The following is a 56,182-nucleotide window of genomic DNA, read 5'->3' on the forward strand; positions in this document are numbered from 1 at the left end:
CGGCTTGAGGCGCTCGGCGTAGCCGAGATACTCGTCCAGGACCTTGTTCGCGTCGATCACCCGACGGTTGTAGATCTTGGTGAGGATCTGGTTCTTCTCGCCCAGCGCGACCTCGATCTTCTTCTGCAGGATGCCCGGGTCCAGCAGGTCCTGGACCCGCACGCCCATCCGGTAGATCTTGTCGCCGTACGCGGGGCCGATGCCGCGCCCGGTCGTGCCGATCTTGGCCTTGCCGAGGTAGCGCTCGGTGACCTTGTCGAGGGCCTTGTGGTGAGGCATGATCAGGTGCGCGTTGGCGGAGATCAGCAGCCGCTCGGAGGAGACCCCCCGGGCCTCAAGCCCGTCGATCTCGCTCAGCAGCACGCCCGGGTCGATGACGACACCGTTGCCGATCACGGGGATGACGTTCGGTGAGAGCACTCCCGTCGGCAGCAGGTGCAGTGCGTACTTCTGGTCGCCGATGACGACCGTGTGGCCCGCGTTGTTGCCTCCCTGGTATCTGACGACGTAGTCGACCTGATCGCCAAGCAGGTCGGTCGCCTTACCCTTGCCCTCATCGCCCCACTGGGCACCAACGAGAACGACAGCCGGCATTGTGATTCTCCCACCGCAAAAACGAAAACCCCTGGCGCAATCGCTACAGGGGCTCTTGCGTGGTGAGAATACCCGACGGCGTCCGAAATGGGGATCTCCCACCTCGGGGCGAGAGATCCCACGGGCAGATCAAGGGGCTGATCAGGGCCGGATCAGCGGCCGGTCAGCTCCTTGGACGCCTCGGCGCTGGAGTCCTTGAGGAACTGGAAGCACCGCTCGGCCTCCTCCTTCTCCCCGATGCTCTGGGCGGCGCGGGCCAGTGCGTGCAGGCACCTCAGGAACCCCTGGTTGGGCAGATGCTCCCAGGGAATCGGGCCGTGTCCCTTCCAGCCCGCCCTGCGGAGCTGGTCCAGGCCCCGGTGGTAGCCGGTGCGGGCGAAGGCGTACGACGTCACGGCGTGTCCCGCCGCGAAGTACTCGTCCGCGAGTGCCGCCCAGGCGGTCGGATAGGCGGGGAAACGCGCGGCGACGTCGGACGGTTGGGCGCCGGATTCCAGCGCCTGTCGAGCTTCGGGCAGGTCCGGGAGCAGGGTGGGCGGCGGGCCGGCGAGAAGGTTCTCGTGCGATTCCATAGCGACAGTCCTATCTGGTGAACCCCCGCCAGGCCAAGATCGGCTCCCGGGGATTTTCAGGAGGCCGATCTCGTGACCTGACGGGGACCCTCCGAACATTGACCGGTTCTACCCGGACCAAGACGCTTTCCCTACCGAGAATTCCCGGTCCGTGTCGGCCGCCGGGTCATCAGGAGATCTTGGTGCCCGCCGACTTGAGGTTCTGGGCGGCCTCGACGATCCGCGCCGCCATCGAGGTCTCGGCGGCCTTGCCGTACGAACGGGGGTCGTACACCTTCTTGTTGCCGACGTCGCCGTCGACCTTGAGCACGCCGTCGTAGTTCCTGAACATGTGGTCGACGATCGGGCGGGTGAAGGCGTACTGCGTGTCGGTGTCGATGTTCATCTTCACCACGCCGTAGGCGATGGACTCGTGGATCTCCTCGAGCAGCGAGCCCGAGCCGCCGTGGAAGACCAGGTCGAACGGCTTCTCCTTGCCGTACTTGGCACCCACCGCGTCCTGGATCTCCTTGAGCACGCTCGGCCGCAGCTTGACGTGGCCGGGCTTGTAGACGCCGTGCACGTTGCCGAAGGTCGCGGCGAGCATGTAGCGGCCGCGCTCGCCCAGGCCCAGGGCCTCGGCGGTCGCGAGGGCGTCCTCGGGGGTGGTGTAGAGCTTCTCGTTGATCTCGCCGACGACGCCGTCCTCCTCGCCGCCGACGACGCCGATCTCCACCTCAAGAACGATCTTCGCGCGGGCCGTCTTCTCGATGAGCTCCCTGGCGATGTCCAGGTTCTCCTCCAGCGGCACGGCGGAGCCGTCCCACATGTGCGACTGGAAGAGGGGGTCCTCACCCCTGGCCACCCGCTCAAGGGAGATGTCGAGCAGCGGGCGCACGAAACCGTCCAGCTTGTCCTTGGGACAGTGGTCGGTGTGCAGGGCGATCGTCACGGGGTAGTTGGCCGCGACGACGCGGGCGTACTCCGCCAGCGCCACCGAGCCGGACACCATGTTCTTGACCGTGGTACCGGAGAGGAAGTCGGCGCCGCCGGTCGACACCTGGACGATGCCGTCGCTTTCCGCCTCGGCGAACCCTCTGAGCGCGGCGTTGAGGGTCTGTGACGAGGTCACGTTGATGGCCGGGTAGGCGAAACCTCCCGCCTTGGCCCGGTCGAGCATCTCGGCGTAGACCTCTGGGGTCGCGATGGGCATCGTGTCATCTCCTGGAGACGGCTGTGGGCAGCTGGCACGGGGCTATGAGGACATCGCCCATGGGCCAGTATTCCGGGTTCCTTCCCAACCGGATAGCTCCGCCACCACTTCGGGGCGTACGGATGTGCCCTCGGCATGGTTTCGGCGCCCACCGGTGGGAAATCTCCGGAGGACTTCTGGTGCTCGCCGGTACGGGATCTCCAGTATGACCTGGTTGGTTGTAGGGGATCTTCTAGGATTCCGGGGCTTCGAGGCTGATCCACCAGGCCTGTCGTGAAATATCCTCACGAACCGCTAATCTCCACAGTGTGGGACGCCACAGGTCTGACCCTATGGGTATCGCCCGCCTGGTCCTCGCCGGACTGGCGGCGCTGGCGCTCGTCGTCCTGATCGTGGTCGGCATTCTCTCGCTGATCGGCAGTCTCGGCTCCGGCGCCGAGCCGGACCCGTCGGCCGCGCCGGCCACCGGAGCGCCACCGGCGGACGTCTCTCCGACCGCCTCCGCCTCCGCCGAGCGGGTGCCGACGGTTCTCGTCGAGTGCCTGCGGGAGCACTGCCCCACGGTCTTCCTGAAGGTCACCGGGGGTGATGTGCTGCTCGACCGGGAGATGGCCGAGGGTGAGCAGTTCCAGTCCTTCGACCCCAAGGTCGACGTCGTGCTGGCCGACTCCGCCGCGGTCCGGGTCCAGGTGAACGGGGTCGTCCGTGCTCCTGGCGAGGCGGGGGAACGCCAGGAGTTCACGGTCTCCCGAAACCGGTAGTGCCCCGTGGATCCTCGCCGTGGCGAGGATCGGCAGGACGGCACCTCGCCAGGCGTGCCGCGGTGACCGAAACCGGGCCTTCCCGCGGCAGGCCCGCCGGGCACCGGTCGATCCTCTACTCCAGGCCGAGGTCGGCCAGGGTGTAGGCGGTCCGGTACGGCAGCCCGGCGTCGGCGATCGCCCGGGAGGCTCCCCGGTCCACGATCGTGGCGACCGCCACGACCTCGGCACCCGCCGCCCGCAACGCCTCCACCGCGGTCAGCGGGGATCCGCCGGTCGTGGAGGTGTCCTCCACCGCCAGCACCCTCCGCCCCGCCACATCCGGCCCCTCGATCCGGCGCTGCATGCCATGGGCCTTCTGCGCCTTGCGTACCACGAACGCGTCGAGCGTCCTGCCCCGCGCGGCCGCCGCGTGCAGCATTGCGGTCGCCACCGGGTCGGCGCCCAGCGTCAGCCCGCCGACCGCCTCGTAGTCGAGATCCTCGGTGAGGTCCAGCATGACCCGCCCCACCAGCGGCGCCGCCTGCCCGTCGAGGGTCACCCGGCGCATGTCCACGTAGAAGTCGGCCTCTCTGCCCGAGGACAACACGACCTTGCCGTGCACCACACCCTTGCCCTTGATCTCTGCCAGCAGGTTCTCGCGATCGCTCATGGCACCAAGGTTAGGGCGGTCCGGAAGGCGGCCCGATCCGGGGCCACCGGGGAGCGGCGCCGATCCGGCCGCCGGATGGCAAAAGTGGGATCCGGGTTTACGCGCGGCGCGGACTACGGGATTATCCGGCAGGCAACTCTGGGTAATGGTGAGGTCACAATGAGTGTGAAAACATCTCAAGGCGACGCTGAACTGCTGGCCGCCGTCAGGAACGGCGACGTGGCCGCCTACCGGGTGCTCCAGCAGCGGCACGCTCCCGCGGCGTACGCGCTGGCCCGTCTGCTCCTCGGTGCCGAGAGCAGGGGCGAGAGCGGTGCCGAGAGCAGGGTCGAGGGCGTCGTCGAGGAGTCGTTCGCGGCGGTCCACCAGGTGATCGACCAGGGAGACGGTCCGGAGCAGGCGTTCCGCGTCCACCTGCTCACCGCCCTCCGCCGTACCGTCGGCGACACCGCGGGCGCGGCGGATCTGGAGGGCTCGCCGGTGGCCAGGGCCTTTTCGTCCATGCCGGAGAGGTGGCAGCTCGTCCTGTGGCACGCCGAGGTCGAGAGGGCCAGGCCCGACGACACCGGACTCCTGCTCGGCCTGACGGTGAACGGTGCGGCCGCGCTCGCCTACCGGGCGCGGGAGGGGATGCGCCAGGCGTGCCTGCGCATCCATCTGGCCGAGACGACCGCGCCCGAGTGCCGGCCCGCACTGGCCAGGCTGGGTCACCACATCCGTGGCGGCCTGACCAGGGAACAGAGCAGGATCGTGGACGAGCATCTGGAGGGCTGCTCGGGCTGCCGCGCGGTGCTCACGGAGCTGACCGGCATCGGCCGGAGCATCCGCTCCGTCATCGGCCCGCTCATCGTCGGTCCCGTGTTCCCCGCCTACCTGGTGGCGCTCGGCAGGATGGGCGTCACGACGGAGGGCGGACTGCCCGGCCGCTGGCGGCGGGCTCCCCGATCCGTGCGACGCGCCGTCGTGGCCGGTGCGGTCACCACCGCGGTCGCGATGGCGGCCGCGCTCGTACTGGTATCGGGCTCGGAGCCCGCGCCCCCGCCGAGCGCGGCTTCCGAGCCGATCGTCATGGCCCCGGCGCTCCCAGGCGTCGTACCGACGCCCTCCGGGCGGCCGAAGGCGTCCGGAGGTGAGAGCGGCGGGGCCGGCGCCGGCGAGCCGGCCGGGACCGGGCCGGGGCCGACGGGAACGGGGCAGGACGGCCGGGCGGGTTCCTGGCTCGCGCCCCGCCTGGTGGCCAGGATCGACGCGCTCGGTGCCCTGATCAGGTCCGAGGCCGGCATCGTGGCGGTGCGGCTGCGCAACGCGGGTCGTGGGCAGAGCGAGGAGGTCGTCGCCTACGTCGGGCTGCCGCGAGGCGTGACGCTGCCCTCCGGATCCCGCGGGGGACACTCCGTCGGTGCCGTCACGCCGGTCGGCACGGTCGACGGCTGGTCCTGCCGGGCGTGGCGGAGAGGTGCCCGGTGCGTCCGCGGCCCGCTGCCGGCGGGGCGGGCCACGGCGGTCTTCCTGAGAGTCCTGGTGTCGGACGACGCGGCCTACGGGGCGGTGCCCTCGGTCACGGTCTCCACGGCGGGGATGCGGGTGACCGCCAGGTCGCGCGGCGGCGTACGGGCGGAGGGCGCTCCGGCGCGGTTCGCCACCGACGGCCGGGTGGCCGTCTCCGCGATCGGCAACACCCTGCTGAGCTGCGCGCCCTCGGAGCCCGGGTGCGAGGCGGCCCGCTCGGGGCAGGGCAGCCGGCGCGACAACAACAGCTGGGAGATGCGTCCCCTCGATCGTGACGGGGATCCGTCGACGAGCTCCTCGAGCGCCGCCCGGCTCGTGCTGCCGGCGGCCGGCAAGGTGGTCTGGGCGGGGCTCTACTGGTCGGCGAGCGCGCCCCCCAGCGGGCGGATCAAGCTCAAGGTGCCGGGAGAGACGAAGTACCGGCAGGTCAGGGCCGCGCGGGTGGTGGAGCGAGAGCTGCCCGTGGGGCGGGGCTACCAGGCGTTCGCCGATGTGACACGGCTGCTGGGCAGGGCACGCGGGACGTACTGGGTGGCCGACGCCTCGACAAGGCCGGGCGTCTCGCGCCATGCCGGGTGGAGCCTGGTGATCATCGTGGCCGACCCGCGCAGGCCGTACAGCCAGACCGTCGTGGTCGACACCGCGACGGTGCTGGAGCGGGGGCATCGTTCGATGCGGATACCGCTCGGGGGTCTGACGCCCGCCGACGCGCCCGCGAAGGTGGCTCTGGTGACCTGGGAGGGTGACGCGGGCGTCGTGGGTGATCGGGTGAGGCTCGGTGGCCGGACCCTCAGGCCCGCCGGAGGGGGGCGGGACCCGCGCAATCCCTTCGACGGATCCGCCACCGGGGCGAGGGGCGCCCGCGCGACCTTCGGCACGGACGTGGACCGCTTCCGGGCACGCCTCGGCCGCGCCCCGGTGCTGGAACTCGGCACGCACCAGGACGTCCTGCTTTTCGGTGCGGCGGCGGTGAGCGTGCGGGCCGCCTCGTAGGCGCCTTCGAGAAGGCCGGGCCTCCGTACGGCGGACGCGATGCGGGACTTCGGAGACGGATGGCGTATAGCACCCTGCGGAGGGGGTTGACGAACGGGACAAACTGGTACGGTCTGCGTAAACGGTCCGGCGTATGGTCGAGCGCGGGTGGAATCGTCGGGATTCACCCTCGGACGGTCAGCCGCTTGATTACCCTGAGGAAGGGCCGTCTGTCTGGGCTCTTTCGGGCTTGTCTGAGCCAGAGGATCGGGCCACGTAGGAAGGGCGGTGTCAGGTGGATCGTTGCGCGCTGTTCGTGGACGCCGGTTACCTGCTGTCCGACGGCGCGATGGCGGTGCACGGAACCCGCCACCGCGAGGCGGTCTCCTGGGATTACCCGGGGCTGCTCCAACTGCTCAACAAGCTGTCGAGAGAGCGTACCGGCCTGCCGCTGCTCCGCTGTTACTGGTACGAGGCGACGGTGGAGGGACGGCGCACTCCCGAGCACGACACGCTGGCCGACATCCCCGGTCTCAAGCTCCGCCTGTCGCGCATCCGCCCCGGGCGCCGCGAGGGTGTCGACGCCCAGGTTCACCGTGACCTGATGACGCTGGCCCGCAACGGCGCGGTCTGCGACGCGGTCGTGGTCAGTGGCGACGAGGACCTGGCGCAGGTCGTCTGCGACGCCCAGGATCTGGGTATCCGGGTCACCGTGGTGCACATCAGCGCCGACGGCAGCTGGGCCGTCTCCCGCACGCTCCGCCAGGAGTGCGACGACCTGATCGAGGTCGGTGCCGGCCAGTTGCGGCCGCACGTCAGCCTGATCGGCGACGAGGCGCCTCCCCTGGCGGTCAACGGCCACCAGCACGGTACCAACGGCCACCCCGTCGCGACTCGCGGCGGCAACGGTCCCCCGGTGGCCGGCCCGGCCACCAGCCCGGTCCCCGCGGTCCAGGCATCCCGCGCGGCGCATGCCCAGCACGCGCTGCCCTCCGCCTATCCGAGCTACCCCCAGGAGTCCCCGGCGACCCCGGTCACACCGGCCGCGGCCGTCCCGGCCGCCTCGCCCCCCCAGGCACCGCCGCTCTCACCCGCTCCCACGCCGTCGCACGCGGCCGCCAACGGCTCGACCGGCCCGCTGCCGTCCGCCCCGCAGTACTCGCTGGGCAACACCGGCGGCATGCCGAGTTACCAGGCGTCGCAGATGGGCGCCTACACCGGCCCTCAGCCGGCCCCCGTGCCGACGCAGAGCACCGGGAACGGTGCCGCGACGACCCTCTCCGACGCGGTGAAGGCCGCGCACAAGGAAGGCCACGACTTCGGCGAGTCCGTCGCCAAGGACGCCCCCGCCCTGTGGCTGGAGGCGGTTCTCGCCCGTAAGCCCCGGATGCCCTCGGACCTGGAGGCACGGCTGCTCCAGGGCTCCTCGCTGCCGATCGACTTCCTCCTGCACGACGAGGTCCGCCACGCCCTGCGCCGCGGCTTCTGGGACGCCCTGGAGCGCGCCCGCCGCTGAGGTTCGCGCTCCGCCACCCCGGTCAGGTGAGGGCGTCGAAGCCGGCGCGCAGGTGGCTGAGGCGGCTGGTCAGGTCGGATATCGGGCCTACGAGGCCGGGGGAGCCGTTCTTGCGCGCCAGCTCGGTGACCCGGGCGAGCTCGTTCTCGACCGCGGTCAGGCGCTTGGACAGCTCGGGCAGCACGGTCGCCTGCTCGTCCGCCTCGCCGGGCGGTAGCTCGGCGGAGAGGCGGTCGCGGAGCATGGCGGCCTGCTCGGCCATCCTGCGGTTCATGTTGTAGAGCTCCACGAACACCGCGACCTTGGCCCGGAGCACCCACGGGTCGAAAGGCTTGGTGAGGTAGTCGACGGCGCCCGCCGCGTAGCTGCGGAAGGCGTAGTCAGGCGCGCTGTCGACCACGGTGAGGAAGATGATCGGGATGTTACGGGTGCGCTCGCGACGCTTGATGTGGGCCGCCGTCTCGAACCCGTCCATGCCCGGCATCCGGACATCGAGCAGGATCAGCGCGAACTCCGTGCCGAGCAGGGCCTTCAGCGCCTCCTCCCCGGACTTCGCCCGGACCGGCACCAGATCGAGTGAGCTGAGGATGGCTTCCAGCGCGATCAGATTCTCCTCTCGGTCGTCCACCAGGAGGATCTTGGCTCTGTCAGGCATCGATCACACGCCTTCGTCGGAGTCACCGGTCGGCTTGCCCCTGGTCAGCCAGCCGCGTAGCCGTTCCAGCAGGCGGTCGACGTCTACGGGCTTGGGCACGTAGTCGGAGGCGCCGGATGCGATGCTCTTCTCCCGGTCGCCTCGCATGACCTTAGCGGTCAGCGCGATGATCGGCAGGTCCGCGAACTGGGGCATCCGGCGGATCGCCGAGGTGGTGGCCCAGCCGTCCATCTCCGGCATCATGATGTCCATCAGGACGAGGGCGACGTCCTCGTTACGTTCCAACTGCTCGATGCCCTCGCGGCCGTTCTCCGCGTAGATCACCGTGGAGCCGTAGCGTTCGAGCACGCTGGTCAGTGCGAACACGTTGCGGATGTCGTCGTCCACGATCAGGATCTTCGCCCCGGTCAGCGGGTCTTCGCCCTTCCACGGCTTGCCCTCGCCCTGCGGGGGGAAGTGCGGCAGGGGCATGTCGTCGCCCCGCGCCAGCTCCGGCAGGTCGTCGGAGCCTTCGAGCACGCCGATGAGCGCCGGGTTGCGGGGGGAGGAACTGGGGGCGCTCGCCCCGCCGTCACGTGAGGCCAGCGGGCCGCCGTAGGACGGCGGCAGGTAGAGGGTGAAGGTGCTGCCCTCGCCGACCTTGCTGATCACGTGGATCTCGCCGCCGAGCAGGCGGGCGATCTCGCGGCAGATGGACAGGCCCAGACCCGTCCCGCCGTACTTCCGGCTGGTGGTGCCGTCGGCCTGGCGGAACGCCTCGAAGATGACCTCCAGCTTGTCCGACGCGATCCCGATGCCGGTGTCGACCACCTCGAAGGCCAGGATGCCGTCGGCACCGCGCAGGGTGTCGTCCACGAAGGCGACGGAGCGACCGGCGTGGATCACGCGCAGCCGTACCTCACCCTTGGGGGTGAACTTGATCGCGTTGGAGAGCAGGTTGCGCAGTACCTGCTGGAGGCGCTGCTCGTCGGTGCGGAGTTCCTGTGGGATCGACGGGTCGACCTCGACGGTGAACGACAGGCCCTTGTCCTGGGCCAGCGGGGCGAAGGTGGCCTCGAAGTAGTCGACGAGCTTGGGCAGGGAGATCTGCTGGGGATGGATGTCCATCCGCCCCGCCTCGACCTTCGACAGGTCGAGGATGTCGTTGATCAGTTGGAGCAGGGCCGACCCGGCACCGTGGATCGTCCTGGCGAACTCCACCTGCTGGGCGGTGAGGTTGCCGTCGGCGTTCTCGGTGAGCAGCTTGGCCAGCACGAGGAGGCTGTTCAGCGGGGTGCGCAGCTCGTGGGACATGTTGGCGAGGAACTCGGACTTGTAGCGCGAGGAGACCGCGAGCTGCTCGGCGCGCTCCTCCAGCGTGCGCCGGGCCTGTTCGATCTGGAAGTTCTGGATCTCGATGGCCCGGTTCTGCTTGGCCAGCAGCGCCGCCTTGTCCTCCAGTTCGGCGTTGGAGCGGCGCAGCTCCTCCTGCTGGCGCTGGAGCTCGTCGGAACGCTCCCGCAGCTCGGTGGTGAGACGCTGCGACTCGGTCAGCAGGTCCTCGGTACGGGAGTTGGCGATGATCGTGTTCATCGTGACACCGATGGTCTCGACGAGCTGGTTCAGGAAGTCGTGGTGGATCTCGCTGAACTCGCTGAACGAGGCCAGCTCCAGCACGCCGAGCACCTGGGTCTCGAACAGCACCGGCAGCACGACGATCTGCGCGGGCGTGGAGGTGCTGAGACCGCTGTCGACGGTCAGGTAGCGGGCGGGCACGTTGCCGAGGATGATCCCCCTGCCCTCCAGCGCGGCCTGGCCCACGATGCCCTCGCCGGTGGCGAACCGCTGCCGGGGGCCGCTGCCGGAGCGTACGCCGTATCCGGCGATGAGGTGCAGGTCGTGGTCGCCGGTGGGTTCGGCGAGGTAGAAGGCGCCGTAGTGGGCCGACACCAGCGGGGTCAGCTCGCTCATGATGAGCTTGGCGACCTCCATCAGGTCGCGATGGCCCTGCATGAGGCGGGAGATCCTGGCCAGGTTGGACTTCAGCCAGTCCTGTTCCTGGTTGGCGGTGGTGGTGTCGCGCAGCACCGCCACCATCATGTTGATGTTGTCCTTCAGCTCGCCGATCTCGCCCTCGGCGTCGACGGTGATGGAGCGGGTCAGGTCACCGGTGGCGACGGCGGTGGTGACCTCGGCGATGGCACGCACCTGGGTGGTGAGACGCGCGGCGAGTTCGTTGACGTTCTCGGTGAGGCGCTTCCAGATGCCCTCGGCGCCTTCGACCCGGGCCTGGCCGCCGAGCTGGCCCTCGGAGCCGACCTCGCGGGCGACGCGGGTGACCTCGGAGGCGAAGGAGGAGAGCTGGTCGACCATGGTGTTGATGGTGGTCTTCAGGGCGAGGATCTCGCCCTGGGCATTCACGTCGATCTTGCGGGTCAGGTTGCCGGACGCGACGGCGGTGGTGACCTCGGCGATGTTGCGGACCTGGTAGGTCAGGTTGTTGGCCATGGAGTTGACGTTGTCGGTGAGGTCCTTCCAGACGCCGGAGACGCCGCGGACCCGGGCCTGGCCGCCGAGCTGGCCCTCGGTGCCGACCTCGCGGGCGACGCGGGTGACCTCGTCGGCGAACATCGACAGCTGGTCGACCATGGTGTTGAGGGTGTCCTTGAGTTGGAGGATCTCCCCCTGGGCGTCCGCGGTGATCTTCTTGGACAGGTCGCCCTGGGCCACCGCCGTGGACACCGCGGCGATCGCCCGGACCTGGGTGGTCAGGTTGCCCGCCATCACGTTGACGTTGTCGGTGAGGTCCTTCCAGACGCCGGAGACACCGGGCACCTGCGCCTGGCCGCCGAGCTGGCCCTCGGAACCGACCTCGCGGGCGACCCGGCTCACCTCGGAGGCGAAGGAGGAGAGCTGGTCGACCATGGTGTTGATGGTGGTCTTCAGGGCGAGGATCTCGCCCTGGGCGTTCACGTCGATCTTGCGGGTCAGGTCGCCGTTGGCGACGGCGGTGGTGACCTCGGCGATGTTGCGGACCTGGTAGGTCAGGTTGTTGGCCATGGAGTTGACGTTGTCGGTGAGGTCCTTCCAGACGCCGGAGACGCCGCGGACCCGGGCCTGGCCGCCGAGCTGGCCCTCGGTGCCGACCTCGCGGGCGACGCGGGTGACCTCGTCGGCGAACATCGACAGCTGGTCGACCATGGTGTTGAGGGTGTCCTTGAGTTGGAGGATCTCCCCCTGGGCGTCCGCGGTGATCTTCTTGGACAGGTCGCCCTGGGCCACCGCCGTGGACACCGCGGCGATCGCCCGGACCTGGGTGGTCAGGTTGCCCGCCATCACGTTGACGTTGTCGGTGAGGTCCTTCCAGACGCCGGAGACGCCGCGCACCTGCGCCTGGCCGCCGAGCTGGCCCTCGGTGCCGACCTCGCGGGCGACGCGGGTGACCTCCTCGGCGAACGCCAGCAGCTGGTCGACCATGGTGTTGACGGTGTTCTTCAGCTCGAACATCTCGCCGACCGCGTCGACGGTGACCTTGCGGCTCAGGTCGCCCCGTGCGACTCCGGTGGTCACCGCCGCGATGTCGCGGACCTGCGCCGAGACGCGACTGGACATGGTGTTGACGGCCTCGGTGAGGTCGCGCCAGCTTCCCGCCATCCCACGCACCTGCGCCTGGCCGCCGAGCTGGCCCTCGGTGCCGACCTCGCGAGCGACGCGGGTGACCTCGGAGGTGAACAGCGACAGCTGGTCGACCATGCCGTTGATCGCCTTGCCGAGGCGGCGCACCTCACCTCTGGCAGCGCGGTCGAGGTCGATCCGGCGGGACAGGTCGCCCTTGGCCACCGCGTCGATCACGTCCGCCGCTCCGCTGACCGGGCCGACGAGCGCGTCGATCAGCGAGTTGACCGAGTCGACGCTCTCGGCCCACGAGCCGACTCCGGGACCCGGGGTGAGACGCTCGGCGAAACGGCCTTCCTTCACCACCTCACGGCGGACCCTGTGCAGTTCGTTGGCCAGATGCTCGCGGCGGTCGGCCACCTCGTTGAGCAGCAGCCGGATCTCGCTGAGGATTCCCGGCGGGGCGTGTGGCACCCGGCGGCGGAAATCGCCATCGCGCCAGGTGATGAGTGTCTGCAGGATCGGTCGTAGATCCGATTCGCTGTAACGTCGCTCCTCGACGTCGGGCACGGTGTTGACCGTGGTCATATGACCTCCTTGACTCCCGGGGGCGCAGCCGTGAGTCACCCCAGTCTGTCACGGTGCGCAATGTGTAGTCCCACCTTCGATTCACCCCATGTCAACGAGAAGTGTGGTAGTCACGGAATAGTGACCAGTGCTCCTCGCGCCGTTCTGGCGGCGACCTTCACCCCAGGACACACGGCTGTCCCCGCCGTCAGGCGGTTCACCGTGGAGGTGATGACCGCCTGGGCGGCCGTCTCCGTGCTCGCGGCCGCCGAGCGGCTGGCGGCCGAGCTTTCCTCGCAGGTGGGAGACGCCCCCTTCGAGGTCGTCTGGAACCACCTGGGCGACGGGCTGCAGATCGAGGTACGCCAGCAATGGGCCCCCGAACCGAGCCCCTCCGCCCCGTCCGTACCGGTGGAGGAGTGGGGTGTCACCTTCGCCGGTCAGCAGCGCACGCACTGGGCCAGGCTCCGGCTGCCCGGTTCCTCCGGGCGGCCGTCCTCGGAGTGGACCGCCGAGGAGCCCAGCCGCGGGCCGATCTGGATGGGTTTTCTCGCCGACGCCAGCGATCTGCTGGCGGGCACCCTCGATCCCGACATGGTGCCCGCGATCATCTCGCAGATCGTGGTGCCGAGGCTGGCCACCTGGTGTGCCGTCTACACATGGAGCAACGGCGGCGGTCCGCAGCGTCCAGCCTACCTCTGGCACACCGATGAGCGGCGCATCGACGAGCTCCGGGAGGAACTCGCCGCCGTCCAGATCCCGCAGGCCGGTGGTTCCATGCAGCTCGCCGACTCGCAGGTGCTGGTCATCCCGCTTCTCGCGCGCGGGCGCACGCTGGGCGCGATGTGCCTTGGACGCCCCGACCGGTTCACCGAGGACGTGCTCCAGTACGCCGAGGACATCGGCCGCCGCGCCGCCCTCGCCCTGGACAACGCCCTGCTGTACGCCACTCAGGCGGCGGCCAACCGGGCGCTCCAGCGCAGCCTGCTCCCTCCCGACGAGCCCGGCGAGATTCCCGGCCTCGACCCCGCGGTGGTCTACGAGCCGGCGGGGGAGACCAACGAGGTCGGCGGCGACTTCTACGACCTGTTCGCGGCCGGCGGCAAATCCTGGCGGTTCGCGGTGGGCGACGTCTGCGGGACCGGCCCGGAGGCCGCCGCGGTCACCGGCCTGGCCCGCCACACCCTGCGCCTGCTCGCCCGGGAGGGGTACGGTGTGGCCGCCGTCCTCGACCGCCTCAACCAGGCCATCCTCGAGGAGGGCGACCGTGCCCGGTTCCTGACGCTGCTGCACGGGGAGATCACGCCCGGGCCGAGCGGTCTGAACGTGTCGATGGTCTCCGCCGGCCACCCGGAGGCGCTGCGGTTGCGACCCAGCGGCGTCGTGGAGACGGTGGTGACCTCCCAGTCGCTGCTCGGCGTCTTCCCCGAGGCGACCTTCAAGGCGGAGGTCGTCCACCTCGACCCCGGCGACGTGCTCCTCGCGGTGACCGACGGGGTCACCGAGCGCCGCAGGGACGGGCGGCTGCTCGACGACGACGCGGGTCTGGCCAAGCTGCTCGCCGAGTGCGTCGGCCTGTCGGCGCGGGCGGTCGCCGAGCGGATCCGCCGCGCCGTCCAGGACTTCGCCCCCGAGCCGAGCGCCGACGACATGGCGATCGTGGTGCTGCGAGCACGCTGACAGGGCCCTCGCCACTGGATCCGCGCCACGGCGGGACCCGCCGGGCAGGGGCTAGACGTCGGTCTTCACGTGTCTGCGGGCGAAGTCCAGCTGCGCCGACATCTGCGCGATGCGCTCGGAGACGACCAGTGAGCCGTGGCCCGCGTCGTACCGGTAGACCTCGTGCTCGTGGCCGCGCCCGGCGAGCCTGGCCACGTACGCCTCGATCTGCCCGATCGGGCAGCGCGGATCGTTCTCTCCGGCGAGGATCAGCAGCGGCGCCTCGACCTGGTCGACGTAGGTGATCGGGGAGCTGCCCGCGTATCGCTCGGGCTGTTCCTCCGGTGAGCCGCCGAGCAGCGCGCGGTGGTAGGAGCGCAGCGCCTCCGCCTCCTCCGCGTAGGCGGCCGAGTGGTCGGCGATCGGCACCGTGGCGATGCCCGCCGCCCACATCTTGGGCTGGGTGCCCAGACCGAGCAGCGTGAGGTAGCCACCCCAGGAGGCGCCGGACAGCACCAGCCGGTCGGGGTCGCAGACGCCGCGGTCGACCAGGGTGTCCCTGACGGCGGTCACGTCGGCCAGCTCGATGTGCCCGACGTCGCCGCTGAGGGCGTTCCGCCAGTTCGAGCCGTACCCGGTGGAGCCCCGGTAGTTGACCCTTACGACCGCGAAGCCGAGGTCCACCCAGGCGGCCACCTGCGGCACGAAGGAGTCGTCGTCCTGCGAGGTGGGTCCGCCGTGCAGCAGGAAGACGGTGGGGAAGGGGCCGGAGCCGCGCTCGGGGCGCGAGACCAGGGCGTGGATGCGGCCGCCGGGTCCCTCCACGTCCACGTCCTCGACCGGGACCGACGGTGGCGAGGTGGGGCCGCCGTGGCTCATCACCATGTGGCCGTTGGTCGACCGGATCAGCGGTGGGTGCGCCCCGCTGGACCAGGCGTACTCGACGGAGCCGTCCGGGCGGGGCGCGGCGGCGTCGATCACGCCGTGCTGGGTCTCGATCGGGAAGAAGCCGCCCCCGGGAAGGTCGTAGCGGCTCAGGTGGGTGCGGCCGCGGTGACCCCGCACGACGAGCAGCGAACGGCCGTCGCCGTACCAGTCGGCGGTGATCTCCCCCGGGTCGCGCAGCCAGATCTCCCGCTGGTCGCCGGTCTCGGGATCCCAGACGAGGGGTTCGCGGCGGCCCCTGCGCTCGTGCAGGGTGAGCAGCCTGCGATCTCCGGACAGCGGTGCGAAGCGCAGGCCGGAAACCGCCTTGCCGGGACCGTCGTACAGGTCGCCGACGACCTGGCCGTGGCGCCGGAGCACGCGCAGCGCGGGGTGCCGGGCGTCGCCGTGCTCGCTGTGGCTGATCGCGATCAGTGAGCCGTCCAGGGAGACGGCGGAGACGGAGGCGGCCTCGGCGTGCTCGTAGATCGTCCGAGCGGGCTCACCCGGCCTGACGAGGTGGATGGTGAAGCCGCGGCCGGGCCTGGCCATGCCGACGACCGCCTCACCGGTCGCCGAGAGCCCGAGGCCGCAGGGGAAACCGGGGTCGAGGTCGATCGGCTCGTCGGGGCCACCGTAGAAGGGCTGGCGCATCCACCGGCCCCACTCGTCGCCGTCGGTGTCGTCGAACCACCAGATCCACTGCCCGGTGGGGTCGAGCGCGCCGTGTGAGGTGCCCTTGGGACGTGAGGTCACCTGGCGGGTCGAGCCGCCCGCGCGGTCCCAGGCGTAGACCTCCCACGCCCCCGAGGCGTTGCTGCGGTAGACGGACCGGCTGGGAGCCCGGACCGCCCACACAGGCAGCGTCGCGCGCGGCGCGCGGAACCTGGCCTGCCAGCGTTCCTCCGCCTTCATAGGGCGCTTCCCTCCGTCAAGGCGTCAGCTTCACGCGTTCAGTCGCGGGCTCGCCGGATTGCGGTCCAGTATGTCGTCTTCATCGGGTAATTGCTTGAGTAATGTCCGGGAATTTCGGACTAAATGTCACATCAGTAACAGGCGTCCCGAAGGTGGCTGTCAAGCACACGGCTTGCTCAGGAGCGGCGCTTAAAGATAGACATGCGGAAAGAAGCCTGCACAGGGCTCATTTCACGAAGTCCTTGGATCTTTCTCCGGATAACTTCCGTATCCATGTGCCAGGCGCTGGGCCCCATTCCCACGACCGCCTCGACCGCGTCGTGCCCCAGGGTCATCTCGAACTCATGGATGCTCCGGTCGGTCTCGACGAAGTGTTCGCTCAGGCTCTCCGCCATCCGTCGCTCCTTCGATTCGTCCACCGACAGAAGTCCCAGCCGCTCCACCAGTGGTACGAGGTGCCGCGAGGTGGGTGTGACGACGACAAGCTCACCGTCACCCCTGAGCACTCGGGCGAACTCTGCCCCGTTTCTTGGGGCAAACACATTCAGAAGCACATCTATGGTGCCATCTCTCAGCGGCAGTGGTCTCCAGACGTCGGCCACCACCGCCCCCAGCCGGGGGTGCGCCCGCGCGGCCCGCCTGATCGCGTGCTTGGAGACGTCCAGCGCCACTCCGACGGCCCCCGGCAGCTCGCCGAGCACCCGAGCCAGGTAGTGGCCCGTCCCGGCTCCGGCGTCCGCCACCGCCTTCGCGCCGGTAGGGCAGGCGCCGGCGATCGCTTCGGCAAGGGGGGTGTAGTGACCGGCGCCGAGGAAGGTGTCCCTGGCCGCCACCATGGCCGCGCTGTCGGCCGTCCCGGGCACCCGCGACCCGGTCAGCAGGCTGACGTATCCCTGCCTGGCCACGTCGAAGCCGTGCCCCAGGGCGCACCCGAGGACCCGGTCGTGAAGGGCCAGGGCGCCTCCGCAGACCGGGCAGGCGAGGTGTTCGACGACATCGTCCAGCATCGCTCCATCATCTCGCGTTCCGCCGCAGCTGAATTGTCATGAAATGTTCCTATGATGCGAGCGGTGTCCCCTCATGACGAGGGCGGGTACCACTCGATCGAACAGGAGGGCGAATGGTTCATCGGCCGATAACGGTGGCCGGGGTCGAGGTGTTCCCGCTGTGTGACGCGGTGGGGCCGATGGGCGATTCGATCCGGCGCCCGATGCGGGAGATGTTCCCCGGCGGCCGCCACGGTGAGCCGGACGAGTGGATCCTGCACTTCCACTGCTACCTGCTGCGCGACGCGGCGGGCCGTACGGTGCTCGTCGACACGGGCATCGGCCCCAGCGACTCGCCCGCGTCGAGCTGGGCGCCGGTGCCCGGCGCGCTGGGCGCGGAGCTGGCCCGGGTGGGGACGGCCCCCGAGGAGGTGGAGGCCGTGGTCATCACGCACCTGCACAGCGACCACGCGGGCGGGGCGGTGCTCGCGGGGGCACCGGCCTTCCCCAACGCCCGGTACGTCCTGCAGCGCGCGGAGATCGACGCGGCGGCCGAGACGGTCCTGGACCACGTCGTCCGGCCGCTGGGCGAGCGGGTGCAGGCCGTGGACGGCGGCGCGGAGGTGCTGCCGGGCGTCCGGGTGCTGCTCGCGCCGGGGCACACCCCCGGCCATCAGGTCGTCCAGCTCGGTGATCTGCTGCTGACCGGCGACCTGGTGCTGCATCCGGTGCAACTGGAGAACCCGCGGGTGACCTACCTCTACGACGACGACCCCGAGCTGGCCGCGGCCACCCGGGTGGAGCTGCTCGACCGGGTCAGGGCGGAGCGGGGAATGATCGGCACGGCCCACTTCGCCGAGCCCTTCACCCGGATCGTCTGACGGGAGACAGCCGGCCCTACGCGCTCGCTCGGGCGGCGGAGAGCAGGCGGCGCGCCTTGCCCCGGTAGCGGATGACCTGGACGGCACCCAGGGCCCAGATCGGATACTGCGTGGCGAACGCCCATCGGAAGGCCTCCGGGCCGCTCCCGCCCACCAGGTCGAGGGTGACGCCGATCAAAACGATCACCGACACGGACGCGACGAAGCCGCCGCCGTTCACTATGCCGGTGGCCACGCCGATCCGGGTGGCCGGGTTGAAGGTCCTGGCGTAGTCGAAGCCGATCATCGACCCGGGGCCGTTGGCCGCCAGCACCACCACCAGCGCCACCAGCAGCCAGAGCGGTGCCCGCCCCGGCCAGACCAGCACGGCGGTCCACGCCCCGGCGGTGGTGCCGATCACGACGAGCACCATCCGGGAGCGGTGGAAGGGGAACCGCCCGGCGAGGTAGCCGAGCAGCGGCCCGCACACCATGCCGCACAGGGTCAGCGTGGACAGCAGCACACCCGCCGTCGAGGGGGACAGCCCCTGGCCCTGGACCAGGAAGGGATACCCCCACAGCATCAGGAAGGCCGCGGCCGAGCACTGGGTGGCCGCGTGGGTCCACATGCCCAGCCGGGTGCCGGGCTCGGCCCAGGCGGCCTTCAGACCCGGCGACTCCCCGGTACGCTCGGGGCGGGCATCGCGCACCACCGTGACCAGCAGGAACGCGGAGACCACGCCCAGTACGGCGGCGCCCATGAAGGTCGGCGTCCAGCCGTAGGTGTGCAGGGAGTGGATGAGGGGCACCGCGGAGGCGATCGCGCCGAGCTGGCCGATCAGGCCGGTGAGCTGGACCATCAGCGGGTTGTGGCGGGCCGGGAAGGAGAGGCCGACCAGCCGGATCACGCTGATGAACGTCATCGCGTCCCCGCAGCCGATCAACGTCCGCCCGGCGACCCCCGGCAGCAGGCCTTCGGCCAGGGCGAAGACGAGTTCGCCGCAGGCCATCACCACGGCCCCCAGAACCAGCATGCGCTTGGAACCGAGCCGGTCGACCAGCATCCCGACGGGCACCTGCATGCTCGCGTAGACCAGCAGCTGGCACATGGCCAGCACCGAGAGCCCCGTCGCGCCGACGTCGAGCCTCGCCGCCGCCTCGATGCCCGCCACGCCCAGTGACTGCCGGTGGAAGACGGCGATGACGTAGGCCAGTACGCCCACGGCCCAGATGAGAATCGCGGTGGACCGTGGTGTCATACGGCAAATATTACTTTTTGGGAATTTTACGGATTTGAGTGGGTCGCCGAACGTCGGCGGAGGTCGCGCGGGCCGCGGGATCAGCGGCGCGGGTAGCGGATGAGCAGGCCGGCCTGGACATCCTGGTCGCCGAGGGCGGCGTAGCTGTGCGGAACGTCCGAGCGCCAGGAGATGTGCTCGCCGGGACCGGCCCGCAGGGGGGCGTCGGCCGGTCCCGCGCTGAGCGTGCCGGCGAAGACGGTCACGTGCTCGGTGACGCCCTCGTGGTGCGCCGGCGAGACCTGTGGCGTCCCGGTGCGGATCACCAGCCGGTAGAGCTCGTAGGTGACCTCCGCGTCCTCGAAGACCTGGAGCAGCGTCCCCTCCGTCGCTGTCCCGTGGAAGACCCGGTGGTCGCTCCCGCCGGGGACGGTGGCCGGGCCCTCCGGCGTCGAGGCGGCGAAGGCCGCGGTGATGGGGACGCCGAGCTCTGCGGTGATCGCCCAGAGGGTTTCCAGCGTGGGGTTGCGGGTGCCGTTCTCCAGGCCGGAGAGCGTGGCCTTGCCGACACCGGCGTCGCGGGCGAGGGCGGACAGGGAGATACCGCGCTCTTCGCGCAGTCGGCGGATCCGCCGCCCGATGTCGGCCATGTCGCCGTCCACGGCGGGGCGGGGGCGTTGTGCTTCGGAGTCCATGGGGCTATCGTGCAGCACCAGACTTGTTCCGTTTACGGAACGATCAGCACCCCCTCGTGTGAGGACCGACAGATGACACGCCTGCTTCAACCCGTGCTGGCCGGGGCGGTGACCGCGGTGGTCGGTTTCGCCGGCTCCTTCGCCGTGGTCCTGGCCGGGCTCAGGGCGGTGGGCGCCGACCAGCGACAGGCGGCGTCAGGGCTGCTCGCGCTCTGCGTGGCCAGCGGCGTGCTGGCCGTCTGGCTGGGAGTGCGGCGGCGGGTCCCGATCGTCATCGCCTGGTCCACGCCCGGGGCGGCGCTACTGGTCGCGACCGGCACCGTGGAGGGCGGGTTCCCCGTCGCGGTCGGCGCGTTCGCGGTCTCGGGGCTCCTCCTCACCGCGGCCGGGCTCTTCCCCACCCTGGGCCGATGGATCGCGTCCATCCCCACCCCGATCGCCGGTGCCATGCTCGCCGGGGTCCTGCTCGACCTGTGCGTGGCGCCGGTCAGGGCGCTCGCCGAGGTACCGCTGATGGCGGGCCCCGCCGTTCTCGCCTGGGCGTTGCTGAGCAGGTTCGCCCGAGGATGGGCGACCCCGGTGGCCCTCCTCGTCGCCGTCGCGGCGATCGCCCTGACCGGGTCGGGGCCGGGAGCGGTGGACGTGCGGCCGGTAGTGGAGGTGACCGTCCCGTCCTGGAACGCCCAGGCGCTGGTCAGCATCGCGCTCCCGCTTTTCCTGGTCACCATGGCCTCGCAGAACGTGCCGGGCATGGCGGTCCTCGCCGGGTACGGCTACCGCCCCCCGCTGCGGGGGATCCTCGTCTCCACCGGTCTGGCGAGCACACTGGGCGCTCCACTGGGCGGCCACGCGGTGAACCTGGCGGCGATCAGCGCCGCCCTGGCCGCCGGGCCCGACGGCGACCCCGACCCGGCCCGCCGGTGGATCGCCTCGGTCAGCGCGGGCGCTTCGATGATCCTCCTCGGGATCGGCTCGGGACCGGCCACGGCGCTCGCCCTGCTCTCCCCGTCGTCGCTCATCGAGGCCGTCGCCGGTCTCGCCCTGCTCGGCGCGTTCGCCTCGGCCGTCACCTCCGCGGTCGCCGACCCCGGGGGCAGGGAGGCCGCGATCGTCACCTTCGTGGTCACCGCCTCGGGGCTGACGCTTCTGGGAGTCGGCGCCGCCTTCTGGGGACTCGTGGCCGGCGGGCTCATGACGCTGCTGCACCGCCGCGGGAGGTCCCCCCGAACCCCGCCGGCCGCGGCCATGGCGAACGTCGGCGGTGGCGACGGCGGTCCGGACACGCCTCAGCCGAAGCGGCCCGCGGGCCGCCCCGGCTGAGGGGAGACGTGACTAGCGGTGGTCCGAGCGCCCGTGGCGACCGGCCACGAGCTGGTCGGTGGAGGGCTGGCGGGGCACCTCGACCCGGGGGTGGGGCGCGGTGTCCTCGGCGCGGTCGTCGACGCCGTCACGGTCACGGTCGACCACGGGAGTCGCAGGAGCCGTGGGAGTGGCGGGAGCCGGGGGAGTCTTGGCAGCGGCGGGGGTCGCTTCGAGCTTGCGCTCCAGTTCCCGCTTCTCCTCCTCCAGGCGGGTGACACGGTCACGAGCCTCCGCGCGCGAGGCACGGAGCCTGCGCCGGTGCGCGGACGAGCGCCGCATCCCGGCGAACATGATTCCCAGGCCGAGCAGGAGAACCGCTCCGGTGGCCACACCCGCGAAGAAGAGCTCCAGCTGGGTGAGCTGGATCACGCGGTCGAACATGGTGAACGTCGCGGTGGTGGTCGATGCTGCGGTCTCGTCCCAGGAGACCGCGATCACGGTCGCACCCGCGAGTACGATCAAGAGAAGTCCCAGCACTATCATGTGACCTCACCTCAGGCTTCGGCTGTTGTGGTATGCACTGCTGCCCCGGGCGCGCGGGATTATTCATTCGAATCCCCGTGGCCGCCGGGGAATGCGGCGGATCGGCCGCCGGAAGACGCCACGGCGTCGGCGCCGTCACCACCGGGGGACGGGAGATCCGGTTCCCCCGGCCGGGATGAGGTCTGAAGATGTGGATCCGACGGGGATTCCAGGTCCGTCAACGCAGGTCTAGGGTGGGCGCCCATGGACCGTACCCGCCTGTACCGCAACGGGGTTCTGGAAGCCGAGGGTTTTCCCATCGACGACGTCTCCGAGCACGTGGGGGACACCTCGGCCGTCGTCTGGTTCGACCTCTGCTCGCCCACGCAGGCGGACCTGGCGAAGATCAGCGAGGAGTTGGGCCTCCACCCCCTTGCCGTCGAGGACGCGATCCACAGTCAGCAGCGCCCCAAGCTCGACACCTACGACAGCCACCTGTTCATCACCGTCTACGCGACGAGGCTCGCGGAGGATGAGCTCGACTTCATCGAGATCTCGATCTTCATGACCAGGAACGCCCTGGTCACCGTGAGGGAGAGCTCCGAGTTCGACATCGACGAGGTGATCAGGCGCTGGGACGCCAACGCCGACATGGCCAAGTTCGGGGCACCGTATCTGCTGCACGCCCTGCTCGACCACATCGTGGACGGCCACTTCGAGGTTCTCCAGGTGGTGGACGACCGGGTCGAGGAACTGGAGGACGACCTCTTCCAGAACAACTCCCGGGACATGCAGCACGTCCAGCGCCGGACCTTCGACACGCACAAGAAGCTGGTGCGCCTCCGGCGGCTGGCGGTGCCGACGCGCGAGGTCGTGGGCAGCCTGCTGCGCAGGGGCGAGGACATCATGGACCGTGGGCTGACCCCGTACTACCAGGACGTCTACGACCACACACTGCGCACCGCGGAGTGGAGCGAGTCGCTGCGGGATCTGGTGGGCAACATCCGCGAGGCCCAGGTGAACCAGCAGGGATTCCGGCTCAACGACATCATGAAGAAGATCACAAGCTGGGCGGCCATCATCGCGGTACCCACGATGATCACCGGCTTCTACGGGCAGAACGTGCCCTACCCCGGCTTCGGGCAGCCGGTCGGGTTCTGGGTGTCCACGGCCCTGATCGTCGTGGGCACCATCCTGCTCTACCGGGCGTTCCAGAAGCGTAACTGGCTCTGATCCGGCCGGACCCCGTGCCCACTCCGGATATTCGGCCGGCCGTAACCTGGCTTCGGGGAGGGGACCGGCCGCCGGAGACCACGCTGTGCCTCTCCCCGGCTGTGCCCGCAACCGTGGAGGACCCGTGACGCGCATCCTCGTCGTCGATGACGAGCCTCAGCTCCTGCGGGCGCTGAGGATCAACCTGGTCGCCCGCCGGTACGAGGTGGCCGTGGCCGCCGACGGCGCCGCCGCCCTGCGCCAGGCCGCGGATTGGCACCCCGACCTGGTGGTGCTCGACCTCGGCCTGCCCGACATGGACGGGGTGGACGTCATCCACGGGTTGCGCGGCTGGACCGCCGTCCCGATCATCGTGCTGTCCGGCCGGGCCGAGGGCCGTGACAAGGTGGAGGCCCTGGACGCGGGCGCGGACGACTACGTCACCAAGCCGTTCGGCGTCGACGAGCTGCTCGCCCGGATCCGCGCGGTGTCGCGCCGCGTCTCGGTTCCCGAGGAGGAGCCGGCCCGGTGCGTGATCGGTGAGCACGAGGTGGATCTGGCGGGCAGGACCGTCTCGGGTGGCGTGCGGCTGACCCCCACCGAGTGGCGCCTGCTGGAGATACTGGTCCGCAACCCCGGCAAGCTCATCACCCAGCGCCGCCTGCTGAACGACGTCTGGGGCTCCTCCTACCACAAGGAGACCAACTACCTGCGTCAGTACATGGCCCAGATGCGCAAGAAACTGGAGCGCGATCCCGCACACCCGGTCCATCTGCTCACCGAGCCGGGCATGGGCTACCGCTTCCAGCCCTGACCGGCCGGGTCTCAACCCGCGGACACTCCCGTGTCAACCAACCGATTCCCGGGAATCGGTCAAGAATGGGCCGGTAGATCCTTCTGGAGGCACGGGTGGGCGCGCGGGGGGTGGTCGCCGTGGTGCTGGGCGCCGCGATGCTCTTCTCACTGTCGACGCACGACGACACGCGTGCGAGGGCCGCGCCGGCGAGGGTCGTGCCACTGGACAACCCGGACGGTCTGCGACCCGGGCTGGCACCCGTCAGGTCGGCCGGTGACCGGAGCGCCGCGGTCAGGTTGATCAGCGGGCTCCGGGTCGGGCGGATGGGGTCGAAGGCCGGTTACAGCCGGGCCAGGTTCGGTGCGAACTGGGCCGACACCGCCAGTGGCGTGCCGTACGCGCGCAACGGCTGCCGTACCCGCGACGACCTGCTGGCCCGCGACGGCGAGGAGGTGCGCTACCGTCGCGGATCCGGCTGCGTGGTCGTCTCCATGCGGCTGCGCGATCCCTACACCGGCCGGATCGTGCACTGGAGCAAGAAGCGCTCCGACGAGATCCAGGTCGACCACGTGGTCCCGCTCTCCTACGAGTGGCGGATGGGGGCCTCCCGCTGGTCGCGGTCCAAGCGGATGCGCATCGCCAACGACCCGCTCAATCTCCTCCCGGTGTACGGGGACGCCAACGAGGCCAAGGGCGGATCGGGGCCGGCCTCCTGGCTTCCCCCCAGGCGCGGGGTCCGCTGCGCCTACGTGGTCCGTTTCGCCCAGGTGGCCCTGAAGTACCACCTGCCGGTCACCCGTGCCGACAAGAGGGTCATGCTCGCCCAGTGCCGGTGACCTCCGGTGGACCGATCGGAAGCGGTCGCGCGGTGAGATCTTCTATCCTTTGGAACCGACACCGGTCACCTTCGGAGCCGTCCCTTCACCGTCTTTCCAGCCGGTCGCCGGCCGCCTCTGGAGCCGATCCCGACCAGCAGGCGAAGGAACACTCCCGTGACCTCTCCGGCACTCTCGGCACTGACCATCGACGAGCTGACCGCCCAGCGGGACGCCGCCCAGCGGGACTACGACGCACTGGTGCGGCGCGGTCTCTCCCTCGACCTCACGCGCGGCAAGCCGTCGGCGCGCCAGCTCGACCTCTCCGAGGCCCTGCTGGACCTGCCCGGCGGCCACACCGCCGCGGACGGCACCGACTGCCGGAACTACGGCGGCCTCCAGGGCCTGGCCGAGCTCCGGGAGATCTTCAGCGGGCCCCTGCAGGTGCCCGCCGCCCAGCTCGTCGCCGCGGACAACTCCAGCCTCTCGCTGATGCACGACTCGATAGTGCACGCCCTGCTCGGCACGCTGCCCGGCGCCGAGCGCCGCTGGGCCGACGAGCCGCGGGTCGCTTTTCTGTGCCCGGTTCCCGGTTACGACCGCCACTTCGCCCTGTGCGAGCGGTTCGGCATCGAGCTGATCGGTGTGCCGATGAACGCCGAGGGTCCGGACATGGACGTCGTGGAGCGTCTCGTGCGGGAAGACCCCCAGGTCAAGGGCATCTGGTGTGTGCCCAAGTACAGCAATCCCAGCGGCGTCTCCTACGGCGACGAGACGGTGCGGAGGCTGGCCGCCATGCCGGCCGCGGCCCCGGACTTCCGGATCTTCTGGGACAACGCCTACGCCGTGCACCACCTCACCGACACCCCGGCGGAGATCGCCGACATCCTGGCGCTGTGCGCGGAGAGCGGCAACCCCGACCGCGTCTTCGTCTTCGGCTCCACCTCGAAGGTCACCTTCGCCGGTTCCGGCGTCTCCTTCTTCGGCTCTTCCCCGGCCAACGTGGCCTGGCTGCTCGGACACACCGCCAAGCGCACCATCGGCCCTGACAAGATCAACCACCTCCGCCACGTGGAGTTCCTCCGCGACGCCGACGGCCTGGCCGAGCACATGCGCCGGCACCGGGAGCTGCTCCGGCCGAAGTTCGACGTGGTCGAGGCGATCCTCGCCAAGGAACTGGGCGGCACCGGCCTGGCGACCTGGTCCACCCCCTCGGGCGGCTACTTCATCAGCCTGGACGTGCTGGAGGGCTGCGCGCGCGAGGTGGTGAGGCGGGCCGGTGAGGCGGGCATCGCGCTGACCCCCGCGGGCGCCACCCACCCGTACGGGAACGACCCCCGCGACAGCACCATCCGCATCGCCCCCACCTACCCCGAGCCGGAGGAACTGGAGTCGGCCATCCTGGGCCTGACCACCTGCGTGCGCCTCGTCGCCACCGAGAAGCTCCTGGCCGGAGCCCGCTAGGAGTCGAGGCGGATTCCGCGTCCGGCGGTGATGCCGACGAACGTCGCACCGCGTTCGCGAGAACTCCTTCGATTCCCGGCGGCTAGCTGGACTCCCTGACCACGAGCTGGGTCGGGAGGATCACCGGGGCGGCGTCCTCGCCTCGTAGCAGGCCGAGCAGCAGGCGGGCGGAGGCGGCGGCCTGCTCGCCCATCGGGCTGCGCACCGTGGTGAGCGGGGGGTCGGTGTAGAGTGCCGCCTCGATGTCGTCGAACCCCACCACCGCCACGTCGTCGGGCACCCGCCGGCCCGCCCGGCGCAGCGCCCGCATGGCGCCGATCGCCATCAGGTCGTTGGCGGCGAACACCGCGTCCAGCGCGGGGTCGTCCTCCAGCAGCTGCGCCATGGCCTCGGCTCCGGAGATCCGGGTGAAGTCGCCGATGGCCACGATCGAGCGCCGCCCGGTCTCGCTCAGCACCTCGCGGTAGGCGCCCAGTCGGTCCTGGGCCGCGGACATGTCCAGCGGCCCGCTGATGGTGGCGATCCTGCGCCGCCCTCGTTCCAGCAGGTGCCGCACCGCCTGGGCGGCGCCGCCGACGTTGTCGTTGTCGACCCAGGGCGCGGCTCCCCAAAAGGCGGGCCTGCCGTGTGAGACGAGCGGGACGCCCGTCGTGGCGAGCGCGGCCGGCAGCGGGTCGGCGCCGTGCATCGACACGAGCATGACCGCGTCCACGTGCCGGGCGGCCACGAACTGCCTGGCCCGCACGCGGGCGTCATCCGAGCCCGCGAGCATGAGCACCACCTGCTTGCCCGCCGCCTCGAACTCGCGGCTGGCCGCGCGCACGACCGTGGAGAACATCGGGTCGTCGGAGACGAGCCCGGCCGGCGGGTCGGAGACGATCACCGCGATGGAGTCGGTACGCCGGGTCACCAGGCTGCGCGCCGCCGGGTTGGGGACGTAGCCCAGCTCGTTCACCGCCCGCATGACCAGATCGCGGATGTCCGAGGCGACGGTCGGCTCGCCGTTCACCACCCTGGAGACCGTCGACTTGGACACGCCGGCCCGGGTGGCGACAGCCTCCAGGGTGGGTCGTCTCATGTGCCTCTCCCACAGTCCGTACCGCCGACCGACCGGTGGTGCCGGAACGTGCGGTGCCACCTCCAAGAAGCCTAATCGAGGATCATGAAGAGAGCGCTCCCTCACAAAGGGTGATGAGGGGTGAGATTTCTGTCAATGACGCGAACGGAATCGGATTCCCCCTCCCGCGGGCCTGCGGAGGAATCCGAGAAAACGCTCCCAGGAAAAGATCCTCTTAATCGCAGCTCACAGCGTCGTGTAACGATACAAACGGTTTTGCGGGAGCGTTCCCTGAATCATGTGGTCGGTTCCGGATCATGCGCAGCCCGTTTCCTGCTGGCTGAACGGATACTTGACAGGCCCTGTCGGACGAGAGCACTCTCTGCTTGAGAGAGCGCTCCCCGAACCGTACCGGTACGCACCCCCCGCCCCGAGGAGACGCCATGCCCTCGCTTCGAAGTCCCGGCCGCCGGGTGGCCCTGATGATCGCCGCGGCCGTCACCCTCGTCACATCCTGTCTCGCCGTCAGACCCGCCTCCGCCGCCGACACCCTGCTGTCCCAGGGCAGGACGGTGACCGCCTCGTCCGCGGAGAACGTGGCCTTCCCCGCGTCGGCGGCCGTCGACGGCGACGCGGGCACCCGCTGGTCCAGCGGGTTCGCCGATCCGCAGTGGATCCAGGTCGACCTCGGCGCCACCGCGACCATCACGCAGGTGTCGTTGAAGTGGGAGACCGCCTACGGCAGGGCCTTCGAGATCCAGACCTCCCCCAACGGCACCACCTGGACGCCGATCTACTCCACGACCACCGGCACCGGCGGCGACCAGACGCTGGCGGTCAACGGATCCGGCCGTTACGTGCGGATGTACGGCACCCAGCGCTCCACCCAGTACGGCTACTCGCTGTGGGAGTTCCAGGTCTACGGCACCATCGGTTCCACCGGCCCGGACCCCGACCCGGGCGCGCTCAAGCTGCTGTCCTACGGCAGGCCGGGTGCGGCCTCCAGTTCCCAGCACGACGGGAACTGCTGGGAGTGCGTCCCGGCCAGGGCGTTCGACCGCGACCCGGCCTCCCGCTGGGCGACCAGTTCCACCACCGGCTGGGTCGACCCGGCCTGGATCTCCGTCGACCTCGGCGCGACCGCGCAGATCAAGAAGGTCGTGCTGCAGTGGGATCCGGCCTACGCCAAGGCGTTCGAGATCCAGGTCTCCGCGAACGGGACCACCTGGACGCCGATCTACTCCACGACGTCCGGCGCCGGCTTCAAGCAGACGCTGAACGTCGACGGGACCGGCCGTTACGTGCGGATGTACGGCACCCAGCGGGGCACCCCGTACGGCTACTCGCTGTGGGAGTTCCAGGTCTGGGGCACCGGCGGCGCCCCCATCACCCCGCCGCCGCTCCCGCCCGACCCGGCCGACCCGCCAAGGCTCGTCTGGAGTGACGAGTTCAACGGCGCGGCGGGGACCAGACCCGACGCGGCCAAGTGGACCCAGGACCCGGGAACCGGCCCGAACAACGAGCTGGAGTACTACAACCCCAACAACACCGCCATGGACGGCAACGGCAACCTCGCCATCACGGCACGGCAGGAGGCCACCCCCGGGTCGGTGTGCCCGGGCGGGACCTGCCAGTACACCTCGGGCCGGATCAACACCGGCGGCAGGTTCACCTTCACCTACGGCCGGGTCGAGGCCCGCGTCAAGGTCCCGAAGGGAAACGGCCTGTGGCCGGCGTTCTGGATGATGGGCGCCGACTTCCTCACCGGCAGGCCGTGGCCGTACAACGGCGAGATCGACATCCTGGAAGTCCTCGGCAAGGACGTCAAGACCGCCTACTCGACGGTCCACGCACCCGCCTACAACGGCGGCGGCGGTGTCGGCAGCCCGTACACGCTGCCGACAGGCGCGGACTTCTCCGACGACTTCCACGTCTGGGCGGCCAACTGGGACAGCAAGGGCATCGTCTACACCCTGGACGGCCGGACCGTCCTCACCGTCAGCAAGGACCAGGTCGAGGCGACGCGGGGCCCGTGGGTCTTCGATCACCCCTTCTACATCATCCTCAACCTCGCGGTCGGCGGCGACTGGCCAGGCCCGCCGGACGCGAGCACGGGTCTCCCCAAGCAGATGCTCGTCGACTACGTACGCGTCTACCAGTAACTCCACCGCACCCCGGTACGGCTCGCGCGAGCGGTACCGGGGACCTCCCGAAGGAGTCACCCATGCACCCGGTACTCTCCCCGGCCGGCCTCCGACGCCGGCTACGCCCGCTGACCCTGATGACCACACTGCTGGCGCTCCTGGGCACGTCCCTCGTCCTGCACACCCCGCAGGCCGCCGGCTCGTCCGCGGCGGTCGTCCGGGTGGCGGAGTTCCTCGCCGACTGCCCGTTCAGCCACCGCCTGCCCGACGACCCGATCGTCTTCCCCGGACTTCCCGGCGCGTCGCACATGCACAGCTTCTTCGGCAGCACCGCCACCAACGCCCACACGACGCTGGCGTCCCTGCAGAGCTCCCCGAGCAACTGCAACCCGCGCGTCGACCTGTCGTCGTACTGGGTGCCGACCCTCTACAAGGGCAACACCCCGGTGGAACCCACCGGCACCACGTTCTACTACCTGGGGGAGGGCGTCCGCGACGACATCATCGCGCGGACCCAGCCGCTGCCCCTGGGCCTGCGGATCGTCGCGGGCAACGCCAAGGCGACCGGGATCGACGATCCCAGCGGCAACGCGCGCTGGTCGTGCCTGCACGCCGGGCACGTGGGGGCCGCCAAGGACTTCGTCAACTGCCCGGCGGGCACCATGCTGGAGTCCTACCTGGACTTCCCGCAGTGCTGGAACGGCAGGGACCTGGACTCGGCCGACCACAAGAGCCACATGGCCTACCCGGTGGGCGGTGCCTGTCCCGCCTCGCACCCGGTTCCGGTGCCGAAGCTACGCCAGGTGCTGAGGTACCCGGTCAGCGGTGACCCGGCACAGCTGCGGCTGGCGTCCGGGCGCGGATACACGATGCACGGCGACTTCTTCAACGCCTGGCCCCCGGCCGAGATGGAGCGCCGCCTGCGCGACTGCATCCGCCCGATCATCAAGTGCGGCGCGGACGGCACGCCGTCCTGACACCGGTGCGGGCCCCGCCACCGGGGCCCGCCACCGGGGCCGGGCGGGGCCGATCGGACCGGCGACGCGGGTGTCCCCATCGTGCCTACTGGCCCGTGGCCTCAGCCGTCTGCGCCTCCTCGGCGAGAGTGCCGCACTTGAAACCCGCCTCGCGCTCCGGTTCGAGCTGGATGGATTCGAGGATGGTCTTGTCCATGGAGCGACGGATGGTCTCGAACCTGTCGCAGTCGTAGAGGACGTACGCGCCGTTGCTCTCGCCGAGCAGCATCATCCACCGGCTGTCGTAGAGCGGCTTGTCGTTCTCGGCGCTCCGGAGAACGGCCCATTGGTCCTGGAAGCCGACGTAGGTGATGAGCTCGTTGGCCTTTCCCGTCTCCTGTACCTCGATCGCCCCCAGGGTCATCTGCATGATCAGCAGGAATCCCAGGCCGAGGCCGGTGAGGGCGCCGACGAGCACCTTCATCCCGGCGCGGCCGACGGGCTTGCGGCGCAGCAGCCGGAACGGCACCAGGAAGGCCAGTACGCCCAGCCCCACGGCCACGACGACCTTGACGGCGAGGTCGGTGTCGCCGAAGACGTCGAGCAGGCCCCAGTAGGTCGCACCGCACCACAGCGCGGCGATCGCGGCGATCAGCCAGGGCCGCCGCCGTACGGCGTTCACGAGCCTGCCGACCGTGCCGAAGGTCACCTTGTCGGCCAGCCAGCCCAGCCCGACGATGACGCCGAGCGCCGGCAGGGCGACCAGCAGCAGCAGGATCAGGGTGCCCATCAGCCGGCCGAGCAGGACCGACTGGTCGATCCCCGCCTGCTCCGGGGTGATCTGGAACACCGAGTACATCGACTGAACGCCGAGGTAGAGCACGGCGTAGAGCGCGACGCCGATCGGGACGATGACCGAGCCGATGCGCTCGATCATCTCCAGGACGCCGCCGCTGTTCTCCTCTGCTGGATCTGCCGGATCTGTTGGAGGAGTGTCTTGCGAAATAGGGGGAATATACACAGGTTGCTCAGAAATATCCTGGCTTGTCATGAAGAGTGATCATAAGCCGTAACGATTGACGCAACACTGCTAAGAGACAAACGCGTCATCCCCTCGGTCATCCATGCGAAAGCCCCCGGAATCGGCACCGCTCCGGTCCCCGCGCTCCTCGTGCGTCGTCACGCCTGGCGGTCAGGAGTGTTCGTACCAACCTCCGTGATGTCCACCTGATCTGTGAAAAGTAACTATAAGTTTTTGCTGCGCAACTTAAAGTGATGGCACTAGCCTGCCTACCGGCGAGAGACCGACGAAGGTGGGGACATGCTGGCGGAAGGTGGAGTGGCCGTGGTCACCGGTGCGGCACAGGGCATCGGCGAGGCGGTGGCGCGAGCCCTGACGGCGGCGGGCACGTGGGTCGCCGCGCTCGACGTGAACGCCGAGCGGGTCGAGCGGGTCGCCGCCGGGCTCGGCACCGCGGTCGCCTACCCCTGCCAGGTCACCGACAGCGCCGCCGTCGACGACGTCGTCGCGAGGGTCGAGGCCGACCTCGGCCCGATCGAGTTGCTCGTCAACGTGGCCGGAGTGCTCTGCTCGGGATCGGCCGTCGCCCTCAGCGACGACGACTGGGCCCGGACCTTCGCCGTCAACACCGGCGGGGTCTTCCACCTGTCCCGGGCGGTCGCCCGCCGGATGATCCCCCGTAGATCCGGGGCGATCGTCACCGTGGGTTCCAACGCCGCGGGCGTGCCGCGGATGAACATGTCGGCCTACGCGGCCTCCAAGGCGGCGGCCGCGCAGTTCACCAAGTGCCTCGGCCTGGAGTTGGCGCCGTACGGCATCCGCTGCAACGTGGTGTCGCCCGGTTCCACCGACACCCCCATGCAGCGCGCCCTGTGGACCGGCGGCCACGACGCGCGGGCGGCCATCGAAGGATCGCCGGCCACCTTCCGGGTGGGCATCCCCCTCGGCCGCCTGGCCGACCCGGAGGACATCGCGAACGCGGTCCTCTTCCTGGCCTCCGACCGCGCCAGGCACATCACCATGCAGGACCTGTACGTCGACGGGGGCGCCACGCTCCGGTAGCGGCAGTCCTCTCCCAGCACCGGCCGCCCGCCGGCGCTGATCCCTCCTATTCCTGGATCCCCTCCTGACAGGAGAGCTTTTCCCATGTCGCCGAACGACGCCCTCACCATGTCCCGAATGCCGGACCTCCTGGAGGATTACGAACCCGGCACCTTCTTCTTCACCTCGCCGACCCGGACCCTGCTCGCCAGGGGGGTGTGCCAGGAGGTCTCCGATTCGGGGGCGATGAGCCTGCGAGACCGTGTCGCCTCCGCCCTGCGGGACGCCAAGAACTCGGGTCACCCCAACCCCGTGGTGGTGGGCGCGATCCCCTTCCGCGACGACCGCCCGCCACGCCTGCTGGTGCCCGCCGCCGTCTGCTGGACGAGCCCACCGGCCGGCCCACCGGTCGGCCCCGAGCAGGTCACCGGCACGTTCACCGGATTCGGCCCGGTCCCCGACCCCGGTGACTACCTGCGCGGCGTGGAGAAGGCACTGGCCAAACTGACCGCCGGAGAGCTCAAGAAGATCGTGCTGGCCCGCGCCCTGGACGTCACCCTGGGCGCCCCCGTCGACGTCGGGCGTGTGCTGCGCAACCTCGTCCGGCGCGACCCGCAGGCCTACGGTTACGCGGTGGACCTGCCGTCGAGCACCGCCACGGCCCGCACGCTCCTGGGGGCCAGCCCCGAGCTGCTCGTCTCCCGTTCCGGGCGCCGGATCACCACGAACCCGCTGGCCGGGTCCGTACCCCGTCACCCTGACCCCGTCATCGACGCAGAGAGGGCCCGCGCCCTGCTCACCTCCGACAAGGATCTCCGCGAGCACGCGCTGGTGATCGAGAGCATCGTGGAGCTCCTGCGCCCGTACTGCAGGGAACTCTCGGTGCCCGCCGGGCCCTCACCGCTGTCCACCGCCTCCATGTGGCATCTGTCGACCCGGATCACCGGCGTGCTCGACGACCCCGCGGTCACGTCGCTGGAGCTGGCCACCATGCTGCATCCCACCCCCGCCGTCTGCGGCACCCCCGCGAGCGCCGCACGCCAGGCCATCGAGGAGATCGAGCCGTTCGACCGCGGCCTGTACGCCGGCCTGGTCGGGTGGGGGGACTCGGCGGGCGACGGCGAATGGGTCGTGACCATCCGCTGTGCCGAGGTCGCCGACCAGACCCTGAGGCTGTTCGCCGGTGCGGGAATCGTCGCCGGCTCGGTGCCGGAGACCGAGCTCGCCGAGACCACCGCCAAGTTCCAGACCATGCTCCGCGCCGTCGGCTTGGACCAGGACCGCTGACCCACCGTCCGGCCCACTGACACAGGAAAGGAGACAGCACCCGTGGCCCTTCCCCAGATCGCCTCCTACCCGCTGCCAAAAGAAGGCGATCTTCCCGAGAACCAGGTGGCCTGGCGCCCTGATCCGCGCCGCGCCATCCTGCTGGTCCATGACATGCAGAACTACTTCCTCGCCCCCTTCGCCGTCGGCGCCGCACCGCTGACCGGGCTCATCGACAACATCGGTCTGCTGCGCGAGGCCTGCGCCGGGCTGGGGGTTCCGGTCGTCTACTCGATGCAGCCCGGCGGCCAGAGCAGCCACGAGCGCGGCCTGCTCCAGGACTTCTGGGGCTCGGGCATCCCCGGTTCGCAGGAGAGCGAGATCGTCGCGAGCCTTCTCCCCGCGGCGTCCGACATCCTGCTCACCAAGTGGCGTTACAGCGCCTTCCGCAGGACCGACCTGCGCACCCGGATGGACGCCATGGGTCGCGACCAGATCATCGTCTGCGGTGTCTACGCCCACATCGGCTGCCTCATGACCGCCTGCGACGCCTTCATGCAGGACCTGCAGGCATTCCTGGTGGCCGATGCCGTCGCCGACTTCTCCCGGGAACACCACACCATGGCCCTCGCCTACGCCGCCCAGCGCTGCGCGGTCACGGCCGTCACCGGTGGCCTGTTGCGCGGGTGGGACCCCGCGCCGCAGGCCACCGAGACGGCCGGTGGCGGCTAGCCGGCCGCGGGAACCCGCTTTCGCGAGGCCGGGGCGCCGCTGAGGCGCGTCACGCCGTCGCCGGAGCGGCCCGCGATGAGGCCGCCAGGCGCCCCGATCGATCCAGGGCGACCACGGCCGCGGCGCAGCCAAGGCCGATCAGCACCAGGGCCAGCCACGGCAGGCTCGGCAGACCCGCCCGCGTGCCCAGATCCAGCGCCCACCCGGTGAGCAGGTTGCCCGCGGCGATGCCGATCCCGGCCAGGGTGCTGTAGAGCCCGTAGTAGGTACCCACCATGTGCCGACCGCCGAAGACGGCGATGGTCGCCATCTCGAACGGGTAGATGATCATGGTGGCCAGGCTGAGCAGCGCCGCCGTCCCCAGGACGGGGAGCAGCACGAGCACCCCGGCGGCGCCGCCGGACGTGCCGGCGCTGCCCGCCCAGGGGGCGGCCAGGGCCACCGGGACGAAGGCGAGCCCCATCAGGACCAGACCTCTGGCGATGGCCTGCGGCGGTCGCCACCGCCGGGTCGCCCACGCGGTCAGGCGGGCCTGACCGACGATGGTCAGCACCGCGGAGACCACGAAGACGAGGGTGACCCCCAGCTCGCCACCCGTCACCCGGCGGATCTCCAGTGGTAGGCCCAGATAGACCTGGAAGTTCAGCACGTACGAGCCGATCATGGCCAGCGAGAAGAGCAGGAAGGGTCGGTTGCCGAACACCTCGCGCCAGTCGAGCAGCACGCTCCGTCTCTCCTCGGCCCGCGGGCGGTCGCCTTTCGGCAGGGCCCGCGTCTGGGCGACGGTGAGCACGGCGAACATCACGCCTGCGACCAGGCAGACGAGCCTGAAGGCCACCGCGTTGAGCAGCAGGCCGACGAGCGGCCCGATCAGGATGCCGAGCTGGTAGAAGGCGTTGAACGCGGCGAACGCCTCGACCTTCCGCGCCCCGGCCTCCTGGGCGAGGTAGGCCCGCACGGCGGGGTTGAACAGTGCGCCGGCGAACCCGGTCAGGGCCGAGGCGGTGACCAGCATGGGCAGCGAGTCGGCCACGGCCAGCATCAGGAACGCGAGGGTGCGCAGCCCGCACCCTGCGACGATCATGGGTTTGTGGCCGAGCCGGTCGGCGAGGGTGCCGCCGACCAGGAACATGCCCTGCTGGCTGAGGTTGCGGATGCCCAGGATCAGGCCGACCAGTGCTGCCGGCAGCGCCAGCGCTCCCGACAGGTGACCGGCCAGGTAGGGCATCAGCATGTAGAAGCCGACGTTGATGGTGAGCTGGTTGACCAGTAGCAGTCTCACCGGCCGGTCGAAGGAGCGGGCCAGGGCCAGGGTGCTTCTCACCGCCGGACCTCTTCGTCTTCGGAGGGTGTCCTCCCGGCGGTCGCGCCGCCTTCCGGAGAGGCGGGTGTTCCCGCGCCGCCGTGTCCCGGGACGGTGGGGTCGAGCACGGTCGTACACCGGGTCCAGCGGGTCAGCTCGCGCTCGGCGGGATGGACGATCTCGTCGGGGTCGGTCGCCGCGGGTGTGCCGAGCAGACCCCGTTCGGTGCAGTAGTCGTCGTTGAACACGGTGTCGAAGTAGCGGTGCGGGCCGTCGGGGAAGATCGCCGCTATTCGGGTGTGGCCGGGCAGCGTGCGGGCCAGCCAGGAGGCCACCAGGGCCACCGCGCCGACGCTCCATCCGCCGGTGGCGTACCGCAGCGCGGCCAGGCGCCGGCAGGCCCAGACCGCTTCGGCGGGCGCGACCCAGTGGACCTCGCCGAACGCCTCGTATGCCACGTTGCGCGGGTAGATGCTGCTGCCCAGGCCGCGCATGAGCCGCGAGCGCGCGGGCTGGCCGAAGATGGTCGAGCCGATCGTGTCGACGCCGACGAGCCGGAGGTCGGGATAGAAGCGCCGTAGCGCGCGGGAGACCCCGGCGCTGTGACCGCCGGTGCCCACGCTGCACACCAGGACGTCGATCCGCCCGAGCTGGCCGGCCAGTTCCATGGCCAGCCCCGTGTAGGCGGTGACGTTGTCGGGGTTGTTGTACTGGTCCGGGCAGTAGGCGCCCGGGTGCTCGTCGAGCAACTCCAGCACGCGCCGGCGGCGAGCCTGCTGCCAGCCGCCCACCGGGTGCGGTTCGCCGACGACGACGACACGTGCTCCGTAGGCGGCCAGCAGCCGGCGCATCAGCGGCTCCATGCCCGGGTCGGTCACCAGTGTCACCGGGTGGCCGCCGACGATGCCGGCCAGCGCCAGGCCCAGGCCGAAGGTCCCGCTGGTGGACTCCACGATGGGTGCCCCGGGTCGCAGCAGGCCGCGCTCGCGTGCCCGCTCGACGATGTAGAGGGCGGAGCGGTCCTTGATCCCTCCGGGATTGTTGCCCTCCAGCTTCGCCCAGAATCCACGCCCCTGCCCCGAGGCGATCTCCGGAACCCAGAGCACCGGGGTGTTGCCGACCACGTGCTCGGGGGCGTGGCAGGTGGCTCCGGTGATCAACTGGCTGAGCGAGGCGGTGGCGATCTGCGGCGAACTCGCAGTGATCTGCGATGAACTAAGTGTATATATCATGATCCGTTTCCCCTGGATGCGATGTGATCGGCTCGCTGACGGGCGTGCGCGAACGACGGCTCATACCGCTCAGCGGGAGCGTGGAGTCGTTGGCGGCCCGAGGGGCGGGCTATATGCGGGAAACGGATTTGAGAAGAAGTAACGCGGCCCCGGGGGGCGGACGGACCGGTTGCGCGCGACGCCGCGCGGGCGGCGGTGAAGGTGTCGCGGCATCCTCGACCACCGCCGGGTCGCCGAGGACCGGTCCGGACGGCACCAGGACGCGCGTGCCGGTGATCTGCGCTCCGGCCGCCGCGCCGCACAGGTGGTGGTCTTCGTCGACGGGCGGCACCGGGCACGGTAGGTGCTCCGCCGGCGTCCCCGCGCCGATCAGGGTGAGAAGCCCGGTGGCGCCTACCTCGACGGTCGGCCCGGGGGCGCGATGATGGCCCCGGTGGACGGGGGCCACCACACACAGTGTCAGGTGCATCAACACTGCGGCACCGAGTACGACGAGCCCTAGCGCGAAGGCGACGCCTCCGTGCCGTGCGACCCGCCGCATCGATGCGATCATGACCACAAACGTACATTACTGCTTGCTGTCATCTGACTGCGGGGGGTTACTTTATGCTCTTAAAGGCTCCTATGAGCGCTGGAAACCATGCCGGCACCGGCCGCTCCAATGTCGAGTGCTCCACGCTGCGACCGGCCACGAGACCCGCGCTGTGCGCACGAACGGGAGCCGTGTCCGGGTGATACGCCGGTGCATCGGCCGGGGGCGCGAAGGCGCGCCGGCGGAGCGGCGCGTCTAGTGCCTGAGGCCGCAGGGGCAGGGCAGGCCGGCCGGTTCGGGGGGATCGGCCCAGTGCAGGGCGATGAACGGCTCGGTGCGGCAGGGATGGTGCACCCGTTCGCGGGTGATGCGGTAGCGGGCCGTGCCCTCGGGCTCTTCGGGCGAGCGGCGCGGGACGGGCACGGTGAGGGTGCCGATGTCCTGGTCGATGTGGGTGAGCATGCCGTGGCAGGGGCCGCCCAGGCAGATGGCGTTACGGGGCTGGTCGCCGCTCATGCCGTACCCCCTGCCGTACCTCCTGACGGGCGGCCGGGCGGGCCGGGGCGGCAGTGTGCGCCGTTCCGGCCCGCCGGGGTCGCGGATCGCGTCATCGGGGGTCAGGGGGCTTGGAAGCCGGCCTTGGTCAGCACGTCCTCGCCCTGCTGCGACAGCACCAGATCGACGAACCGCCTGGCCGCCTCGGGGGCCTTGGACAGGGTGGCGATCGGATAGTCGTTGATCGCCTTCTCCGCCTCGGGGAAGTCGATGCCCGAGACCTTGCCGCCGGAGGAGATGACGTCCGTCCTGTAGACCAGGGCGGCGTCGACCTCGCCGAGTGAGACCTTGGCCAGAGTGGCCTTGACGTCCTGTTCCAGGGTGACCGGTGTGACCTTCAGTCCGGCCGCGTCCAGCGCCTTGACCGCCGCCGCACCGCACGGCACCTGCTCGGCGCAGAGGGCGACCTTGACCTTCGGGTCGGCCAGGTCGCTCAGACCGTCGACCTTGGCGGGATTGTCGGCGGGTACGGCGATCTGGAGGACGTTGCGCACGAAGGTGACCGGGGTGCCGGCCAGGGAGGCGTCGGTGACGGTCTTCATCGTGGCCGGGCTGGCGGCGGCGAAGACGTCGGCCGGGGCGCCCTCGACGATCTGCTGGGCCAGGGTGGCGCTGGAACCGAAGTTGAACCGCACGGTCGTGCCCGGGTGCGCGGCCTCGAAGGTCCTGCCCAGCTCGGTGAACGTGCCGGTCAGCGAGGCGGCGGCGAACACGGTCAGGGTCGTGGCCCCGTCTCCGGACGACTCGCCGGAGGAGGCGGAGGTGGCCGGATCGCCGGCACCGCAGCCGGACAGGCCGGCGGCCAGCGCCAGCGCGATGGGGGCCGCGACAGCCCACCTGGAAAGACGCCTGAACAACGAGGGCTCCTCACTGACTTCGCCGTGCCGACCCAGAACGTCGCCACCGACAATCACGATACCTTCGCATATTCAGGCTTCAAGAGGCAGTACCCATGGCAACCAATAAAGAGGTCTCCGTTATCTCATCGCACCTGCGGCAAGCAGTCGGTTGTGCTCGCAGCTCGCGTGTCTCTCGTGGGTCCGTTCCTGTCTCCGGTCGCCGGACGTTCCCCGGAACGGAACAGTGCCGGTGGCACTACGCTGCCGTGTCATGCAGGAGACGCGCCTCGACACTGCTCGGATCCGGGCGGCTCGCCGGGTGATCGACCCGATTTTCCTCGACACTCCGCTGTACCGCTGCGAGGCGCTGGAGCCCGACCTCGGGTGCACGGTGAGCATCAAACTCGAAACGGCGAACCCGGTCCGCAGCTTCAAGGCCCGCGGCACCGAGCTGGTCGCGAGCCTGCTCGCCGACAATGGTCGGCGAGCCGTGGTGTGCGCCAGCGCGGGCAACCTTGGTCAAGCCCTCGCCTGGTCCGGTCGCGGCCGGGGGCTCGACGTCACCGTCGTGGCATCTCGCTTCGCGCCCGCGGCCAAGCTTGATCGCATCCGCGCGTTGGACGCCAGGTTGGAGCTGGTGGACGGCGACTTCGACATGGCTCGCGAGCGGGCGGCGGCCATCGCGCGGTACGACGGCATCCGGCTGGTCGAAGACAGCCTGGACATCGAGACCTGTGAGGGCGCGGCGACCATCGGCCTGGAACTGGTGGACACCGTGCCGTCGTTCGACGCCGTCCTGATCGCTCTCGGCGGCGGGGCGCTGGCCACCGGTGTGGGTCATGTGGTGAAGGCACTGGCGTCCGAAGTCGAGGTGATCTGCGTCCAGCCGCTGGGCGCACCGGCGATGACACACTCGTGGCGCCAACGCCGCGTCGTCACCACCGACTCGACCGACACCATCGCCGACGGCGTCGCCGGCCGGTGTCCCATCCCGGCCGTCCTGGACGACGACCTCCTCCTGGTCGCCGACGACGCCGTCCTGGTCCAGGAGGCGTCGATCACCGCCGGTATGCGGATGCTCCTCGACCACGCCGGCCTCGTCGTCGAACCGTCGGCCGCGCTCGGCATCGCGGCGATCCTCGAAGACCGCGACCGCTTCGCCGGCCGACACGTGGTCACCATCGTGTGCGGCAGCAACGTCGACGTGGACGCCTATCACCGCTGGGTCGGTGCGGCTCCCGTCCACGGATCCTGACAGTTGCTCGGATGGTCACCCGGTAACGCAGAAGGCCGTTCCTGATCTCTCAGGAACGGCCCTCTACCTCGGGACTTCACTCAACGTCGGGGTGACAGGATTTGAACCTGCGGCCTCTTCGTCCCGAACGAAGCGCGCTACCAAGCTGCGCCACACCCCGGTCACACGTCCGGTCTTGCTCGTGCTTGGGAAAGTCTAGCGGACTTCGTGGATGCTTGCGTCGCCGCGCCGGCGGGGCACCAGGGTCAGCAGGCTGGCCTCGGGGTAGCAGGCGAAGCGGGCCGGAGCGTAGGGGCTGGTGCCGAGGCCGGCGGAGACGTGGAGGTAGGCGGAGTCGTGGCGGCTCATGCCCTTGACCCGGGCCCGGTCGATGCCGCAGTTGGTGACCAGGGCGCCGTAGAAGGGTACGCAGAGCTGGCCGCCGTGGGTGTGACCGGCGAGCAGCAGCTGGTAGCCGTCGGCGGCGAAGCGGGTCATGTTGCGGGGCTCCGGCGAGTGCATCACCCCCAGCCGCAGGTCGGCCTCGGCCGGTGCGGGGCCGGCGATCAGGTCGTAGCGGTCGCGGTTGATGTGGGAGTCGTGGATGCCGCCCACCGCCACGTCAAGATCACCGACCTTGACCCGGGCGGTGGTGTTGTTCATGTCGAGCCAGCCCTCGGCGGCCATGGCGGCGCCCAGTTCCTCCCAGGGAAGCGTAGGGATCTTCTGGCCGTAGTCGGCCTTGGAGGTGCGCCAGAGATAACGCAGCGGGTTCTTCGGCTTCGGCTCGTACATGTCGTTGGAGCCGTAGACGAACAGCCCCGGACGCGACAGCAGGGGCTCCAGGGCATGCATCAGGGGCGTGATCGCGTCGGGGTGCGCGATGGAGTCGCCGGTGTTGACCACCAGGTCCGGGTGGAGGGCTCCGAGCGAGCGGACCCAGTCGATGAGCATCCGCCTGCCAGGGGTGAGGTGCAGGTCGGACAGGTGCAGGATGCGTACCGGACGCTGTCCCGGCTCCAGAACGGGCACGTCGAAGCGGCGCAGCCGGAACGCGTTACGCTCGACGATCGAGGCGTACGCGAGGCCGGCCAGGCCGACACCGAACAGGGACAGGGGCACCGCGGCTGCTTTCCTCACCTTCTCATCATGCCCGAGATCGGCCCTGCGGACGGAAACTCTGGATACAGCGGGGCTGGTGAGGCGGCAAGATGGACCGCATGAGCGCATTGAAGGACAAGCTGAAGGCCGATCTCACGGCCTCCATGAAGAGCAGGGACGAGATCCGCACCCGCACGATTCGCATGGCCCTCGCGGCCGTGAACGTCGAGGAGGTCTCGGGTAAGGCGGCGCGCGAGCTCAGCGACGACGAGATCGTCAAGGTGCTCGCCAAGGAGGCCAAGAAGCGCCGGGAGGCGGCCGAGGCGTTCAGCGGTGCCGGCCGGGCGGAGCAGGCGCAGGCGGAGATCGACGAGCAGGCCGTGCTGGAGGCCTACCTGCCCGCCCAGCTCTCCGACGAGGAGCTCGCCGTCCTCGTGGACGAGGCCGTCGCCGAGAGCGGCGCTTCCGGGCCGCAGGCCATGGGCCAGGTCATGAAGATCGTGAACCCGAAGGTCGCCGGGCGCGCCGAGGGTGGTCGCGTCGCACAGGCCGTACGGGCGCGCCTCGCGTCCTCCTGACCCGGGAGGTCATGGCGGCGCCCCTCCAGGTAGGACGAGAGCCCTCCTCGCCGGCCCTTCGAAGGGCCGGCGAGGAGGGCTCCGGTGTCCCGAGGATCCTTTGCCTACCGCGGTCGGTCAGGCGGCGCCTCGCCGCGTTGCCGTCGGTCACCGCGGCACGCCGCGGCTCCTTCCTCCGCCTTGCGAGACACCACCTGACCGATCCTCGTCACGGCAAGATCCACGGAATAGGGCCTAGGGGATGACCGGAGGGATCGTGATGCCGCCGTTGACCTCCCGGCCGCCCTCGTCCGGCGAGGGCGGCCGGTCGTCGCCGCCACCCCCACCGCCACGACGGTCACCGCCACCGCCACGCCGGTCGCCGCCGTCACCCCGGTCGGACTTCGGCGGCGGCTTGGGCGCGCACCGATTGCCGGTGCAGCCGCCGAAGCGCTCCATGTTCACCGGGGTGAAGGAGGTCGGAGAGACTCCCCTGAGCGCGTTGATCATGGAGTTCTTCCAGATCGGACCGGCGATCGAGGCACCGTACACGTAGCTGTAGTAGCGCCCGCCGATGGTCACGCCGATCAGGTCGTGCCCGAAGGCGCCGCGCGGGTCGCCGACGCTCACCGCGGAGGCGAGATCGGGGGTGAACCCGGCGAACCAGGCGGCGGTGTAGGCGTCGGTGGTTCCGGTCTTGCCGGCCGCGTCGCGGCCGATGCCGCCGACCTGGCTCATCGTGCCCTTGGTGAAGACCCCGGACATGATGTGGGTGGCCGCGTCGGCGACCTCCTCGTCCAGGACCTGCTTGCACTTGGGCTTGTACGACGTCTTCTTGCCCTCGCGGTCGGTGCTCTCGGTGATCACCATCGGCCGGCAGTAGGTGCCGCGGGCGGCGATCGTCGCGTAGGCGGCGGAGACGGTCACCGGGTCCATCTCGTTGATGCCGAGCGTGAAGGTCTCGAACTCCTTCAGCGGGTTGCCGTCGGCGCGCTGGATGCCCAGGTTCTTGGCCATCTTCACCGTGTCGCAGAGGCCGACCTCCTGCGACAGGCGCATGAAGAAGGTGTTCACCGAGCCCAGGGTGCCGGTGGTCAGGGTGTTGAAACCGCCGGGACCCTCGCTGGAGTTGGTGACGGTGTGACCGGGCTCGCCGACCGCGTTGCCCTTGCAGTCGCGGAACGAGCTGTGGCTGGGGGCCTGGTAGCCGGTGCCGGTGTTGAAACCGTCGTTCAGCTTCATGCCCTTGTCGAGGGCGGCCAGCAGGGTGAAGGGCTTGAACGTGGAGCCGGCCTGGAAGCCCGCTCCGCCACCGTGCAGCCGGTCGCCGACCAGGTTGTAGCTGATCTCGTTCTTCTTCTTGTTCCCGCCGAACTTCCGGCTGGCGGCCATCGCCTTGATGGCGCCGGTGCCGGGGACGACCATCGCCTGCGAGGCGACAGGCTTGTCGCTGGTGTGGACGAACTGCCGGATCGCCTTCTCCGAGGCCTTCTGCGCCTTCGGGTCGAGCGTCGTCTTGATCGTCAGGCCGCCCCGCTGGAGCAGCCTCTCCCGCTGCTTGCGGGTCTTGCCGAAGTCCTCGTTGGAGGCGATCTCCTGCTGGACGTAGAGGCAGAAGTAGGGGTAGTCGCTCACCTCGCAGCCGCCGGGGGCCGCGATGTTCTTGAAACCGAGCTTCTTCTTCTTGGCCTCTTCCGCTTCCTGCGTTGTGATCTTGCCGAGCTCGGCCATCCGGCTCAGCACGATGTTGCGCCGCTCAAGCAGCCGCGCGCGGGCGGCCTTTCCCGCCCCCGGGTCGGTGACGCTCGGGTTCTGCACGGCTCCGGCCAGGGTGGCCGCCTCCCACAGGGTCAGCTTGGAGGCGGGCTTGTCGAAGAAGCGCCTGGACGCGGCCTGGATGCCGTAGGCTCCCGCACCGTAGTAGGAGATGTTCAGGTAGCGTTCGAGGATCTCCGACTTGGTGTACTTCTCCTCGACCGCCAGCGCGTAGCGCAGCTCGTTGAGCTTGCGGGAGAGCGTCGGCGCGATCGCGGCGTCCTGCTCCTCCTTGGTCTCCGCGGCGTTGACCAGCACGAGCTTGACGTACTGCTGCGTGATGGAGGAGCCACCCTGGACGACCCCGCCGCCCGAGACGTTTTTCACCACCGCGCGGAAGGTGCCTTCCAGGTCGATCGCCCCGTGCTCGTAGAACCTGGTGTCCTCGATCGCCACGATCGCCGTCTTCATGACGTCGGCGACCTGGTCGAGCTTCACCGACTCGCGGTTCTCGAAGTAGAACTGGGCGAACTGCTTGCCGTCCGCGTCGAGCAGGGTGGTCTTCTCCGCGAGGGGAGGTTCCTTGAGTTCCTCGGGGAGAAGACGCAGCTCGTTCGTCGCCGCGTTCACGGTCATCCCCGCGCCACCCACCGCCGGGAGCGCCACCGCGGCGACGAGCACACCTGTGACAGCCGCCGCGCCGAGCAGCTTCAGCACATTGCCGACCGCCGACCCCTGGTCTTTGCCTTGAGCTTGCACGAGACCCAGGGTACGTCGGACGGATAACGCAAACGGTAACGGAACCCTGTTTTGCCATGACTTCGTGCTGTATCGCAGGTGGGTGACTAGTCATTCCCGGCCAGATGGCCGTGGATGACCATGTAAGAAATTGGTCCCGCCGGGGTCTGTCGGCCCGAACGTCTGGTTGCGTACGGTCTCTTTCTGCAGCAATTGAATACCGAGGCCCGACGCCCGCGCCCGTCGGCCCAAGTCACGACTGACCACCTAAGGGGAGTGGGGTCGAATGTGGATCACGGATTGGACCTCCCGTGCGGCCTGTAAGGGTGCGGATCCTGACGCTTTGTTCGTTCAGGGTGCTGCCCAGAACCGAGCAAAGCTGATCTGCCGAGGATGCCCGGTCCGGACCGAGTGCCTCGCCGATGCGCTGGACAATCGCATCGAGTTCGGGGTGTGGGGCGGGATGACCGAGCGCGAACGCCGAGCGCTGTTGCGTCGGCGGCCGGATGTCGACTCCTGGCGGGACCTGCTGGAGTTGGCCAAAGAAGAATATGAGCGGACGAATGAGCTGATCGCCGGCTGAGTTCGCGCCGATCCCGTACGGCTGGCGCCGGGCGCCAGCCGTACACGCATGTCACGGGTAGGCGAACGCGCGCTCCGGGGTCCGGCAGGCCGTTGTGACGGCTACCGCGACGGCTACTGGGCGGCCAGCAGGTCGCCCACCTCGCGCAGCCCTTCCAGGTCGTGCACGTCCTGCGACATGGCGGGGACCCGCGCGACGGGCACCGTGGGGTGGGCGGAGATGAAGTGCTCCTGCTCGCGCTGCTCGCGAGCGGCCAGCTGCATCCGGTCCGCGTGCAGCCGCAGTACGGCGGAGGTGAGCTCGTGCTCGCCGCGCGCCTCCAGGTCTTCGGCGGCGGCGGCGCTCCGCGCCCCGGACAGCACGGCCGCGGGCGAGCGGTGCACCCGGTTGACCACGAGGCCCGCCAGGGGCATGCGCTCCTCGGCCAGCCTCTCCACGAAGTAGGACGCCTCGCGTATCGCGTCGCGCTCGGGTGAGGCCACGACGAGGAACGCCGTTCCGGGAGCCTGCAGGAGCCGGTAGGTCTGGTCGGCCCGCGCCCTGAAACCGCCGAAGACGGCGTCCAGCGCGGACACGAATGTCTGCAGGTCCTTGAGCACCTGCGCGCCCAGCAGCTTGGTCAGCGCTCCGGCGACGATACCGAAACCCGCGTTGAGCAGCTTGAACGCGCTCCGCCCGCCGGCCTTGGCGGGGGCCATGAGCAGCCGGATGAGCCGGCCGTCGAGGAAGCGGCCGAGTCGCTCGGGGGCGTCCAGGAAGTCGAGCGCGGAGCGGGACGGAGGGGTGTCGACGATGATCAGATCCCAGTCGTCCGACCGCCGGAGCTGGCCCAGCTTCTCCATGGCCATGTATTCCTGCGTGCCGGCGAAGCTGGACGAGAGGGACTGGTAGAAGGGGTTCGTCAGGATCTGGCGAGCTCGCTCGGGGTCGGCGTGCGCCTCGATGATCTCGTCGAAGGTCCGCTTCATGTCGAGCATCATGGCGTGCAGCCGGCCCTCGCCCTCGACGCCCACGACGAGCCTGGGGGTGTTGTCGAGTTCGGTGAGCCCCATCGACTGCGCCAGCCGCCGCGCGGGGTCGACCGTGAGCACCACGGCGGAACGGCCGCGTTCGGCCGCGCGCAGTCCCAGGGCCGCGGCGGTGGTGGTCTTCCCGACGCCGCCGGAACCGCAGCAGACGACGATCCGCGTGTGCGGGTCGTCGATGATCGCGTCAAGGTCGAGGACCGGAGGGGTCTTCACGCTGCTCCTTGGGTGCGGATCGATTCCGCCAGCTCGTACAGCCCGGACAGGTCCACCCCGTCGGCCAGTAGGGGCAGCTCGTAGCGGGGGCGCGCGGCCCCCTCCAGCGCCAGCCTCTCGTCGCGCTCCAGTTCGGTGCGGCGGGCGTGCTCGGCGATCTCCTCGGTCAGGGCCTCGGCCACCGTGACCGCGGCGGAGCCGCCATCGGTGAGTCCCGCGGCCTTGAGGCCGAGCACCAGCTCCGCCGGGTCGAACCGGCTCTCGGCGGCGGCCTCCAGGACGGAGTCGGGCAGCAGCGACTCGCGGACCATGTTGATGAAGATCCCCCCGGGCGGGAGCCCGGCGGTGCGGAGCTCGCCCAGGCCGTCCAGGGTCTCCTGGACCGGCATCTCCTCCAGGAGCGTGACGAAGTGCACGGCGGTCTCCGGAGAGGAGACGACGCCGTTCACCAGATCGGCGTGGTTCTTGATCGGGCCGACCCTGGCCAGCCCCGCGACCTCGTTGGTGACGTTGAGGAAGCGCACGATCCTGCCGGTCGGCGGCGCGTCCAGCACGACCGCGTCGTAGACCCGTCGGCCGTCCTTGCCCCTGCGCCGGACGGCCTCGCTCGTCTTGCCGGTGACCAGGACGTCGCGGAAACCGGGGGCGATGGTGGTGGCGAAGTCGACGATGCCGATCTTGGTGAGTGCCCGGCCGGCCCTGCGCATGCCGTAGAACATCTCAAGGTACTCGAGCATCGCCTCTTCGGGGTCGATGGCCAGCGCGTAGACGTCCCCGCCGTCGGGTGCGACGGCGATCTTGCGCTCCTCGTAGGGCAGCGGCGGCAGGTCGAAGACCTGGGAGATCCCCTGTCGGCCCTCGACCTCGACCAGCAGGACCTTGTCGCCGCCCGCCGCGAGGGCGAGCGCGAGTGCGGCGGCCACCGTCGTCTTGCCGGTGCCACCCTTGCCGGTGACGACGTGAAGGCGTACGCCGTCCCAATCGGTGTCGCGAGCTCTCACCTTTCGAAGGCTACCCAACGGTTACTTGACAACTCTCCGGTGCCTTCCCGGGTGGCACTCAAAAGGCATCGTTGCCCGGCGGGGCCGAGACGGGAGCCGGTGCCTGCCCCGGGGGCGGCCGGAGAGCCTCTTTCGCCGATCACACTGGTCAGCAAGGCGGTGTGGGCCGGGTGGTCCGGGGCCGGACCCGCCCGAAGCCGGAGGCACGGCTCGGGAAGCCGTGCGTCGCCCTCTCGCTAATCGATCGGACGTGGAAAGTAAATATGTGGATTCTCACAGTGGGCCGCCCTGGCCGCCGGCCCGCCTCCGGCGCCCACCGGGCGGGGGACATGAGCCATGCCGGGCGCTCGCGGACCCGTAGTGGGCGGCTCGCCGGGAGCCGTCTCGCTAATGTGTCCCGCATGACGAAATGGGAGTACTCGACAGTGCCGCTACTGGTACATGCGACGAAGCAGATTCTCGACAACTGGGGCCAGGACGGCTGGGAGCTCGTCCAGGTCGTGCCGGGGCCCAACCCCGAGCAGCTGGTCGCCTACCTGAAGCGGCCCAAGCAGTGACGGCCGAGGAGAGGCTGGCGGAGCTGGGCCTGACCCTGCCGGAGGTGGTGCCGCCGCTGGCGGCGTACGTCCCGGCGGTGCGTTCGGGTGACCACGTCTACACCTCGGGGCAGCTTCCGGTGGTGGACGGCAAGCTGAAGGCCGGCGGGAAGGTCGGCGCCGAGGTGGGCGTCGAGGACGCCTACGAGCTCGCGAGGATCTGCGCGCTCAACGCCCTCGCCGCGGTCGCGTCGGAGGCCGGAGGACTGTCGAACATCGTGCGGATCGTCAAGGTGGTCGGGTTCGTGGCCAGCGCCCCCGGTTTCACCGGCCAGCCGCAGGTCGTCAACGGCGCCAGCGAGCTGCTCACCGCGGTGCTCGGCGACGCGGGCAGGCACGCCAGGAGCGCGGTCGGTGTCGCCGTCCTCCCGCTGGACGCGCCGGTCGAGGTCGAGGTGATCGCCGAGGTCCGCTGAGGTCGAGTGGACACCCGGCGCCGGCGAGGCCCTGACGGCCGCGAGGGCACACCGACGGTCCGAGGGCGGGGAGAGCTCGCCGGAGGCCGTGGAGATGCCGTGGGGCCCGCCGGGGGCCGTCTCCCGGCGCCCCACCCGCCGGGGCGGTGCGCCGGGAGGGACCCCGCGATTGTCCGGGGCGGTGCCGTGCCACATGATGGACCCGGCAACCGAGTGATGTTCTGGCGGAGGGTCTCAAATGGGCGGTATCCCGCTTCCTGGCGAGTTCGGTGAGCGTGCACGCGACATTCTGGCCGGGCGGGTCGCGCCGGTACCCGCGCGAGACGCCGCCACCGTGGTCATCCTCCGCGAGAACGCCGGCCGGGTGGAGGTCTACCTACTGAGGCGCAAGGCGAGCATGGCCTTCGCCGCCGGGGCCTACGTCTTCCCGGGTGGGTCGGTCGACCCGCGCGACACCGACCAGGAGATCACCTGGGCCGGCCCCTCGCCCGCGGCCTGGGGTGAGGTCTTCCACGCGGACGAGCAGACCGCGCGGGGCCTGGTGTGCGCCGCAGTGCGGGAGACGTTCGAGGAGTCGGGGGTACTGCTGGCCGGGCCGTCCGCGGAGTCCGTCGTGGCCGACACCACCGGTGACGACTGGGAGGCCGACCGGCTCGCCCTGATCGACAGGACCCTGTCCTTCGCCGACTTCCTCGGCAGGCGCGGCCTGGTCCTCCGCTCCGACCTGCTCCGCCCCTGGGCCCACTGGATCACTCCCGAGGTCGAGAACAAGCGCTTCGACACCCGCTTCTTCGTCGCCGCGCTCCCGCCGGGCCAGCTCACCCGTGACGTCGGCGGCGAGGCCGACCAGGTGGTCTGGGTCCGGCCCGCCGACGCGCTCGACCAGGGGAGGGCCGGCCAGATCTTCCTGATGCCCCCGACCCATCGCACGCTCACCGAGCTGTGCGCCTACGACAAGATCTCCGAGGCGCTGGCGGCCGAGCGTGAGATCGTGACCTTCATGCCCGGGATCGCCGAAGTGGACGGTGAGATGCGCATCGTGCTCGACGACGACTACGAGTTCGGCGGTTCGCGGTGAGCGGGCTGCGGATCCCGCTGGAGGGGCCCGACGGCGCGGGTACCGAGCACGCGCTCAACCTGCTCGCCCCCAACCCCTCCGAGATGACCCTGGACGGTACCAACACATGGGTGATCGGCCTCGGTGAGGAGGTGCTGGTCGTCGACCCCGGCCCCGATGACGAGGAGCACCTGGCGCGGGTCGCCGGCCATCTGGAGGGCCGCCGGGTCACCACGATCCTGCTGACCCACGGGCACCACGACCACAGCGGCGGTGCCGCGAGGTTCGCCGGGCTGGTCGGCGCGCCCGTCAGGGCGCTGGACCCCACGCACCGGCTGGGCGAGGAGGGGCTCGGCGACGGCGACGTGCTCACCGTCGGGGACCTGGAGCTGCACGTGGTGGGCACGCCGGGCCACTCGTTCGACTCGCTCTGCTTCTGGTTGCCGCGGGACAGGGCGATCCTCACCGGCGACACCGTGCTCGGCCGCGGCACCACCGTGATCGCCTCGGACGGTGATCTGGCCGACTACCTCCGCTCCCTGGACCTGCTCAGGGCGAGGGCCGAGCAGGTCGGGGCGGAGGCGTTGCTGCCCGGTCACGGGCCGGTGCTTCCCGATCCGATCGGCACGCTCGACGGCTACATCGCGCACCGGCGGCGGCGGTTGGACCAGATCCGCCAGGCCAGGGAACAGGGGGCGACGACGCCCCGCGAGATCGTCGAGATCGTCTACGCGGAGGTGGACAGGTCCCTCTGGTTCGCCGCCGAGATGTCGGTTCGCGCGCAGCTCGCCTATCTGGACGGCCAGGTTCGCCCCCGGCGGACCCCGCCGTGATGAGGGCCTGCCGGAGGGCGGGGCCCGTCAGCGCGAGCGGTTGTGCAGCCGCTCCAGGTCCATGATGACCACGGCCTTGGCCTCGATGCGCAGCCAGCCGCGCTGGGCGAAGTCGGCCAGTGCCTTGTTCACGGTCTCGCGGGAGGCGCCGACCAGCTGGGCCAGCTCCTCCTGGGTGAGGTCGTGGTGGACCCGCACGCCGTCGTCGACCCGCTGGCCGAAGCGGTCGGCCAGGTCCAGCAGGGCCTTGGCCACCCGTCCCGGCACGTCTGTGAAGACCAGGTCGGCCAGCACGTCGTTGGTACGGCGGAGGCGCTGGGCCAGGGCGCGCAGCAGGTGAAGGGCGACCTCGGGACGGCCGGTCAGCCAGGGGCGCAGGTCGTCGTGTCCGAGCCCGGCCAGCAGGACGTCGGTCAACGCTGTGGCGGACGCCGTGCGGGGACGGGGGTCGAACAGGGAGAGCTCGCCGAACATCTCACCCGGGCCGAGCACGCTGAGCAGGTTCTCCCGGCCGTCGGGCGCGGTGCGGGAGAGTTTGATCTTGCCTTCGAGCACCACGTAGAGGCGATCCCCGGTCTCGTTCTCGCTGAAAAGGGTCTGTCCCTTGGCGAGGCGCACCTCGGAGATGCTCGTGCGCAGCGCGGCGGCGCTCTCCCGGTCGAGCGCGGCGAACAGAGGGGCCTTGCCCAGCACATCGTCGGAGTTCACAGTGCCTCCCGTTTCACGGCTCACGCAGTCATTGTGACCCATCCCACCGAGCGGCTCTGCGGGGGGCCTTGAGCGTAGGCTGTCGGGGTGCCCCGCAATGTCAGCCCCGGTGGTGAATCCCAGCTCGCTCTGGTCCGTCGAGCTCGGCGAATGGACCGAATCCTGGCGGAGGCCTATCCCGACGCCCATTGCGAGCTCGACTTCCGCAATCCTCTCGAGCTGTTGGTCGCGACGATCCTGTCCGCACAGTGCACGGACAAAAGGGTCAATACGGTCACTCCTACCCTTTTTGTGAAATATCCCACAGCAGAAGACTACGCCGGTGCGGACCGGGCCGAGTTGGAGGGGATCATCCGGCCCACCGGGTTCTTCCGGGCCAAGGCCAACAGCATCATCGGCATGGCCCAGGTCCTCTGCGGGCGCTTCGGCGGTGAGGTCCCCGGGAGGCTCAAGGACCTGGTGACCCTGCCGGGGGTCGGCCGCAAGACCGCCAACGTGGTGCTCGGCAACGCCTTCGGGGTGCCCGGCATCACCGTCGACACCCACTTCCAGCGGCTCGTCCACCGCTTCCACTGGACCTCGGAGACCGACCCGGTGAAGATCGAGCAGGTCGTCGCCGAGCTCATCCCGAAGCGCGACTGGACGATGACGTCCCACCGCCTGATCTGGCACGGCCGCCGCGTCTGCCACGCCCGCACGCCGGCCTGCGGAGTCTGCCCGCTCGCCGCGCTCTGCCCCTCGTACGGCATCGGCCCCACGGATCCCGTCCGGGCCGCCAAGCTGGTGCGCCCCGGCCCCTTCTCGTGATCTTTTCCGCACCGCTGTGGTAAGACCGACTCCGGGCACTGGCGGATCCGCCGACATCCCGCCGCTACCGGGAAGCGCGGGGCGGGACGCCGTGTTGCAGAGGACCGGAGGTGTGCCCGTGGAAGAGGTTCCCGGATGGTTGGAAACGCTGGCGGAGCGGGTCGCGGGAACGCCGGTGCCCTCGATGTTGCGCCCGCCGGCGTCCGGCGGGCGGTCGGCCGCGGTGCTGCTGCTCTTCGGTGAGGGGCCGCTCGGCCCGGACGTGCTGCTCATCCAGCGGAGCTCGAACGGGCGCACACACGCCGGTCAGCCCGCGTTCCCGGGCGGCGGGGTGGACCCGGAGGACGACGGCCCGATCGCCGCGGCGCTGCGCGAGGCCGTTGAGGAGACCGGTCTCGATCCGACAGGCGTCCGGGTGATCGGGACCATGCCCGAGCTGTACGTGAGTCACAGCGACAACCGGGTGACCCCGGTGCTGGCCTGGTGGCACACGCCCTGCGTGGTCCACGCGGCCTCGCCGGACGAGGTGGAGTCGGTGGAGCGGGTCCCGATCCGCGAGCTCGTCGATCCGGCCAACCGGATCAGGTTGCGCCATCCGAGAGGCTACTCGGGGCCGGCGTTCCGGGTGCGCGGGCTGCTGGTGTGGGGGTTCACCGCGGGAGTGCTCGACACCGTGCTCGGCAGTTCGGGTTTCGAGCTTCCCTGGGATCATTCACGGATCGAGGACATTCCGCCCGACGTCCTCAACCTCGCGTCCCGTTGACAGGGCCAGACCGAGGCGAGCCCAGTCGGCCACGTCCCCGTCGGGATCGAGGGTCAGCCGTCTCAACGCGGCCAGGCCCGTCGGGTCGGGTGGGCTGCCCATGATGTTCGGCAGCGCGTAGGCGGCCCCGTACCTGATCCGGGGGTCGGCGTGTTCGGAGAGGGCGATCACCGACGGCAGCGCGCGGCGGTCCCTGAGGTGGCCGAAGGCGATCAACACCGAGTAGAGCACCAGGCGGTCGTCCTCGCCGACGGACAGGGCGCGGAGCACCGGCAGCGTCCGGTCGACGAAGCCGAGTCGTCCCAGGATGTCGACCCCGAGCATCCGCTCGGCCGCGGTCTTTCCCGAACAGAGTCTCCGGGCCGCGGTGAAGGTCTCCAGATCGCCCCGTTCCTGCAGCCGGGTGATCGCGCGCCAGCGGGCCGCGCCGTCCTGATCTCGCTCCCGTAGCGCGGTCTCGATGAGAGACGCCACGGTCGCCGCTCCTCCGATCATCGCCATCCGGCCACGATAACCGCAGAGACCTCGCAGAAGGTGTGCACGCGCGGGGCAGGGGCTGGATACCGTAAGGGAGTGAGCGGTGATCTCCTCGACCTCATCCTGATCGCCCTGATGGTGGCCTTCGCGGTGTCGGGATACCGCCAGGGGTTCATCATCGGGGCTCTGAGCTTTGTCGGTTTTGTCGGCGGTGGCCTGCTGGGCATGTTCATCGCCCCGCCCATCGCCGGAGCGGTGGTCGACGGTGAGACCGAGCGGGCGCTGCTGGCGATCGTCATCGTCTTCCTCGCCGCCACGATCGGTCAGTTCGCGTCGTCGACGATCGGCGCGGTGGTCCGCAGCCATGTCACCTGGGAACCCGCCAAGGTCGTCGACGCGGTCGGCGGCACCTTCGCGAGCGCCTTCTCGGTGCTGATCATCGCGTGGCTGATCGGCTCGTTGATCACCTCCTCGCAGTTCACGCTGCTCGGGGAGCAGGTCAGTAAGTCCCTGCTGATCAAAACGGTCGATCAGACGATGCCGAAGCTGGCCAGGGACCTGCAGAAGCCCTTCAGGGACTTCATCGACACCTCCGGCTTTCCCAGGGTGTTCGACGGCATAGCGGGCGGCCAGTTCGTCGAGGTCGCGCCACCCGACCGGAGCGTGCCGAAGAGCGCACAACTCACCCGGGCCCGCCGGGGCATCGTCAAGGTCCAGGGCGTGGCCTCCAGCTGCCGCAAGCACATCGAGGGCACCGGGTTCGTCTACGCCCAGGACAAGATCATGACGAACGCGCACGTGGTCGCCGGGGTCGACCAGGACCTTCAGGTCATCGACCATCTCAACAACGTCCACTCGGCCCAGGTCGTGCTCTACAACCCCGACAGGGACATCGCGATCCTGCGTGTCCCCAACCTGAACCTGCCGATCCTGCGCTTCGACGGCACAGCCAAGAAGGACGACGACGCCATCGTCGCGGGCTTCCCGCACGGCCAGGGTTACACCATGGAGCCGGCCAGGATCAGGGACCGGCAGAAGGCTCAGGGGCCCAACATCTACGAGCACAAGACCGTCAACCGGGATGTCTACTGGATCCGCGGCCTGGTCCGGCAGGGCAACTCCGGCGGGCCGCTGCTCACCACCGACGGCAAGGTCTACGGCGTCGTCTTCGCGGCGGCCACCGACAGGGCGGAGACCGGCTTCGTGCTGACCGCCGCCGAAGTGGCACCGGACGCCGAAGACGGCTCCAGGCTGTCCAACCGGGTGAACACCCAGGAGTGCACCCGGAGCTGATCAGGCCACGGACGTCCCACTTGGATTCGCTCCCTCGGGGGGAACCAGACACCGGATCAGGTCTCTGATCACCGCGATGGCCGTTTCGGCGTCCAGGTCGCCCAGCCTTCCGGCCGCCACCGCCATCTCCTCGTACGGCGTGCCGTACCGGCTGATCCGGTCGGCGCCCCGGGCGAACAGCGTCGCGGCTCCGCCGCGGTTGCCCCGCTGCAGGTGGGTGAGGCCCACGCAGATCTGCGCCAGCCCCTGCCACAGCTCGCGCTCCTGGGCGGGGGAGTTCTTCCAGCGGCCTTCCAGCACCTCGTGGGCGTGGAACGGGCGTCCCTCGCCGAGCAGCCTGTGGGCCTCGGAGAGGGCCTCCTCCGCGCTCGGCGCGTAGTCGTCCGGAATGCGTGCCACGCCTTCCGCGCCGTACGGAAGCGGCCTTCCGAACGCGTCGCGAGGACGCCGGTTGCGCGGCCTCCCGTCGGCGTCCCGGTCTCGCCCGTTCACCCGTCGGGCTCCGGATCGGACAGCCAGGTGACGAGCTCGGCGTCGAACTCCTCCGGGCACTCCTCGTGCGGGAAGTGCCCGGCGCCCTCGATCAGCCGCCACCGGTAGGGGGCGGCCACGTAGCGGCCCGAGCCCTGGGCGGTGCGGGGCAGGACGTGCCGGTCGAACGCGCCGTGCACCTGCAGAGTCGGTACGTTGATCTGGGCGCGCATGGTCTTCGCGTAGCGCCACCCGTCCGGGCGGAGCTGGGAGCGGCCGAACCAGCGGTGGTACTCCAGCGCGCAGTGCGAGACGTTGGGGATGCGGAACGCGTCGCGGTAGGTCTTCGCCACCTCCTCCTGCGGCCAGCCGGGAGCCGACCACTTCTCCAGCAACCGTCCCACCATGGCGCCGGAGTCGGCGGTCAGGCGCCGCTCGGGGAGCAGCGGCAGCTGGAATCCCAGCGCGTAGCGAGCCGCCCTGAACTGGCCGAACGGCTCGGTGAACAGCGCGGTGCGGAGCCGTCGGGGGTGTGGTGCGGAGACGGTGACCAGCCGCAGGACCGCCTTCGGGTCCTTCACGGCCATGGTCCAGGCGAGCAGTCCGCCCCAGTCGTGGCCGACGACGATCGCGGAGCTCTCGCCCAGCGCCCTGACCAGCCCGGCCGCATCGGCGGCCAGGGTGTACAGGTCGTAGCCACGTGGCGGCTTGTCGCTGGCGCCGTAGCCGCGCAGATCGACGGCGACGGCGCGGTAGCCCGCTGCCGGAAGCGAGACAAGCTGGTTGCGCCAGCTCCACCAGAACTGCGGGAATCCGTGGAGCAGCAGCACGAGGGGGCCCGTACCGGCCTCCACGACGTGGAAGCGGGTGCCTCCGGCATGGACCGAGTGGTGGGTCCACGGACCCTCCAGCCTGACCATGGACTCGTCGGGTCTGCTCACTGGCCCGGTCTCACCGGATCGCGATGGCTGCCCACCTGGCCGGCCGTGACCGGAGCGGTGGGAACGGCGCCGGCCTCGGCTCCGCTCTTGATGGTCTTGAGCGAGTGCAGGGTCCGCCGCATTCCGGTCAGGCCCTTGAGCCGCCGGATGCCGACGAAGACCAGCAGCCCGGCCACGATCAGATAGAACACCGTGACGATCAGGAAGGCGAGCCAGGTCCACAGGCCCGCGGCGACCAGGCCGTAGGCGATCGCGAACGAGGCGAGGATCAGACACAGGTGGGCCATGAACGCCGCGGCGCCGAAGAGACCCGCCGCCACGCCGACCCGTTTGGCGTCGAACCTGAGCTCTGCCTTGGCCAACTCGATCTCGGCACGGACCAGTGTGGATATGTGGTCACTGGCCGCGGCGACCAGGGCGCCCAGCGACTCCTCCTGTGGCTCCGCGGGCGGAATATGTGTCATGGACGGTCTCCTATCAAGGGCCTCTGTCGAACATCATGCTGCGCCCTGAGGCGGTCGTGCACGCACACCTGCGGCGGGATCGTCACCGGAGCCGGTGTCGCGGGCACAACTGTGGTAATCGCGCATGTGTCATCGAATATCTGCGTCGTCAAGACTTCAGACTTTAGTCCGGCCGTACCGGGTTGGTGAGGTCCCGGCCGTCCTGCGGTGGGAATCCGCGCCGCCGGGCGCGCCTTCGAGGCGGTGGGGCGCGGAGGATCTCCGGCTGGTCTTCCGCCCGTCGCCCTCGGTCAGGGCGGCGGCGGGCCGTTTCGGTTCCGGCGCCGGACGACACCGGTGGGGAGGTTGTCACGGCCGGGGGCTACCCCGGCGGCGGATCGACGAACATCGCGGCGGCGATGAGGAGCCGGCCCCGGGTGGGCCAGGGGCACTGACCCACCCGGGTTCTCGGGTTCGCTCAGTCCTCGCCCTTGGCGCTGGGCAGCTTCTCCGAGATG

The 56,182-nt window shown here is 70.2% G+C and carries 53 protein-coding genes and 1 tRNA gene (2 of these 54 only partly in view); 25 read left to right on the forward strand and 29 right to left on the reverse strand.

Annotated elements, in window-relative coordinates:
• The 3 genes from AB0K21_RS25745 to fbaA form a co-directional block, all read right to left on the reverse strand.
• Positions 1-594, reverse strand: the beginning of a protein-coding gene (locus AB0K21_RS25745; protein ID WP_343961640.1) for an adenylosuccinate synthase. Its footprint begins 690 nt before the window's first position; 594 of the gene's 1,284 nt are visible here — the first part of the coding sequence; its start codon is at positions 592-594; its stop codon lies beyond the left edge, outside the window.
• 152 nt (positions 595-746) lie between these two features.
• A complete protein-coding gene (locus AB0K21_RS25750) occupies positions 747-1,166 on the reverse strand; it encodes a DUF3151 domain-containing protein (RefSeq protein ID WP_030916144.1) in 420 nt (139 codons plus the stop codon).
• Positions 1,167-1,335: 169 nt separating this feature from the next.
• The gene (gene fbaA, locus AB0K21_RS25755; protein ID WP_364153867.1) at positions 1,336-2,358 is read right to left on the reverse strand and encodes a class II fructose-bisphosphate aldolase; all 1,023 of its coding nucleotides are present in this window, start codon (positions 2,356-2,358) and stop codon (positions 1,336-1,338) included.
• 332 nt (positions 2,359-2,690) lie between these two features.
• Between fbaA and AB0K21_RS25760 the strand changes: the two genes are divergently transcribed.
• On the forward strand, positions 2,691-3,119 hold the full coding sequence (locus AB0K21_RS25760; RefSeq protein WP_343961647.1) for a hypothetical protein: 429 nt from the start codon (positions 2,691-2,693) through the stop codon (positions 3,117-3,119).
• Between the two features lie 115 nt (positions 3,120-3,234).
• Here the strand turns inward: AB0K21_RS25760 and pyrE are convergent, their stop codons facing one another.
• Positions 3,235-3,771 carry an orotate phosphoribosyltransferase gene (gene pyrE, locus AB0K21_RS25765; protein ID WP_364153870.1) on the reverse strand — a complete coding sequence of 179 codons (537 nt, stop codon included), beginning with the start codon at positions 3,769-3,771 and terminating at the stop codon, positions 3,235-3,237.
• Between the two features lie 159 nt (positions 3,772-3,930).
• Between pyrE and AB0K21_RS25770 the strand changes: the two genes are divergently transcribed.
• On the forward strand, positions 3,931-6,273 hold the full coding sequence (locus tag AB0K21_RS25770; RefSeq protein WP_364153873.1) for a zf-HC2 domain-containing protein: 2,343 nt from the start codon (positions 3,931-3,933) through the stop codon (positions 6,271-6,273).
• A 274-nt stretch (positions 6,274-6,547) separates the two neighbouring features.
• Positions 6,548-7,768, forward strand: a complete 1,221-nt coding sequence (locus AB0K21_RS25775) for an NYN domain-containing protein (RefSeq protein WP_343961653.1) — start codon at positions 6,548-6,550, stop codon at positions 7,766-7,768.
• 22 nt (positions 7,769-7,790) lie between these two features.
• On the opposite strand, the gene AB0K21_RS25780 is transcribed toward AB0K21_RS25775, so the two are convergent.
• Both AB0K21_RS25780 and AB0K21_RS25785 read right to left on the reverse strand, forming a co-directional pair.
• Complete coding sequence (locus AB0K21_RS25780) at positions 7,791-8,423, reverse strand: response regulator (RefSeq protein WP_343961657.1); 633 nt, start codon at positions 8,421-8,423, stop codon at positions 7,791-7,793.
• Between the two features lie 3 nt (positions 8,424-8,426).
• Positions 8,427-12,605 (reverse strand): HAMP domain-containing protein, encoded by a 4,179-nt coding sequence (locus tag AB0K21_RS25785; RefSeq protein WP_364153878.1) that lies wholly within the window; start codon positions 12,603-12,605, stop codon positions 8,427-8,429.
• Positions 12,606-12,815: 210 nt separating this feature from the next.
• Between AB0K21_RS25785 and AB0K21_RS25790 the strand changes: the two genes are divergently transcribed.
• On the forward strand, positions 12,816-14,264 hold the full coding sequence (locus tag AB0K21_RS25790; RefSeq protein ID WP_343961659.1) for a PP2C family protein-serine/threonine phosphatase: 1,449 nt from the start codon (positions 12,816-12,818) through the stop codon (positions 14,262-14,264).
• Positions 14,265-14,315: 51 nt separating this feature from the next.
• Here AB0K21_RS25790 and AB0K21_RS25795 read toward each other — a convergent pair whose 3' ends face one another.
• A complete protein-coding gene (locus AB0K21_RS25795; protein ID WP_343961661.1) occupies positions 14,316-16,082 on the reverse strand; it encodes a prolyl oligopeptidase family serine peptidase in 1,767 nt (588 codons plus the stop codon).
• A 176-nt stretch (positions 16,083-16,258) separates the two neighbouring features.
• Positions 16,259-17,089, reverse strand: coding sequence for a putative RNA methyltransferase (locus AB0K21_RS25800; protein ID WP_343961663.1), 831 nt, complete (start codon positions 17,087-17,089; stop codon positions 16,259-16,261).
• 113 nt (positions 17,090-17,202) lie between these two features.
• On the opposite strand from AB0K21_RS25800, the gene AB0K21_RS25805 reads away from it, so the two are divergent.
• Positions 17,203-17,949 (forward strand): MBL fold metallo-hydrolase, encoded by a 747-nt coding sequence (locus tag AB0K21_RS25805; protein ID WP_343961666.1) that lies wholly within the window; start codon positions 17,203-17,205, stop codon positions 17,947-17,949.
• A gap of 16 nt (positions 17,950-17,965) precedes the next feature.
• On the opposite strand, the gene AB0K21_RS25810 is transcribed toward AB0K21_RS25805, so the two are convergent.
• Positions 17,966-19,186 carry an MFS transporter gene (locus AB0K21_RS25810; protein WP_364153883.1) on the reverse strand — a complete coding sequence of 407 codons (1,221 nt, stop codon included), beginning with the start codon at positions 19,184-19,186 and terminating at the stop codon, positions 17,966-17,968.
• A gap of 80 nt (positions 19,187-19,266) precedes the next feature.
• Positions 19,267-19,860 carry an XRE family transcriptional regulator gene (locus AB0K21_RS25815; protein WP_364153886.1) on the reverse strand — a complete coding sequence of 198 codons (594 nt, stop codon included), beginning with the start codon at positions 19,858-19,860 and terminating at the stop codon, positions 19,267-19,269.
• A gap of 72 nt (positions 19,861-19,932) precedes the next feature.
• Between AB0K21_RS25815 and AB0K21_RS25820 the strand changes: the two genes are divergently transcribed.
• On the forward strand, positions 19,933-21,180 hold the full coding sequence (locus AB0K21_RS25820) for a benzoate/H(+) symporter BenE family transporter (protein WP_343961673.1): 1,248 nt from the start codon (positions 19,933-19,935) through the stop codon (positions 21,178-21,180).
• A gap of 12 nt (positions 21,181-21,192) precedes the next feature.
• On the opposite strand, the gene AB0K21_RS25825 is transcribed toward AB0K21_RS25820, so the two are convergent.
• A complete protein-coding gene (locus AB0K21_RS25825) occupies positions 21,193-21,684 on the reverse strand; it encodes a hypothetical protein (RefSeq protein ID WP_343961675.1) in 492 nt (163 codons plus the stop codon).
• A 264-nt stretch (positions 21,685-21,948) separates the two neighbouring features.
• Here AB0K21_RS25825 and AB0K21_RS25830 point away from each other — a divergent pair, with 264 nt between their 5' ends.
• From AB0K21_RS25830 to AB0K21_RS25845, 4 genes are all read left to right on the forward strand, one after another.
• A complete protein-coding gene (locus AB0K21_RS25830) occupies positions 21,949-22,917 on the forward strand; it encodes a magnesium transporter CorA family protein (RefSeq protein ID WP_343961677.1) in 969 nt (322 codons plus the stop codon).
• A gap of 124 nt (positions 22,918-23,041) precedes the next feature.
• Positions 23,042-23,710, forward strand: a complete 669-nt coding sequence (locus AB0K21_RS25835) for a response regulator (protein ID WP_343961679.1) — start codon at positions 23,042-23,044, stop codon at positions 23,708-23,710.
• A 95-nt stretch (positions 23,711-23,805) separates the two neighbouring features.
• Positions 23,806-24,528 carry an HNH endonuclease family protein gene (locus AB0K21_RS25840; RefSeq protein ID WP_343961681.1) on the forward strand — a complete coding sequence of 241 codons (723 nt, stop codon included), beginning with the start codon at positions 23,806-23,808 and terminating at the stop codon, positions 24,526-24,528.
• A 156-nt stretch (positions 24,529-24,684) separates the two neighbouring features.
• Positions 24,685-25,971, forward strand: coding sequence for an aminotransferase class I/II-fold pyridoxal phosphate-dependent enzyme (locus tag AB0K21_RS25845; protein WP_343961683.1), 1,287 nt, complete (start codon positions 24,685-24,687; stop codon positions 25,969-25,971).
• A gap of 82 nt (positions 25,972-26,053) precedes the next feature.
• Here the strand turns inward: AB0K21_RS25845 and AB0K21_RS25850 are convergent, their stop codons facing one another.
• The gene (locus tag AB0K21_RS25850; RefSeq protein ID WP_343961685.1) at positions 26,054-27,049 is read right to left on the reverse strand and encodes a LacI family DNA-binding transcriptional regulator; all 996 of its coding nucleotides are present in this window, start codon (positions 27,047-27,049) and stop codon (positions 26,054-26,056) included.
• 422 nt (positions 27,050-27,471) lie between these two features.
• On the opposite strand from AB0K21_RS25850, the gene AB0K21_RS25855 reads away from it, so the two are divergent.
• Both AB0K21_RS25855 and AB0K21_RS25860 read left to right on the forward strand, forming a co-directional pair.
• Positions 27,472-29,190 (forward strand): discoidin domain-containing protein, encoded by a 1,719-nt coding sequence (locus AB0K21_RS25855; protein WP_343961687.1) that lies wholly within the window; start codon positions 27,472-27,474, stop codon positions 29,188-29,190.
• Between the two features lie 62 nt (positions 29,191-29,252).
• Positions 29,253-30,149 carry a DUF1996 domain-containing protein gene (locus AB0K21_RS25860; protein ID WP_343961689.1) on the forward strand — a complete coding sequence of 299 codons (897 nt, stop codon included), beginning with the start codon at positions 29,253-29,255 and terminating at the stop codon, positions 30,147-30,149.
• 85 nt (positions 30,150-30,234) lie between these two features.
• On the opposite strand, the gene AB0K21_RS25865 is transcribed toward AB0K21_RS25860, so the two are convergent.
• Positions 30,235-31,065, reverse strand: a complete 831-nt coding sequence (locus tag AB0K21_RS25865; RefSeq protein ID WP_364153895.1) for a hypothetical protein — start codon at positions 31,063-31,065, stop codon at positions 30,235-30,237.
• A gap of 384 nt (positions 31,066-31,449) precedes the next feature.
• Between AB0K21_RS25865 and AB0K21_RS25870 the strand changes: the two genes are divergently transcribed.
• The 3 genes from AB0K21_RS25870 to AB0K21_RS25880 all read left to right on the forward strand — a co-directional run bounded on the left by AB0K21_RS25870 (position 31,450) and on the right by AB0K21_RS25880 (position 34,188).
• Entirely contained in the window at positions 31,450-32,211 is a 762-nt protein-coding gene (locus tag AB0K21_RS25870; RefSeq protein ID WP_364153898.1) for a 2,3-dihydro-2,3-dihydroxybenzoate dehydrogenase, read from the forward strand.
• Positions 32,212-32,328: 117 nt separating this feature from the next.
• Complete coding sequence (gene dhbC, locus AB0K21_RS25875) at positions 32,329-33,477, forward strand: isochorismate synthase DhbC (RefSeq protein WP_364153901.1); 1,149 nt, start codon at positions 32,329-32,331, stop codon at positions 33,475-33,477.
• Between the two features lie 42 nt (positions 33,478-33,519).
• On the forward strand, positions 33,520-34,188 hold the full coding sequence (locus AB0K21_RS25880) for an isochorismatase family protein (protein ID WP_343961699.1): 669 nt from the start codon (positions 33,520-33,522) through the stop codon (positions 34,186-34,188).
• A gap of 49 nt (positions 34,189-34,237) precedes the next feature.
• Here AB0K21_RS25880 and AB0K21_RS25885 read toward each other — a convergent pair whose 3' ends face one another.
• From AB0K21_RS25885 to modA, 5 genes are all read right to left on the reverse strand, one after another.
• Positions 34,238-35,512, reverse strand: a complete 1,275-nt coding sequence (locus tag AB0K21_RS25885; RefSeq protein WP_343961701.1) for an MFS transporter — start codon at positions 35,510-35,512, stop codon at positions 34,238-34,240.
• Complete coding sequence (locus AB0K21_RS25890; protein WP_364153905.1) at positions 35,509-36,723, reverse strand: PLP-dependent cysteine synthase family protein; 1,215 nt, start codon at positions 36,721-36,723, stop codon at positions 35,509-35,511. Before AB0K21_RS25890 ends, AB0K21_RS25885 begins: the two co-directional genes overlap by 4 nt.
• 109 nt (positions 36,724-36,832) lie before the next feature.
• Positions 36,833-37,276: a hypothetical protein gene (locus tag AB0K21_RS25895; protein WP_343961705.1), complete on the reverse strand. Its 444-nt coding sequence runs from the start codon at positions 37,274-37,276 to the stop codon at positions 36,833-36,835.
• Positions 37,277-37,510: 234 nt separating this feature from the next.
• A complete protein-coding gene (locus AB0K21_RS25900) occupies positions 37,511-37,771 on the reverse strand; it encodes a hypothetical protein (RefSeq protein ID WP_364153909.1) in 261 nt (86 codons plus the stop codon).
• A 101-nt stretch (positions 37,772-37,872) separates the two neighbouring features.
• Positions 37,873-38,667 (reverse strand): molybdate ABC transporter substrate-binding protein, encoded by a 795-nt coding sequence (gene modA, locus AB0K21_RS25905; RefSeq protein ID WP_343961711.1) that lies wholly within the window; start codon positions 38,665-38,667, stop codon positions 37,873-37,875.
• Positions 38,668-38,920: 253 nt separating this feature from the next.
• Between modA and AB0K21_RS25910 the strand changes: the two genes are divergently transcribed.
• Complete coding sequence (locus AB0K21_RS25910) at positions 38,921-39,904, forward strand: pyridoxal-phosphate dependent enzyme (RefSeq protein WP_364153913.1); 984 nt, start codon at positions 38,921-38,923, stop codon at positions 39,902-39,904.
• An 86-nt stretch (positions 39,905-39,990) separates the two neighbouring features.
• On the opposite strand, the gene AB0K21_RS25915 is transcribed toward AB0K21_RS25910, so the two are convergent.
• Positions 39,991-40,064: transfer RNA gene (locus AB0K21_RS25915), tRNA-Pro, on the reverse strand.
• Positions 40,065-40,099: 35 nt separating this feature from the next.
• Positions 40,100-41,023: a metallophosphoesterase gene (locus AB0K21_RS25920; RefSeq protein ID WP_343961715.1), complete on the reverse strand. Its 924-nt coding sequence runs from the start codon at positions 41,021-41,023 to the stop codon at positions 40,100-40,102.
• A gap of 80 nt (positions 41,024-41,103) precedes the next feature.
• Here AB0K21_RS25920 and AB0K21_RS25925 point away from each other — a divergent pair, with 80 nt between their 5' ends.
• Positions 41,104-41,562, forward strand: a complete 459-nt coding sequence (locus tag AB0K21_RS25925; protein WP_343961717.1) for a GatB/YqeY domain-containing protein — start codon at positions 41,104-41,106, stop codon at positions 41,560-41,562.
• Between the two features lie 234 nt (positions 41,563-41,796).
• Here AB0K21_RS25925 and AB0K21_RS25930 read toward each other — a convergent pair whose 3' ends face one another.
• The gene (locus AB0K21_RS25930) at positions 41,797-44,055 is read right to left on the reverse strand and encodes a transglycosylase domain-containing protein (RefSeq protein ID WP_364153917.1); all 2,259 of its coding nucleotides are present in this window, start codon (positions 44,053-44,055) and stop codon (positions 41,797-41,799) included.
• A gap of 265 nt (positions 44,056-44,320) precedes the next feature.
• Here AB0K21_RS25930 and AB0K21_RS25935 point away from each other — a divergent pair, with 265 nt between their 5' ends.
• Positions 44,321-44,617 (forward strand): WhiB family transcriptional regulator, encoded by a 297-nt coding sequence (locus AB0K21_RS25935; RefSeq protein WP_012887233.1) that lies wholly within the window; start codon positions 44,321-44,323, stop codon positions 44,615-44,617.
• 113 nt (positions 44,618-44,730) lie between these two features.
• Here AB0K21_RS25935 and AB0K21_RS25940 read toward each other — a convergent pair whose 3' ends face one another.
• The gene (locus AB0K21_RS25940; RefSeq protein WP_343961734.1) at positions 44,731-45,858 is read right to left on the reverse strand and encodes an ArsA family ATPase; all 1,128 of its coding nucleotides are present in this window, start codon (positions 45,856-45,858) and stop codon (positions 44,731-44,733) included.
• On the reverse strand, positions 45,855-46,859 hold the full coding sequence (locus AB0K21_RS25945) for an ArsA-related P-loop ATPase (protein ID WP_343961736.1): 1,005 nt from the start codon (positions 46,857-46,859) through the stop codon (positions 45,855-45,857). The genes AB0K21_RS25940 and AB0K21_RS25945 overlap by 4 nt, the downstream gene beginning before the upstream one ends.
• A 401-nt stretch (positions 46,860-47,260) precedes the next feature.
• On the opposite strand from AB0K21_RS25945, the gene AB0K21_RS25950 reads away from it, so the two are divergent.
• From AB0K21_RS25950 to AB0K21_RS25965, 4 genes are all read left to right on the forward strand, one after another.
• Positions 47,261-47,416, forward strand: a complete 156-nt coding sequence (locus tag AB0K21_RS25950; RefSeq protein ID WP_012887236.1) for a DUF4177 domain-containing protein — start codon at positions 47,261-47,263, stop codon at positions 47,414-47,416.
• Positions 47,413-47,871 (forward strand): RidA family protein, encoded by a 459-nt coding sequence (locus tag AB0K21_RS25955; protein WP_343961740.1) that lies wholly within the window; start codon positions 47,413-47,415, stop codon positions 47,869-47,871. Before AB0K21_RS25950 ends, AB0K21_RS25955 begins: the two co-directional genes overlap by 4 nt.
• A gap of 238 nt (positions 47,872-48,109) precedes the next feature.
• Positions 48,110-48,949, forward strand: coding sequence for an NUDIX hydrolase (locus tag AB0K21_RS25960; protein WP_343961742.1), 840 nt, complete (start codon positions 48,110-48,112; stop codon positions 48,947-48,949).
• Entirely contained in the window at positions 48,946-49,761 is an 816-nt protein-coding gene (locus AB0K21_RS25965; RefSeq protein ID WP_343961744.1) for an MBL fold metallo-hydrolase, read from the forward strand. Before AB0K21_RS25960 ends, AB0K21_RS25965 begins: the two co-directional genes overlap by 4 nt.
• A gap of 27 nt (positions 49,762-49,788) precedes the next feature.
• Here AB0K21_RS25965 and AB0K21_RS25970 read toward each other — a convergent pair whose 3' ends face one another.
• Complete coding sequence (locus AB0K21_RS25970; RefSeq protein ID WP_030924182.1) at positions 49,789-50,469, reverse strand: Crp/Fnr family transcriptional regulator; 681 nt, start codon at positions 50,467-50,469, stop codon at positions 49,789-49,791.
• Between the two features lie 87 nt (positions 50,470-50,556).
• Here AB0K21_RS25970 and nth point away from each other — a divergent pair, with 87 nt between their 5' ends.
• Both nth and AB0K21_RS25980 read left to right on the forward strand, forming a co-directional pair.
• Positions 50,557-51,276 carry an endonuclease III gene (nth, locus tag AB0K21_RS25975; protein ID WP_364153924.1) on the forward strand — a complete coding sequence of 240 codons (720 nt, stop codon included), beginning with the start codon at positions 50,557-50,559 and terminating at the stop codon, positions 51,274-51,276.
• Positions 51,277-51,394: 118 nt separating this feature from the next.
• Complete coding sequence (locus tag AB0K21_RS25980) at positions 51,395-52,039, forward strand: CoA pyrophosphatase (RefSeq protein ID WP_343961751.1); 645 nt, start codon at positions 51,395-51,397, stop codon at positions 52,037-52,039.
• Here AB0K21_RS25980 and AB0K21_RS25985 read toward each other — a convergent pair.
• Positions 51,989-52,540: a HEAT repeat domain-containing protein gene (locus AB0K21_RS25985; RefSeq protein WP_343961753.1), complete on the reverse strand. Its 552-nt coding sequence runs from the start codon at positions 52,538-52,540 to the stop codon at positions 51,989-51,991. The two genes, AB0K21_RS25980 and AB0K21_RS25985, sit on opposite strands and share 51 nt — an antisense overlap.
• 72 nt (positions 52,541-52,612) lie before the next feature.
• Between AB0K21_RS25985 and AB0K21_RS25990 the strand changes: the two genes are divergently transcribed.
• A complete protein-coding gene (locus tag AB0K21_RS25990; RefSeq protein WP_343961755.1) occupies positions 52,613-53,809 on the forward strand; it encodes a MarP family serine protease in 1,197 nt (398 codons plus the stop codon).
• Here AB0K21_RS25990 and AB0K21_RS25995 read toward each other — a convergent pair whose 3' ends face one another.
• The 4 genes from AB0K21_RS25995 to acs form a co-directional block, all read right to left on the reverse strand.
• Positions 53,810-54,208, reverse strand: coding sequence for a DUF309 domain-containing protein (locus AB0K21_RS25995; protein WP_364153929.1), 399 nt, complete (start codon positions 54,206-54,208; stop codon positions 53,810-53,812).
• 89 nt (positions 54,209-54,297) lie between these two features.
• A complete protein-coding gene (locus AB0K21_RS26000) occupies positions 54,298-55,221 on the reverse strand; it encodes an alpha/beta hydrolase (RefSeq protein WP_343961760.1) in 924 nt (307 codons plus the stop codon).
• The gene (locus tag AB0K21_RS26005) at positions 55,218-55,685 is read right to left on the reverse strand and encodes a phage holin family protein (RefSeq protein ID WP_030924203.1); all 468 of its coding nucleotides are present in this window, start codon (positions 55,683-55,685) and stop codon (positions 55,218-55,220) included. The genes AB0K21_RS26000 and AB0K21_RS26005 overlap by 4 nt, the downstream gene beginning before the upstream one ends.
• A gap of 457 nt (positions 55,686-56,142) precedes the next feature.
• A protein-coding gene (acs, locus tag AB0K21_RS26010) for an acetate--CoA ligase (RefSeq protein WP_343961764.1) crosses the window boundary here: on the reverse strand, positions 56,143-56,182 show its end. 1,946 nt of this gene lie beyond the right edge of the window; the window shows 40 of its 1,986 coding nt (coding positions 1,947-1,986); its start codon lies off the right edge, out of view; the stop codon is at positions 56,143-56,145.

The organism is Streptosporangium sp. NPDC049248 (genome assembly GCF_040678965.1).
Classification (GTDB): domain Bacteria; phylum Actinomycetota; class Actinomycetes; order Streptosporangiales; family Streptosporangiaceae; genus Streptosporangium; species Streptosporangium fukuiense.

Bases quoted from the DNA above. Each gene is read 5' to 3' on its own strand.
- AB0K21_RS25900 (WP_364153909.1), bottom strand. From the start codon at position 37,771: ATGAGCGGCGACCAGCCCCGTAACGCCATCTGCCTGGGCGGCCCCTGC.
- AB0K21_RS25830 (WP_343961677.1), top strand. From the start codon at position 21,949: ATGGACCGTACCCGCCTGTACCGCAACGGGGTTCTGGAAGCCGAGGGT.
- AB0K21_RS25760 (WP_343961647.1), top strand. From the start codon at position 2,691: ATGGGTATCGCCCGCCTGGTCCTCGCCGGACTGGCGGCGCTGGCGCTC.
- AB0K21_RS25925 (WP_343961717.1), top strand. From the start codon at position 41,104: ATGAGCGCATTGAAGGACAAGCTGAAGGCCGATCTCACGGCCTCCATG.
- AB0K21_RS25815 (WP_364153886.1), bottom strand. From the start codon at position 19,860: ATGGACTCCGAAGCACAACGCCCCCGCCCCGCCGTGGACGGCGACATG.
- AB0K21_RS25855 (WP_343961687.1), top strand. From the start codon at position 27,472: ATGCCCTCGCTTCGAAGTCCCGGCCGCCGGGTGGCCCTGATGATCGCC.
- AB0K21_RS25805 (WP_343961666.1), top strand. From the start codon at position 17,203: ATGGTTCATCGGCCGATAACGGTGGCCGGGGTCGAGGTGTTCCCGCTG.
- fbaA (WP_364153867.1), bottom strand. From the start codon at position 2,358: ATGCCCATCGCGACCCCAGAGGTCTACGCCGAGATGCTCGACCGGGCC.
- AB0K21_RS26005 (WP_030924203.1), bottom strand. From the start codon at position 55,685: ATGACACATATTCCGCCCGCGGAGCCACAGGAGGAGTCGCTGGGCGCC.
- AB0K21_RS25810 (WP_364153883.1), bottom strand. From the start codon at position 19,186: ATGACACCACGGTCCACCGCGATTCTCATCTGGGCCGTGGGCGTACTG.
- dhbC (WP_364153901.1), top strand. From the start codon at position 32,329: ATGCCGGACCTCCTGGAGGATTACGAACCCGGCACCTTCTTCTTCACC.
- AB0K21_RS25770 (WP_364153873.1), top strand. From the start codon at position 3,931: ATGAGTGTGAAAACATCTCAAGGCGACGCTGAACTGCTGGCCGCCGTC.
- AB0K21_RS25890 (WP_364153905.1), bottom strand. From the start codon at position 36,723: ATGATATATACACTTAGTTCATCGCAGATCACTGCGAGTTCGCCGCAG.
- AB0K21_RS25935 (WP_012887233.1), top strand. From the start codon at position 44,321: ATGTGGATCACGGATTGGACCTCCCGTGCGGCCTGTAAGGGTGCGGAT.
- AB0K21_RS25850 (WP_343961685.1), bottom strand. From the start codon at position 27,049: ATGAGACGACCCACCCTGGAGGCTGTCGCCACCCGGGCCGGCGTGTCC.
- AB0K21_RS25785 (WP_364153878.1), bottom strand. From the start codon at position 12,605: ATGACCACGGTCAACACCGTGCCCGACGTCGAGGAGCGACGTTACAGC.
- AB0K21_RS25795 (WP_343961661.1), bottom strand. From the start codon at position 16,082: ATGAAGGCGGAGGAACGCTGGCAGGCCAGGTTCCGCGCGCCGCGCGCG.
- AB0K21_RS25960 (WP_343961742.1), top strand. From the start codon at position 48,110: ATGGGCGGTATCCCGCTTCCTGGCGAGTTCGGTGAGCGTGCACGCGAC.
- AB0K21_RS25800 (WP_343961663.1), bottom strand. From the start codon at position 17,089: ATGCTGGACGATGTCGTCGAACACCTCGCCTGCCCGGTCTGCGGAGGC.
- AB0K21_RS25865 (WP_364153895.1), bottom strand. From the start codon at position 31,065: ATGATCGAGCGCATCGGCTCGGTCATCGTCCCGATCGGCGTCGCGCTC.
- AB0K21_RS25750 (WP_030916144.1), bottom strand. From the start codon at position 1,166: ATGGAATCGCACGAGAACCTTCTCGCCGGCCCGCCGCCCACCCTGCTC.
- AB0K21_RS25790 (WP_343961659.1), top strand. From the start codon at position 12,816: ATGACCGCCTGGGCGGCCGTCTCCGTGCTCGCGGCCGCCGAGCGGCTG.
- pyrE (WP_364153870.1), bottom strand. From the start codon at position 3,771: ATGAGCGATCGCGAGAACCTGCTGGCAGAGATCAAGGGCAAGGGTGTG.
- AB0K21_RS25910 (WP_364153913.1), top strand. From the start codon at position 38,921: ATGCAGGAGACGCGCCTCGACACTGCTCGGATCCGGGCGGCTCGCCGG.
- AB0K21_RS25870 (WP_364153898.1), top strand. From the start codon at position 31,450: ATGCTGGCGGAAGGTGGAGTGGCCGTGGTCACCGGTGCGGCACAGGGC.
- AB0K21_RS25985 (WP_343961753.1), bottom strand. From the start codon at position 52,540: ATGGCGATGATCGGAGGAGCGGCGACCGTGGCGTCTCTCATCGAGACC.
- AB0K21_RS25950 (WP_012887236.1), top strand. From the start codon at position 47,261: ATGACGAAATGGGAGTACTCGACAGTGCCGCTACTGGTACATGCGACG.
- AB0K21_RS25820 (WP_343961673.1), top strand. From the start codon at position 19,933: ATGACACGCCTGCTTCAACCCGTGCTGGCCGGGGCGGTGACCGCGGTG.
- AB0K21_RS25780 (WP_343961657.1), bottom strand. From the start codon at position 8,423: ATGCCTGACAGAGCCAAGATCCTCCTGGTGGACGACCGAGAGGAGAAT.
- AB0K21_RS25860 (WP_343961689.1), top strand. From the start codon at position 29,253: ATGCACCCGGTACTCTCCCCGGCCGGCCTCCGACGCCGGCTACGCCCG.
- AB0K21_RS25895 (WP_343961705.1), bottom strand. From the start codon at position 37,276: ATGATCGCATCGATGCGGCGGGTCGCACGGCACGGAGGCGTCGCCTTC.